The organism is Burkholderia sp. AU16482 (assembly GCF_002223285.1).
GTDB classification, from domain to species: Bacteria; Pseudomonadota; Gammaproteobacteria; order Burkholderiales; family Burkholderiaceae; genus Burkholderia; species Burkholderia semiarida.
The window spans coordinates 1,131,230-1,188,900 of the sequence record NZ_NKEY01000003.1 but is presented as its reverse complement, the minus strand read 5'-3'; the positions used below and the strand labels follow the sequence as shown (position 1 = coordinate 1,188,900).

General features: G+C 65.6%; 47 protein-coding genes and 1 pseudogene (2 of these 48 running past the window's edge). 12 read left to right on the top strand and 36 right to left on the bottom strand.

Going from position 1 to position 57,671, the window contains the following annotated elements; genetic code table 11:
* The 7 genes from CFB35_RS08075 to CFB35_RS08040 all read right to left on the bottom strand — a co-directional run.
* A protein-coding gene (locus tag CFB35_RS08075; RefSeq protein ID WP_089464736.1) for a fimbrial protein crosses the window boundary here: on the bottom strand, positions 1-997 show its 5' portion. 26 nt of this gene lie to the left of the window's left edge; 997 of the gene's 1,023 nt are visible here — the first part of the coding sequence; it begins with the start codon at positions 995-997; the stop codon falls past the left edge of the window.
* Complete coding sequence (locus CFB35_RS08070; RefSeq protein ID WP_089464977.1) at positions 994-1,740, bottom strand: molecular chaperone; 747 nt, start codon at positions 1,738-1,740, stop codon at positions 994-996. The genes CFB35_RS08075 and CFB35_RS08070 overlap by 4 nt, the downstream gene beginning before the upstream one ends.
* 16 nt (positions 1,741-1,756) lie before the next feature.
* Positions 1,757-4,210: a fimbria/pilus outer membrane usher protein gene (locus tag CFB35_RS08065; RefSeq protein WP_089464735.1), complete on the bottom strand. Its 2,454-nt coding sequence runs from the start codon at positions 4,208-4,210 to the stop codon at positions 1,757-1,759.
* A 121-nt stretch (positions 4,211-4,331) separates the two neighbouring features.
* Positions 4,332-4,844, bottom strand: coding sequence for a fimbrial protein (locus tag CFB35_RS08060; RefSeq protein ID WP_059584116.1), 513 nt, complete (start codon positions 4,842-4,844; stop codon positions 4,332-4,334).
* A gap of 756 nt (positions 4,845-5,600) precedes the next feature.
* Positions 5,601-7,061: an efflux transporter outer membrane subunit gene (locus tag CFB35_RS08050; protein ID WP_089464976.1), complete on the bottom strand. Its 1,461-nt coding sequence runs from the start codon at positions 7,059-7,061 to the stop codon at positions 5,601-5,603.
* A complete protein-coding gene (locus CFB35_RS08045; RefSeq protein WP_089464734.1) occupies positions 7,061-10,201 on the bottom strand; it encodes a multidrug efflux RND transporter permease subunit in 3,141 nt (1,046 codons plus the stop codon). Before CFB35_RS08045 ends, CFB35_RS08050 begins: the two co-directional genes overlap by 1 nt.
* Before the next feature lie 15 nt (positions 10,202-10,216).
* On the bottom strand, positions 10,217-11,422 hold the full coding sequence (locus CFB35_RS08040; protein ID WP_089464733.1) for a MexX/AxyX family multidrug efflux RND transporter periplasmic adaptor subunit: 1,206 nt from the start codon (positions 11,420-11,422) through the stop codon (positions 10,217-10,219).
* Positions 11,423-11,573: 151 nt separating this feature from the next.
* On the opposite strand from CFB35_RS08040, the pseudogene CFB35_RS08035 reads away from it, so the two are divergent.
* Both CFB35_RS08035 and CFB35_RS08030 read left to right on the top strand, forming a co-directional pair.
* Positions 11,574-12,223, top strand: a pseudogene (locus tag CFB35_RS08035) (TetR family transcriptional regulator).
* 329 nt (positions 12,224-12,552) lie between these two features.
* A complete protein-coding gene (locus tag CFB35_RS08030; protein ID WP_179231721.1) occupies positions 12,553-13,836 on the top strand; it encodes a M23 family metallopeptidase in 1,284 nt (427 codons plus the stop codon).
* A 1,194-nt stretch (positions 13,837-15,030) separates the two neighbouring features.
* Here CFB35_RS08030 and CFB35_RS08020 read toward each other — a convergent pair.
* The 17 genes from CFB35_RS08020 to CFB35_RS07940 all read right to left on the bottom strand — a co-directional run bounded on the left by CFB35_RS08020 (position 15,031) and on the right by CFB35_RS07940 (position 37,671).
* Entirely contained in the window at positions 15,031-16,791 is a 1,761-nt protein-coding gene (locus CFB35_RS08020) for a ShlB/FhaC/HecB family hemolysin secretion/activation protein (protein WP_089464731.1), read from the bottom strand.
* Between the two features lie 547 nt (positions 16,792-17,338).
* Positions 17,339-17,584 (bottom strand): hypothetical protein, encoded by a 246-nt coding sequence (locus CFB35_RS08015; RefSeq protein ID WP_089464730.1) that lies wholly within the window; start codon positions 17,582-17,584, stop codon positions 17,339-17,341.
* A gap of 421 nt (positions 17,585-18,005) precedes the next feature.
* Complete coding sequence (locus CFB35_RS34200; protein ID WP_143328702.1) at positions 18,006-18,755, bottom strand: hypothetical protein; 750 nt, start codon at positions 18,753-18,755, stop codon at positions 18,006-18,008.
* A gap of 12 nt (positions 18,756-18,767) precedes the next feature.
* On the bottom strand, positions 18,768-19,097 hold the full coding sequence (locus tag CFB35_RS34940) for a hypothetical protein (protein WP_306427095.1): 330 nt from the start codon (positions 19,095-19,097) through the stop codon (positions 18,768-18,770).
* A gap of 893 nt (positions 19,098-19,990) precedes the next feature.
* Entirely contained in the window at positions 19,991-20,716 is a 726-nt protein-coding gene (locus tag CFB35_RS08005; protein ID WP_089464975.1) for an amino acid ABC transporter permease, read from the bottom strand.
* Positions 20,717-20,718: 2 nt separating this feature from the next.
* Positions 20,719-21,441, bottom strand: a complete 723-nt coding sequence (locus CFB35_RS08000) for an amino acid ABC transporter permease (protein WP_059643266.1) — start codon at positions 21,439-21,441, stop codon at positions 20,719-20,721.
* A 94-nt stretch (positions 21,442-21,535) separates the two neighbouring features.
* Positions 21,536-22,351, bottom strand: a complete 816-nt coding sequence (locus CFB35_RS07995) for an ABC transporter substrate-binding protein (RefSeq protein ID WP_059584343.1) — start codon at positions 22,349-22,351, stop codon at positions 21,536-21,538.
* Between the two features lie 466 nt (positions 22,352-22,817).
* Positions 22,818-24,122, bottom strand: coding sequence for an MFS family transporter (locus CFB35_RS07990; RefSeq protein ID WP_059584128.1), 1,305 nt, complete (start codon positions 24,120-24,122; stop codon positions 22,818-22,820).
* A 233-nt stretch (positions 24,123-24,355) separates the two neighbouring features.
* On the bottom strand, positions 24,356-26,032 hold the full coding sequence (locus CFB35_RS07985; protein WP_059584130.1) for a SpoVR family protein: 1,677 nt from the start codon (positions 26,030-26,032) through the stop codon (positions 24,356-24,358).
* A complete protein-coding gene (locus tag CFB35_RS07980; RefSeq protein WP_006476064.1) occupies positions 26,029-27,297 on the bottom strand; it encodes a YeaH/YhbH family protein in 1,269 nt (422 codons plus the stop codon). The genes CFB35_RS07985 and CFB35_RS07980 overlap by 4 nt, the downstream gene beginning before the upstream one ends.
* Positions 27,298-27,422: 125 nt before the next feature.
* Positions 27,423-29,345: a PrkA family serine protein kinase gene (locus CFB35_RS07975; protein ID WP_027784391.1), complete on the bottom strand. Its 1,923-nt coding sequence runs from the start codon at positions 29,343-29,345 to the stop codon at positions 27,423-27,425.
* Positions 29,346-29,893: 548 nt separating this feature from the next.
* Entirely contained in the window at positions 29,894-31,666 is a 1,773-nt protein-coding gene (locus CFB35_RS07965; protein WP_060010123.1) for a methyl-accepting chemotaxis protein, read from the bottom strand.
* A gap of 286 nt (positions 31,667-31,952) precedes the next feature.
* Positions 31,953-32,882, bottom strand: coding sequence for a ribokinase (gene rbsK, locus CFB35_RS07960; RefSeq protein ID WP_059584132.1), 930 nt, complete (start codon positions 32,880-32,882; stop codon positions 31,953-31,955).
* The gene (locus CFB35_RS07955) at positions 32,879-33,910 is read right to left on the bottom strand and encodes a LacI family DNA-binding transcriptional regulator (RefSeq protein ID WP_050012587.1); all 1,032 of its coding nucleotides are present in this window, start codon (positions 33,908-33,910) and stop codon (positions 32,879-32,881) included. The genes rbsK and CFB35_RS07955 overlap by 4 nt, the downstream gene beginning before the upstream one ends.
* 35 nt (positions 33,911-33,945) lie before the next feature.
* Complete coding sequence (locus tag CFB35_RS07950) at positions 33,946-34,965, bottom strand: ABC transporter permease (protein WP_059584134.1); 1,020 nt, start codon at positions 34,963-34,965, stop codon at positions 33,946-33,948.
* Entirely contained in the window at positions 34,962-36,575 is a 1,614-nt protein-coding gene (locus CFB35_RS07945; RefSeq protein ID WP_089464728.1) for a sugar ABC transporter ATP-binding protein, read from the bottom strand. Before CFB35_RS07945 ends, CFB35_RS07950 begins: the two co-directional genes overlap by 4 nt.
* A 145-nt stretch (positions 36,576-36,720) precedes the next feature.
* Complete coding sequence (locus CFB35_RS07940; RefSeq protein ID WP_059584137.1) at positions 36,721-37,671, bottom strand: sugar ABC transporter substrate-binding protein; 951 nt, start codon at positions 37,669-37,671, stop codon at positions 36,721-36,723.
* Between the two features lie 343 nt (positions 37,672-38,014).
* On the opposite strand from CFB35_RS07940, the gene CFB35_RS34935 reads away from it, so the two are divergent.
* Entirely contained in the window at positions 38,015-38,242 is a 228-nt protein-coding gene (locus CFB35_RS34935; protein WP_155634540.1) for a hypothetical protein, read from the top strand.
* Positions 38,243-38,382: 140 nt separating this feature from the next.
* On the opposite strand, the gene CFB35_RS07930 is transcribed toward CFB35_RS34935, so the two are convergent.
* The 5 genes from CFB35_RS07930 to CFB35_RS07910 form a co-directional block, all read right to left on the bottom strand.
* Positions 38,383-39,309: a CysB family HTH-type transcriptional regulator gene (locus CFB35_RS07930; protein ID WP_034186954.1), complete on the bottom strand. Its 927-nt coding sequence runs from the start codon at positions 39,307-39,309 to the stop codon at positions 38,383-38,385.
* A gap of 75 nt (positions 39,310-39,384) precedes the next feature.
* A complete protein-coding gene (locus CFB35_RS07925) occupies positions 39,385-40,443 on the bottom strand; it encodes a sulfate/molybdate ABC transporter ATP-binding protein (protein ID WP_059584139.1) in 1,059 nt (352 codons plus the stop codon).
* Positions 40,444-40,456: 13 nt separating this feature from the next.
* Positions 40,457-41,392, bottom strand: a complete 936-nt coding sequence (cysW, locus tag CFB35_RS07920) for a sulfate ABC transporter permease subunit CysW (protein WP_059584141.1) — start codon at positions 41,390-41,392, stop codon at positions 40,457-40,459.
* Positions 41,389-42,282 carry a sulfate ABC transporter permease subunit CysT gene (gene cysT, locus CFB35_RS07915; protein WP_046545642.1) on the bottom strand — a complete coding sequence of 298 codons (894 nt, stop codon included), beginning with the start codon at positions 42,280-42,282 and terminating at the stop codon, positions 41,389-41,391. Before cysT ends, cysW begins: the two co-directional genes overlap by 4 nt.
* A 136-nt stretch (positions 42,283-42,418) precedes the next feature.
* Positions 42,419-43,456, bottom strand: a complete 1,038-nt coding sequence (locus tag CFB35_RS07910) for a sulfate ABC transporter substrate-binding protein (RefSeq protein ID WP_059584143.1) — start codon at positions 43,454-43,456, stop codon at positions 42,419-42,421.
* A 264-nt stretch (positions 43,457-43,720) separates the two neighbouring features.
* Here CFB35_RS07910 and lexA point away from each other — a divergent pair, with 264 nt between their 5' ends.
* The 3 genes from lexA to CFB35_RS07890 are packed head-to-tail and all read left to right on the top strand — an operon-like array spanning position 43,721 to position 45,478.
* On the top strand, positions 43,721-44,368 hold the full coding sequence (lexA, locus tag CFB35_RS07900) for a transcriptional repressor LexA (protein ID WP_006476077.1): 648 nt from the start codon (positions 43,721-43,723) through the stop codon (positions 44,366-44,368).
* A gap of 25 nt (positions 44,369-44,393) precedes the next feature.
* Positions 44,394-44,729, top strand: a complete 336-nt coding sequence (locus tag CFB35_RS07895; protein ID WP_006476078.1) for a hypothetical protein — start codon at positions 44,394-44,396, stop codon at positions 44,727-44,729.
* A 29-nt stretch (positions 44,730-44,758) separates the two neighbouring features.
* Positions 44,759-45,478 (top strand): DUF2939 domain-containing protein, encoded by a 720-nt coding sequence (locus tag CFB35_RS07890; RefSeq protein ID WP_059584144.1) that lies wholly within the window; start codon positions 44,759-44,761, stop codon positions 45,476-45,478.
* Between the two features lie 87 nt (positions 45,479-45,565).
* Here the strand turns inward: CFB35_RS07890 and CFB35_RS07885 are convergent, their stop codons facing one another.
* On the bottom strand, positions 45,566-46,063 hold the full coding sequence (locus CFB35_RS07885; RefSeq protein WP_059584146.1) for a universal stress protein: 498 nt from the start codon (positions 46,061-46,063) through the stop codon (positions 45,566-45,568).
* Between the two features lie 330 nt (positions 46,064-46,393).
* On the opposite strand from CFB35_RS07885, the gene nodI reads away from it, so the two are divergent.
* Together nodI and CFB35_RS07875 are read left to right on the top strand one after the other, a co-directional pair.
* Positions 46,394-47,308: a nodulation factor ABC transporter ATP-binding protein NodI gene (gene nodI / locus CFB35_RS07880; RefSeq protein ID WP_059584147.1), complete on the top strand. Its 915-nt coding sequence runs from the start codon at positions 46,394-46,396 to the stop codon at positions 47,306-47,308.
* A 6-nt stretch (positions 47,309-47,314) separates the two neighbouring features.
* A complete protein-coding gene (locus CFB35_RS07875; protein WP_059584149.1) occupies positions 47,315-48,148 on the top strand; it encodes an ABC transporter permease in 834 nt (277 codons plus the stop codon).
* 51 nt (positions 48,149-48,199) lie between these two features.
* Here the strand turns inward: CFB35_RS07875 and CFB35_RS07870 are convergent, their stop codons facing one another.
* From CFB35_RS07870 to CFB35_RS07855, 4 genes are all read right to left on the bottom strand, one after another.
* A complete protein-coding gene (locus CFB35_RS07870; protein WP_059584150.1) occupies positions 48,200-48,622 on the bottom strand; it encodes a hypothetical protein in 423 nt (140 codons plus the stop codon).
* A 100-nt stretch (positions 48,623-48,722) separates the two neighbouring features.
* Positions 48,723-49,781 (bottom strand): permease, encoded by a 1,059-nt coding sequence (locus CFB35_RS07865; RefSeq protein ID WP_059584152.1) that lies wholly within the window; start codon positions 49,779-49,781, stop codon positions 48,723-48,725.
* Complete coding sequence (gene mnmH / locus CFB35_RS07860; protein WP_059584154.1) at positions 49,778-50,908, bottom strand: tRNA 2-selenouridine(34) synthase MnmH; 1,131 nt, start codon at positions 50,906-50,908, stop codon at positions 49,778-49,780. Before mnmH ends, CFB35_RS07865 begins: the two co-directional genes overlap by 4 nt.
* A 64-nt stretch (positions 50,909-50,972) precedes the next feature.
* A complete protein-coding gene (locus tag CFB35_RS07855; RefSeq protein ID WP_059584155.1) occupies positions 50,973-51,926 on the bottom strand; it encodes a LysR substrate-binding domain-containing protein in 954 nt (317 codons plus the stop codon).
* A 162-nt stretch (positions 51,927-52,088) separates the two neighbouring features.
* On the opposite strand from CFB35_RS07855, the gene CFB35_RS07850 reads away from it, so the two are divergent.
* Both CFB35_RS07850 and CFB35_RS07845 read left to right on the top strand, forming a co-directional pair.
* A complete protein-coding gene (locus tag CFB35_RS07850; protein WP_089464726.1) occupies positions 52,089-53,510 on the top strand; it encodes a M20 family metallopeptidase in 1,422 nt (473 codons plus the stop codon).
* A 35-nt stretch (positions 53,511-53,545) separates the two neighbouring features.
* The gene (locus CFB35_RS07845) at positions 53,546-54,832 is read left to right on the top strand and encodes an MFS transporter (RefSeq protein ID WP_059584158.1); all 1,287 of its coding nucleotides are present in this window, start codon (positions 53,546-53,548) and stop codon (positions 54,830-54,832) included.
* Between the two features lie 87 nt (positions 54,833-54,919).
* Here the strand turns inward: CFB35_RS07845 and CFB35_RS07840 are convergent, their stop codons facing one another.
* Together CFB35_RS07840 and CFB35_RS07835 are read right to left on the bottom strand one after the other, a co-directional pair.
* The gene (locus tag CFB35_RS07840) at positions 54,920-55,972 is read right to left on the bottom strand and encodes an NADP(H)-dependent aldo-keto reductase (RefSeq protein WP_089464725.1); all 1,053 of its coding nucleotides are present in this window, start codon (positions 55,970-55,972) and stop codon (positions 54,920-54,922) included.
* Between the two features lie 155 nt (positions 55,973-56,127).
* Complete coding sequence (locus CFB35_RS07835; protein WP_006484216.1) at positions 56,128-56,565, bottom strand: PaaI family thioesterase; 438 nt, start codon at positions 56,563-56,565, stop codon at positions 56,128-56,130.
* Positions 56,566-56,752: 187 nt separating this feature from the next.
* Between CFB35_RS07835 and CFB35_RS07830 the strand changes: the two genes are divergently transcribed.
* Positions 56,753-57,241, top strand: a complete 489-nt coding sequence (locus CFB35_RS07830) for a helix-turn-helix domain-containing protein (protein ID WP_089464724.1) — start codon at positions 56,753-56,755, stop codon at positions 57,239-57,241.
* Positions 57,242-57,573: 332 nt separating this feature from the next.
* A protein-coding gene (locus CFB35_RS07825) for a phospholipase D family protein (RefSeq protein WP_059638683.1) crosses the window boundary here: on the top strand, positions 57,574-57,671 show its 5' portion. The gene runs 526 nt beyond the window's last position; only the first 98 of its 624 coding nucleotides appear in the window; the start codon lies at positions 57,574-57,576; the stop codon falls past the right edge of the window.

Below are 57,671 nucleotides of genomic sequence, written 5' to 3'. Positions count from 1 at the left end.
CCGTCGCGTCGAATCGTCCGATCTTCGGCGGACCGAACGACTTCAGCACCGCGTCCATCAACACGCTCTGATTCATCACGTTGGACGCGAACTGAGCCAGCGTGAACTGCTGGTTGAACGGAATGGCCTTGCCCTGGCTGTCCTCGATGCCGATCCCGAAATTGCTGTCCTTCGCCGGCACCAGCAAACCGTTCTGGACCGGAAAACTCGTTTCGAAATATCCGTCCACCCGCACCGCGACGTTGCACTTCTTGGTCAACGACAACGAGAACCGCTTGCGCGGCACCGCCGGCAGGAAGCCGCTACCGGCCGCCTGCACCTGTCCGAAATTGACGATGCCCGGTTCTGGCGTCACCAACACGTCGACGAAGCACGGCGTCGGCTTGAGGTTGCGCAGGCCGCTCAGGCGGTACTGGAAGCTCGTGCCGAATGCATTCAGGCCGAACTCGCCGTCGAACTGGAACACCGTATAGATATCGCTCGGCGGCTGGATCCAGTTGCCCTTCTTGCGCACGACGACCTGATAGTCGATGCTGATGTTCGTGCGCTGGCAACGGCCGCGGTCGAAGTCGTACCGGCTGCACGGCGGCACCGCATACCCGGTAAACACCCCGCCGCCGCGATTGCTGGTCTTGTCGAAATAATCGACGCCCTTGTAGCGGATGCCGATCTCGAGCCCCCATGCGGCAGGGTCCGTGCGATTCGGATTCGCGTAGAAGTAAATGTTGTCGACGACCTTCAGGCTGCCGGCGTCACCCAGATCCTTGTAGCAATACCCCGACGTCGTGCGCACCGGCGACACCCAGATCACATAGCCGTCCGGCGCATCGGTCGGGTACGACGCCACGCCGCCGATCGGCTCGGTCAACGAAGTCGCGCCGCTGTTGGTCAGGCAGCGCAGCGCCCACGCCGGCTGCACCGCCGCGACCAGCAGCACGAGTACGACCCAGCGCAACCATGCCGCCGACGACACCCGGTGACGCATGCGCCCGCTCATCGCTTCACGCTCTTGCACACACCCGCGTCGCACGCATATTCGACCGCCACCTGGCCGCCGTAATCGTCGATATGCGTGACGAACAGCGTCGACGGCGTCGCCGCCTTGAAAGGCACGTCGGCCGTGCTCATCGGGCTCACCATCACCGGCTCGATCGGCACCGGCGTCTTCTGCGCGCCCGCGCTCACGTCGACGACCGTCACGTGGTACGGCGTCGGGTTGTCGAACACCAGCCTGTGCGCGGCCGCGTCGACGCGCAGCGTCATCGGCAGCGTCCAGTCCTCGTCGCGGGCGGGTTGCACGGCCTTCGGCCGGTAGAACAGCTTCATCTGCGTATGCAGCGCGATCTGCAGCGTGTTCGGCGTGTCGGTCTTCGGCGGCACTTCGCGGATGTTCAGATAGAACACCGTTTCGCGATCGGCCGGCAGCTCGGCGCCCGGCAGCTTCGCGATTCGCAGCACGTTGCGCTCGTTCGCCTCGATGCGCTGCAGCGGCGGCACGACCATCAGCGGCGACGTGACCCTGTTGCCCTTCGCGTCCTCCAGCCACGACTGCACGAGATACGGATACGTCGTGCTCTTGTTGGTGATCGTCACGATCGCGGCCTGTTCGCCTTCGTTGAAGATCACGCGCGTGCGATCGGGCACGATCGCCGCATGGGCGGCGCCCGCGAGCAGCGCGCCGGCGGCCGCGAGCACGCACAGCGCGCGCCGCGGGAAAGAAAGGGCAAAGGAATTGTTCATCGCTGGATCCGTGAAATCATCGTTCGACGCGCGCGGCCGCCGCATGCGACTCGCCGGACGTCCGGCACGTCACCGGAATCGGCGTGCCTTCGAGTTGGAGCTGGCTCGGCAGTGCGTCGATCGTGCAGAGCGTCCGTTCGCCCGCCCGCACCGCCAGCGTGGATTTCGGCTGAACCTGGGTCAGGAACGCCGCACCGCCCTCGCCGACGATGCCGAGTTCCTTGCCGTTCGCCGCGTCCTGCACCGACGCGCCGAACGGCAGCGGCTTGCCGGCCGCGTCGGTCAGCGTCAGGTACAGATTGCTGCCGCGCGCGGCGGAGAATTTGACGAAGCCGATCGCGCCGTCGGTCAGCACCATGCGCTGGATCGGGTTCGTCACCTGCACTTCGAGCGGCAGCTTCTCGACGTTGACGGTCGCGTCGTACACGTTGTACGGCGAGATGCCGTCGAGCACCGCGTAGCCGCGCGAATCGGTATGCGCAAGCGTGCCCGACAGCGGCACGTCGGGCACGCCGTCGGTCGACACCAGCAGCCGCGTGTCGCCCGCATTGCCGTTCGCGTGCGCGGACACGCCGTACTGCGTCGCGACGAACGAGCCGTCGACCTCGAGCGACGCGGCCGCATACGCATTGGCGAGCGTCGATGCCTGCGCGGTGAGCTGGTACGCCGACGTGCGCTGGCGGAAGCTCGCGTTCGCCGATGCACCCCCGTCGGTCTCGCCCGCATTGACCTGATACGTGCGGCCTGCCGGATCGTCGTAGATGTAGCCGGCGTTCACGCTGGTGCTGCCGCTGCCCGTCGTCAGGTTCGACGTGACGGTGTGGCGGCCGCCGATCGGCAGCGTCGCGGTGACCGAGAACTGATTGCCGCTCGCGCCCGCGCTCTGCGTGCGAAATGCCGACACGCTGACGTTCAGGTTGCGCAGCGTGCCGATCGAGAACGCACGCGTGAGCGTCAGGCCGACCCGCTGCTCGGACGCACGCGCCCAGTAGGTCGTCTGGTCGTACGAGAAATAGGTCGACGTGTCGCCGAAGCGCTTCGACAGCGTCGCCGAATAGCGCTGCTTGCTGTTGGCGAGGCCGTACGCGGTCGGATCGCCCGAGAATTGCGCGAAGTTCGTGTACTCGCGCTCGGAGAAGCGGTAGCCGAAAAAGCGCACGTCGGCATCGAGCCCGTCGAAGTGCTTCGAATAGTTGATGCGATACGAGTTGCCGTTGCGTGTCGCGCCGTTCCACCACAGGCGCGCCCGCGCGTGCGTGACGTCGGCCGACACCGCGCCGAACGCGCCGAAATCGCGGCCGACGCCGAGCGCGACCGACGTGTAGCCCGACGCAGCGATGAAGCCGCCATAGGCCGTGATGTCGAACGGCAGCCCGTACGCGATCTCGCCGAAGCCGAAGAACGGCGCGATGCCAGCGCCGCCGAACAGGCGCGGCTTGCCGACCGCCGCCTTGTAGCGCAACTGCCCGGTGCGCGCGAGGAACGGCACGGCGGCCGTCGTCACCTGGAAGCGCTGCACGCTGCCGTCCTCTTCCTCGACCGCCACGTCGAGCGTGCCCTGCACGCTCGTATTGATGTTCTGCAGCGCGAACGCGCCCGGCGACACGCGCGTCACGTACAGCACGCGGCCGGCCTGCGACACCGTCACGGTCGCGTTGGTGCGCGCGACACCCGAGATCAGCGGCGCATAGCCGCGCAGCGACGGCGGCAGCATGCGGTCGTCGCTGCGGATCGACGCACCCGTCAGCGCGAACGTGTCGAAAATGTCGGAGCTCAGGTAGTCGTCGCCGAACGTCACCGTCGATTCGATCGACGGCAGCGCGCGAAAGGCATACAGCCGGCTGAAGCGGAACGTGCGGTCCGCGTACGCGGTGTTCCCCACGTTCGATTGCGCCTGGTAGTCGCCGCGAAAGCGCCACGCATCCCAGTTCGCGCCGACCGTCCCGTAGGCCTGGATCGAATTCGTCTGCCCGCCGCCCGAGCCGAAGTTGCGGTTCGTGTTCGCGATCACGCGATAGTCGAGCATCGCACCCGGAATGCCTTCGGACCAACGCGCCGGCGGCAGGTAGGTCGAATCGTTGAACTCGAGCGCCGCCTGCGGAATCGTGATCTTGAGCCGCCCGTCGCTTTTCAGGTAACGCACGGTCGCGCCCTCGATCGCGCCGAGGTCGACGCAACGCCCACCCTGGAAGCGCGGCAGATCCTTCACGAGCGACGGCTTCAGCCCGAACTGCGCGACGAGCTCCGGCCGCAGGCACGGCTTGCCCGCGCCTGATGCGTCGAGCGCGATGAACTCGATCGATTGCAGCCCGTAGAACAGGTCGTTGACCTGCACGTCGAGCATGTATTCGCCCGGCAACGTGAAGTCGGGCTGCGAGAACTGCGACAGGTCGACGTTGTTCGTACCGCCGATGTCGAGGAACGACGAATTGAATTCCGTCGCCTGGCTCTGGCTGCCGACGACCAGCACGGAGACGCAAAGGAAGGAATGTCTGATTCGCACGCGGCGCTACCGGGAGTCCAGGGGGAAGGAAAACGGGGGAAAGATGACGGAGGAAGGGGCGCATGCCTCCCTCCTCCGATACCGACGCTTACTGGTAGCGGACCGTGAAGTTCGCGACGCCGTCCGCGGTACCCGGCGTCACGCCGGCTGCCGTCGCTTCGTACATCGCCGCGAAGCGCGCGATGTTCGTGCCGTTCTGCAGCACCGTCGGCGCCTTCTGCTCGGCGCCGTTGTCGAGGTACTCGCCCGACGCGGCCTGCAGGCGGATGCCGACGTTGGTCGCCGAACCGATCGTGGCGAGCAGCTTCGGCTGGCCGGCGCTCGACGTACCCGTGAACGTGAAGTACGCGTTCTTCGCGACGCTGGTGTCGCAATCGGTCAGCTTGATGTCGAAGTTGGTCGGCGTGGACTTGTCGCCGGCCTGCTTGAACACGTTGGTCGGCACCTTGCCGAGGTTCACGGTCTGGTTGACCGAGCCCGAGTCGATGCCGCATGCGCCCGCGACGATCTCGCCGGTGAAGTTGATCGTGCCGGTGCCCGCCGCGAAGGCCGAGGTGGACAGGGCCGCGAGTGCGACAGCGGTCAGGATGGTTTTTTTCATGAAGTTTCCCGTAAGGAGTGCAAATGGAATGAATGACGTGGCGGACGCAAACGGCAGCGTGTGGTGGCTCCCGTCCGTCACGAGGCGGCATTATCGAGATAACCGCGAAAGATTTCTGTAAATCATTGTCAAATACATCTGACAATGTTCGATTTACCCCTCTAAAACTTCATTCCTTCCTTTCCATTTTCAATTCCCGCCTTTTCATCCGCAGTCCTTTTTTATTTTTCGGAAATTATTGAAGATTAAGGAAATTTCTTGCCGACAATCTCTGGTGCGCCGCCAGCCCTTGCCTGCATTGGCTTGCATGGGAGCGCCATTCAAAAGACAAAACATTGTCCAAAGCCGCCACCGTTGTCATATCGCAACGCGAATATCGCGCCATTTTCAACTGACAGGAAATTAACGACGGCATTCCATCGACATGGATTTATCGCGCAAACGATTGCGAAAAGCATACAAACGTTTTACCGCGACACTTTGTCGCCGCCATTAATTCCAATGCATTGATTAATTCGATCGTCAATTGCCGATCGTGAAACCGCATGCACGCGCGGCCGCTGGAACGCGGCTGGCATGCCGGATTGGGCGAAATGAAAAGCGCGGAGACGGTCCGCCGAACGGTGAAAGGAAGCGCCGACGACGATCGGCGGCACGGCGGGCGGTACGCCCTGTCGAAGCGGCGGCCGAACGTCGAAGCGCGTGGCCGCCGTGAAGTCGCCCGACACGCCGCGGCGTCGGGCGACGAATCGCACGTCACGCGGAAGCCGCGGCCTCCGCCGTTGCCGGCGCCCAGCCGCCGCCGAGCGCACGGTACAGCGCGATCGCGTTCGCGAGCCTGAGCTGCCTGAGCCGGATCAGTTCCTGCCCCGACTCGTACGTGCTGCGCTGGGCGTCGAGCAGTTCGAGATAAGTCGCGACGCCGCCCGCGTAGCGACGCTCCGCCAGCTTCAGCCGCGCGCCGTCCGCCTCATATACATCCTGCTGCGCGGCGAGCTGCCGGTCGATCCAGTCGCGCGCGGCGAACGCATCGGCCACTTCGCGAAACGCGGTCTGCACCGCCTTCTCGTATTCGGCAACGGCGATGTCCTTGCGTGCGTTGGCGACGTCGAGGTTCGCGCGATTGCGGCCGCCCGCGAAAATCGGCAGCGTGATGCGCGGCGCGAACGTCCACACGCTCGTGCCAGCCGCGAACAGGCTCGAGAACGCGTCGCTCACCGAGCCGTAGTCCGTCGTCAGCGCGATGCGCGGGAAGAACGCCGCGCGCGCCGCGCCGATGTTCGCGTTCGCGGCCTTCAGCCGTGCCTCGGCCTGCCGGATGTCCGGCCGCCGTTCGAGCAATGCGCTCGGCGCACCGGGCGCCACGGGCGCGATCGACAGCGCGTCGAGTGCGGTCGCGTCGCCGGGCACGCTGCGCGCGAAGTCGCCCGCCAGCAATTGCAGCGCCCGTACGGCCTGCGCATGCTCGCGCCGCAGCGCGGCCTGCGACGCGCGCGCGGACGCCACCAGCATCTCGGCCGAGCGCAGCTCGATCGCGTCGCTCGTGCCGGCCGCATAGCGGCGTTGCGTGAGCGCGGCCATCCGCTCGCGCGCATCGAGCGTGCGCTGAGCGAGCGCCAGTTGCTCGTGCAACGATCGTTCGGAAACGTACGCGCCCGCCACTTCGGCGATCACGCCGATGCGGACCGTACGCTGCGCGTCGGCCGTCGCGAAATATTCGGCGAGCGCCGCGTCGGACAGGTTGCGCACGCGGCCGAACAGGTCGAGCTCGTATGCGCTGACGCCGACGCCCGCGCGGTACAGCCCGCTGATCGCGCTTTCGCGCACGACCGGATCGTACTGGCGCGCGCGTTCATAGCCGAGATTCGCATCAACCGACGGCATCAGGTCAGCACGCTGCACGCCGTACAGCGCGCGCGCTTCCTCGAGCCGGCCGGCCGCGATCCGCAGGTCGCGATTGTTCGCGAGCGCCGCGTCGATCCACGCCTGCAGCGCCGGATCGGTGAAATACGCATGCCAGTCGTCGAGCAGCGCCGTATCCTGCGCCGCGGCCGACGCGCCGGCCGGTGTCGTATTGCCGTCGACCGGCGCATAGGTCGCCGGCACCGGCGCCGCCGGGCGCTCGTAACGCGGCGCGAGCGAGCACCCGGCGAGCGCGAGCGCGGCGGCGAGCGCCGCCGGAAACCGCCGCGCGGCGCGTACATTCAGCGCGAACATCATGGTTGCGAACCCTCCATCGTCGTCGGCTGCGCGCCGCCGCGCCGGCGCGGGCCGACGTCGAACAGGCTGCCGACGATCACGAAAAACAGCGGGACGAGAAACACCGCGAGCACGGTCGCCGTGATCACGCCGCCGAGCACGCCGGTGCCGATCGCCGTCTGCGCGCCGGACGCGGCGCCCGATGCGAACGCGAGCGGCAGCACGCCGACGCCGAACGCGAGCGACGTCATCACGATCGGCCGCAGCCGCAGGCGCGCGGCCTCGAGCGCCGCGTCGACGAGCGACATGCGCTGCGCGACGAGATCCTTCGCGACTTCGACGATCAGGATCGCGTTCTTCGCGGACAGCCCGATCGTCGCGATCAGCCCCACCTTGAAATAGATGTCGTTCGGCATCGCGCGCAGCGTGACGCCGAGCACCGCGCCGATCACGCCGAGCGGCACGACCAGCATCACCGCGAACGGAATCGACCAGCTCTCGTAGAGCGCCGCGAGCGCGAGGAACACGACCAGCACCGACAGCGCGAACAGCATCGGCGCCTGCGCGCCCGACAGCCGCTCCTCGAACGACTGCCCCGACCACGCATAGCCGATGCCGGCCGGCAGTTTCGCGGCGATCCGCTCGATCGCGCTCATCGCCTCGCCGCTGCTGTGGCCGGCCGCGGCCGAGCCGTTGATCGTGAACGACGGATAGCCGTTGTAGCGCGTGAGCTGCGGCGGCCCGAGCGTCCAGTGCAGCGTCGTGAACGCCGCGAGCGGCACCATCTCGCCGCGCGCGTTGCGCACGCGCAGCTTCTTCACGTCGTCCGGATCGAGCCGGTGCCGCCCGTCGGCCTGCACCATCACGCGCCGCACCTGCGTGCCGTGCATGAAGTCGCCGATATAGTCGGAGCCGAACATCACCGCGAGCGTCGTGTTGATCTCGTCCATCGACACGCCGAGCGCGGACGCCTTCGCGCGATCGATGTCGAGCTTCAGTTGCGGCGCGTCCTGCGTGCCCGCGAACATCAGATCGGTGAGCGCACGATCCTTGCCGCCCGCCGCGAGCAGTTGCTCGCGCGCGGCGCTGAACGTCGCGTAGTCGAGCCCGCCGCGGTTCTGCAGCCGGAAGTCGAAGCCGCTCGACGAGCCGAGATCGGGCAGCGCCGGCGAGTTCATCGCGAACACCGTCGTGTTCGGCGTGCCCGCGAAGCGTTCGTTGATGCGCGCGACGATCGCTTGCACGTGATCGCGCGCGGCCTTGCGCGCCTTCCAGTTCTTCAGCGTGACGAAGATCATCCCGCCGTTCGGCCCTTCGCCGTAGAGGTTGAAGCCGCCGAGCGCATAGGTATAGGCGGCCGGCTCGTCGCGGCGGATGGCCGACTCGACTTCGCGCACGCTCTGCATCGTTTCCGCGAGCGGCGTGCCTTGCGGGCGGATCACCATCACCATGAAGTTGCCCTGATCCTCGTCCGGCAGGAACGCGGTCGGCAGTTGCGTGAGCATCAGCGCGGCGGCCGCGGTCAGCGCGCCGTACACGACGAGCCAGCGTACCGGCTTCTTCAGCATCGCGCCGACCCGCGCCGCGTAGCGCTGCGTCGCCCGCGCGACGAAGCGGTTGAACCCGCCGAAGAAGCCGCGCTTCTCGTGATGGTCGCCGGACACCGGCTTGAGCAGCGTCGCGCACAGCGCGGGCGTCAGCGACAGCGCGAGGAAGGCCGAGAAGCCGATCGACACCGCGAGCGACAGCGCGAACTGCCGATAGATGTTGCCCACCGCGCCGCCGAAGAACGCCATCGGCACGAACACCGACGTGAGCACCACGGTGATCCCGACAATCGCGCCGCTGATCTGCCGCATCGCCTTGACGGTCGCGTCGTACGGCCCGAGCCCTTCCTCGACCATCAGCCGCTCGACGTTCTCGACGACGACGATCGCGTCGTCGACGAGAATGCCGATCGCGAGCACCATCCCGAACATCGTCAGCACGTTGATCGAGAAGCCGGCCGCGTACATCACGCCGAACGTGCCCGCGAGCGCGACCGGCACGACGAGCGTCGGAATCAGCGTCGCGCGCAGGTTCTGCATGAACAGGAACATCACCAGGAACACCAGCACGCCGGCCTCGATGAGCGTCGTGACGACCTTGTTCATCGACACGCGCACGAACGACGACGTCTCGTACGGGATCTGGTATTTCACGCCCGGCGGAAAGTACTTCGACAGCTCGTCCATCGTCGCGCGCACGCGCTTCTCGGTGGACACCGCGTTCGAGCCCGGCGCGAGCTTGATGCCCATCCCGGTCGCGACCTTGCCGTTCACGTACGACGGATAGTTGTAGTCGTTGCCGCCGAATTCGATGCGCGCGACGTCGCGCAGGAACAGCGCGGAGCCGTCCGGCCGCGCGCGCAGCGCGATCGCGCCGAAATCGGCCGGCGTCTTCAGCGGCGCGTCCGCGAACACGGTCGCCGCGATCGGCGCGCTGTCCGGCACCGCGCTGCGGCCGATGTCGCCGATCGTCACGCGCGCGTTGTGCGCGCGCACGGCCGACGCGATGTCCGACGCGGTGAGGCCGTGCCCGGCCAGCTTCACCGGGTCGGGCCAGATCCGCATCGCATATTCGGCGCCCCAGAACTGCACCTTGCCGACACCCTCGACGCGGCGCAGCGCCTGCACGACGTTCGCCGACGCATACTCGCCGAGCTGCACGTCGGTCATCCGGCCGTCGTCGGACGTCAGCGACACGACGAGCTGGATGTTGTCGGCGGCCTTCTCGACCTGGATGCCGTCGCGGCGCACGGGCTCGGGCAGGCGCGCATCGACCGTCTTCAGCCGGTTCTGCACTTCGACGGCCGCGAGATCGGCGTTCACGCCCTGCTTGAACGTCAGGTACAGCGACGCCGCCCCGGCGCTGCTCGTCGCGGACGTATACAGCAATCCCGGCGCGCCGTTCATTTCGCGCTCGATCAGCGCGGTCACCGATTCCTCGACGACCTGCGCGGACGCGCCCGGGTACGCCGCATAGATGCTGACGACGGGCGGCGCGATGTCCGGGTACTGCGCCACGGGCAGCGCGCGGATCGCGAACAGGCCGCCCAGCATGATGAAGATGGCGATCACCCACGCGAAGACGGGGCGATCGATGAAGAAACGTGCCATGTTGGTTTGAACCGGTCAGGTTTGACGGGCGGCCGCCCGCGAAGCGGCCGCTGCCGGCGCCGCCTTCGACCGCGGCGCCTTTTCGACGGGCTTGACGGTGGTATCCGGCGCGAACTGCGCGGCGTCGTCGACGATCACGCGCTCGCCGCCCGCGAGGCCGCGCGTGATGCGCCAGTCGTGGCCGCTCATCTGGTCGGCCGTGACCTCGACGTCCTTGACCTTGCCGTTCGCGCCCACCACACGCACCGACGTACGGTCGGCGGTACGCAGCAGCGCGTCGCGCGGCACGAGGATCGCCCGCTGGTCGACCGCCGTGTCGAGCGCGATCCGCACATATGCGCCGGGCAGCAGCTCGCGCTCCGGATTCGGGAACAGCGCGCGCATCGCGACGGTGTCGGTGGTCGGATCGACCGCGAGATCGCTGAACAGCAGCTTGCCCTTCAGCGGATACGCGGTGCCGTCCGCGCGCAGCAGCGTCACCGCGATGTCGTGCTGCGCGATGCCCGTCGCGCGCCCGCTCTTCACCGCGCGACGCAATGCGTCCACGTCGGCGGCCGGCTGCGAGAAGTTCACGTAGATCGGATCGAGCTGCTCGACGGTCGTCAGCGGCGTCGCCTGGTCCTGGCCGACGAGCGCGCCCTCGGTCACGAGCGCGCGCCGTGCGCGGCCCGCGATCGGCGCGGTGACGGTCGCGTAGTCGAGCTGCAGTTGCGCGCGTGCGAGTTCCGCCTTCGCCGAGGCGACCTCGGCCTTCGCCTGCGTGTCGGCCGCGACGGCTTCGGTGTGGTCGCGCTCGCTCACCGCGCGATCGCGCACGAGATCGTCGTAACGGCGGCGCTTGTCGGTCGCCGCGAGCGCGGCGGCCTGCGCCTTCGCGAGCGCGCCCTGCGCGGCGTCGCGGGCGGCCTTCAGCGGTGCGGGATCGATGCGGAACAGCACCGCGCCCTGCTTCACCTCCTGGCCTTCCTCGTAGGTGCGCGCGGTGACGATGCCCGCGACCCGCGCGCGGACTTCCGCCTGCCGGTATGCGTCCAGCCGGCCCGGCAGTTCGACGGTCATCGGCACCGCCGTCGGGCGCACCGTCACGACGGTGGCCTGCTTCGCGGCCTCCGGCGCGGCGTCCTCGTCGCCCTTTCCGCATCCGCCCACCGCCAGCAGGGCCGCGAGCGCGAACGGCGCCAGCCGCGTGCGGCGCCACAACAGGGTGCGTTTGTTATTCATGTTCTGACCTCGGAACGTTCGCCGCCGATACAATGCGGCGGCTCAGGGTGGCCGATTATAATCAGTCATGTCTGATTAAATACAGGCTGCTTCAATCTGACTGACACACTGTCTCAATAAAACGACAGCGAACTGTAAGGAATTTCACGACATGGCCCGCAAGACCCGGGAAGAATCGCTCGCCATCAAGCACCGGATCCTCGACGCCGCCGAGCTCGTGCTGCTCGAGCGAGGCGTCGCGCAAACCGCGATGGCGGACCTGGCCGAGGCCGCCGGGATGTCGCGGGGCGCCGTCTACGGCCATTACCGCAACAAGATGGAAGTCTCTGTCTGGCGATGTGCGACCGCGCGTTCGCGCGCACGTCGGAAGGTTTCGACGCCGGCGACGGCCTGCCGCCGTTCGCGACGCTGCGGCGCGCCGCGTCGCACTACCTGCAGGAGTGCGGCGAGCCGGGCCCGATGCAGCGCGTGCTGGTGATCCTCTATACGAAGTGCGAGCAGAGCGAGGAAAACGGCGCGCTGCAGCGGCGCCGCATGCTGCTGGAGCTGCAGATGCTGCGGATCACGAAGGCGCTACTGCGTCGCGCGATCGCGGCCGGCGAAATCGCCGCGGATCTCGACGTGCATCTGGCTGCCGTCTATCTGGTGTCGCTGCTCGAAGGCGTGTTCGCGTCGATGATCTGGACCAACCGGCTGCGCGGCAACCTGTGGAACGACGCCGAGGCGATGCTCGACGCCGGTTTCGACGCCGTCCGCACGTCGGCCGCGCTGCGCAGGCGCGCGCAAAAATTGCCGGACTAACGAAAATCGTCGTAACAAATGCTGATTTAACCCGATTTACCGCACTGCGAAACGAATGAGCTGACCCTCTTTAAAATTTTTAACGTTTCGCGGAACATCGGTAGACTGACGCTGTCATCTTTCTTTAGCGTCTTCGTGATAACCGGGTTCGACCCGGCATGCACGCCGCCGTTCGAAGCGGGGCCCGCCCCGCGAGTTGGGTCGAACGGGAACGATACAGGCCCCTGGCGGGGCCTGTTTTGTTGCACGCCCGTCGCCCGCCATGTCGCCCCCCTGACGCATGGACCGCCGACGGCTCCTGCCCACACCTCTTTGAACCGCTTTCCTGGATGTGGACACCTTTGGTCAAGCCTGCCGCAACCCCTGATGCTTTCGCGCCCGGCCGCGCGCAGCGCCTCGTGCGCGCGCTCGTGCCGGCCGCCGTGCTCGGCGCCCTCGCCGCCTTCGGTCTCGCCGCCGCGCTGCCTGCCGTGTCGCAACTGCCCGGCGCCGTCGACTCGGGCACGGCCGCGCTGCCGCAGCGCGTGCTGTCCGATACGCCGTTTCCCACCGCGCAGCATTTCGTGACGAGCGAGCTTGCACGCACGCTCGGCGAGCGCAACGAATACCTCGAGCGCAACGATCGCAGCCCGCAGCCGGGCCTGTTCGCGCCGCTCAGCGCGCATCGCAACGACATGCTCGGCTACGCGAGCCTGTTCCAGTTCGCGTCGCCCGATCATCGGCAAGGGATGCGCGCGGGCGACATCGAGCTCACGCTGTCCGATACGCTGAATCGTCTCGACGTGCCGCCCGAAGTGCGCATCCAGCTCGGCGATCTCGTCACCGGCAAGGTCGCGATGCGCGCGAGTGCGCAGCGCGGCGACTATTACCGCCTCGCGTTCGACACGCACGACGGCACGCCGCGCCTGACCGCACTCGAGCTGCGCGTCGCCGGCCGCACGTTCGGCGCGATCTGGTTCCACGCGCCGGGCGCCGAACACGGTGCGTACTACACGCTCGACGGTTCGCCGCTCGAAGCCGCGGCGTTCACGATGCCGGTCAAGTGGACGCGCATCAGTTCGTTCTTCGGCGAGCGCATCCATCCGCTGTCGCAGGCGATGGCGTTCCATACGGGCGTCGATCTCGCCGCGCCGAGCGGCACGCCGGTCGATGCGGCGGCCGACGGCGTCGTGTCGTTCGTCGGCACCGATCCGGGCGGCTACGGCCGCTACGTGATCGTCGATCATGCGGATGGCTATTCGACCTACTACGCACATCTGTCCGCGTACGCGCGCGGGCTGAAGGTCGGCGAAACGGTGAAGCAGGGCCAGCGAATCGGCTCGGTCGGGATGACGGGCGCGGCCACCGGCCCGCACCTGCATTTCGAGGTGCGCGTCGCGAACGATCCGGTCGATCCGCTCGTCACGCTCGCGAACGCGCAGACGGGGCTGTCCGACATGCAGCTCACCGCGTTCCGCCAGGAAGCCGCGCAATGGCGCTTCCGGCTTGCGTCGATCAAGACGACGCCGTTCGCGTTCGCGCAGAACGACGGGCCGCTGTGGGGCGATTTCGCGACCGGTCCGTCGACGCTGCGTGCGGTTTTCGATACGCACTACTCGGCGGAGCGAAGCTGATTCGGGGGCACACGATCCTGGTGGTTGCGAAAGAGCGTACGGTCAAGTGCTCCGCCACTCTTCTCTACACCGTCGGCTGGTCACGGGCTTGAGCCGATGTTTTGGCGCGGGGTAAAAGCAGACTTGCGCCTGATACCGAAGGCGGCTTGCACTACATCCCCTCGTGGTCATAGCGCCGGCGCAATACCGGATCCCGAGTGATTCGCAACCGAAAACAGTTCGGGCACCACGCACCGCGATTGACCACCGTGTTCGGCATCGAGTCCCAAACATGTCCGTGTGCGCATTGCCACGTCAATTTGACTCGATTGCCGTGATATTCGGTACTCAAGCATCGACCACCGCGCTCCGCGGCAATTGCCTGCATGTCCTCTATCGTTCGGCGTTTCGCGAGATTGGCGCAATGCCGACACCATGCCCCGCCGAGCACCAAATGCCCCCACGTCGTCCATTCATGTCCACGTGCGCATCGGAATCGGTACTTCGAATTTGTCACGTGATACTCCGTCGAGAGAAGCTGTCCACCGCGTAGTGCCGCTGCGGCCTGCAATCGCTGGAGCCCGTTCGGATCGCGTTGCTGTTCTCCATGCCTGATTCGAGCACAGTGCGGGCACCATCCGCCGTCGACGATTCTGTGAGCTACGGCTGTCCATCGATGGCCCTCGGCACACTCCCATTCGTAATGCGGGGCGATACCGATATACGTGTCAGTCAGACAACGACCGCCGCGCTCCGCCGCCGCCTCATGAAGACGTTCCAAGCCATCGGAATGTAGGAGACACGCGGCCAACTCGATTTTTGCGCATCGCGGACACCCGTGGCCGTCTAGAATCTTGCGAGCCTCGGTCGTCCATTCGTGTCCAGAACGACAGGTGAAATGTTGCCGCGCCGTTTGACCGAGATAGGTTCCTTCATGGCAAACAAGACCGCGTTCACTCAATAGTTCCTGAAAGCGGTGCTGCACGCGCACTTGTTCGCACTGGAGGCAGGTTATCGTGCCGCGCATCGCGACAGTGCCTATGCGCGTGAAGTCATGGCCCGATTCGCAGCGGAATTCATAGTAGGACTTCAGCCCTCGCCATTCGAGCGTTAGAAGCGTATGCCCCCGTTCGGCGGCAATCTCGACCAGACGGGCATATGCAACGTCGGGCTTGCGACGTGTACGTGTCGGAGAAGTACCTTGGCTCATTGTCTTCAGAACTGAGCAGTCACCTGAAAACCGAGCGTCACTCGCGCGGTCGGAAAACCCGACGGCTTGTAGACAGGCGTACCCGCGAAGAGATCGTAGCCGTATCCGCCGAACCGAGTCGCGACACTGCCCTTGAAGCCAATCACTGCACCGGCGAGCTGCGTGCCGACCAAGGCAACCGGCTCCGGTCCCCAGACCCGACCGTAGTCGAGACCTGCATAGGCCGATGCCCCGGTCTGCGCGATGGGTACCTGCAATTCGTTGCGCCAGTAGAACCCGCGTGATGCCGCCAGCAGCGTTTCACCGTCGAATCCCCGCACGGTATAACGACTGCCGATCGTGACGCTATCGAGGTATGAAACCGTGTTGCCGGTGTACTGACCATGAAAGGTCGTCACGTATTTGAACGGCTGCGCCCCAATCGCAAACGGTGTCGACAGATTCGCATCGAGCACGATCATCTTGAATCGGTACGTCTGCCCTCCCTCTGCCGCGAACATGCTATCGGTCGAGCCGAGCCAGCCCAAGCCCTGACGATAGGCAAGCGAGCCGTCGAACTGCGACGAGCCGAAATAGTGCCGGTCAGTCAACCCGAGTTCGAGAAAGGTCGCGTTCTGGTGCGACGACGGTATCGTCGTGCCTTCGATATAGCTGTCGCCGAAACGGCGCGTCAGGCGAACCTGTGCGCCGAACACATCGTTCCGGCTGCGCGTCAGCACACGATTGAGCCTGAAATCGATCGTCTTCATGTTGCCGCTCGCAACGAACGTCTGATTCACGGCCGCAAGTGGTTGAAAGTACGTGTTGGTGTAGGCGGAGAGCGTGCCGGTCCAGTAGCCCCAGGGGATCGAATAGAACGCGTTCCATCCGTGCGAGCCGAAGCGCTTGTCGCCGAATTCCAGATCCTGGTTGAAGCCGACGTTGAAGATGTCGTTCAGGCCCAGCGGGTTGTCGATGCCAAGCGAGACGTTGCCTTGCAGCCTACCGGTCGCGCGCGTGCCGGAATTGTCGATGGAGGCGACGACGGTCCACGGCTTACCGCGCTTCACGTCGAGTACGACATCGCTTTCGCCGGGCGTATCGCCCGGTGCGATACGCATCGACACATCCTGGCTTGAGACGCGCTTCATCTGCTCAAGCCCTTGTTCGATGTCGCGCAGGTTCAACACGTCGCCGTCGCGCGTCGGGAATGCGGTCTTCCACGTTCCGCGTAGCTTCTCGTCCTCGAAACGCACGTGGCGGATCACGCCCGGAATCAGCGCAAGCTTCAATGTGCCGGTGGACAAATCCTGCTCGGGCACGAGTACTCGGGTCGTGATGTAACCGCGTGCGAGGATGGCCTGCGACAACGCCTTGACGATCAGGTCGACGCCTTGCTTGCCGACGCATTGGCCGGCGTAGTGCGCAAGCCAGTCGCGCGCAAAGGCGAAGCGATCCATCGGCAATGCGGATGCGCCTTGCGCCTTTGACGTGGCCGGTAACGAGTCGGGCACGTCGAGCGTGAAGCGGTCGATTCGGAAGCACGGCGTCTCGGCGAGCAATACCGGATAGTCTTCCGGACGCGGCACGTCCGAGCGCACGCCCGGCGCTTGCACGGTGGCCTCACGCTGCTGGGTGTCACGACGTTGCTGCACTTGCTGATTCTGCTCGGCGTTCGCGCGGGCGGCGGCGGCTTGGTCGTTCGGAGTGGGCACCTGTTGTGCTTGCGCAGCAAGCGTGATCAGAGTAGTGATTGGCAAAACAGCCAGCCGTCTGGTCGTTTTCATTTAATTATTTTTTGATTGACAGGAATAGACAGCAACCATCCCCCGTTATCGATATGGCACTGGCCATCAATTCACATCAGGGCCCCAACTATAGTCGCGGTTTAAATCAATTCCCCGCATTTCCGAGCCGGGTGTCTTGCCGCAACTTCTCAATCAGTTGATCCCACACATTCTCGTATAGCGAAAATGAATTCTCAGCCTGAGAAGCGGTTCTAGCCCGCGTCACAGCCGTCAGAAAAATTGACAGCCCGTTAGAATTCAACGATTCCGTTGAGATAAAGCTCATTCCCCCTTCTTCCATAGGAAGATAAACCTCATCCTTAACCCAAATGTCAGACGAGCCAAACTGATCACCGATTCTGCCAACCAAATAATCGAACTGACTCGTACTCACCGGAACGCGAACGTCTTTAGAAATAACTATTGATCCTGCCATTTTCACCTCATTTGATCAGGATGATCTTAGTCCGCCTCAATTTAAAATTTACCTACATGCCGACTGTGACATACGGACCATTCAGTGATGGTGGTGGGTATACCGATCTCGTTATTCCGAAATTCCCAAATTTGATGGGAGATCAGTTACGAAGCTCGACCGCGAACCGTATTGCGGCGCCAGTTCGCGAATATTTTTCGACAAAGATGCTCTTTCACAATCCGACATCTCTTGCAATCCGCCACTTATTTTTTCCAGTAACTCCATGGATGCATCCGGATCAATGACGCTCTCACCAGAATATTCCAAAAATATCGAAACATCAATAATTACTCTTGCAAAGTACTTATTTTCCATTTGACGAGACAACCTTCCCTGTGATGCCGGCCATTCCAAGGATATGAAACATTTCTTTTATCCCGCGCAGATTATTGTTTATTTCGCATGCCGCATCGCTCATGTAAATCCATTTTGAGCGAGCACCTGTGACTAACGACTGGCTTAATCGTAAGCCCTATCCGCCATAACGGCAGGATTTTTCGCTCAATTATCACCTTGCCATCGACGCAATCGGATTTTACGAGGCAGCCAATCCATCAAGTCGGGCTCCTTCCAACGCAGGTGCAAACCCGGCCTAGATTCCTGGATCGGATCTCGCATCAGCGGCTGAATCATTGTAATCGCGCGCCGTTAATCTCATCGTATCGTTCTCGTTTACCCAGCTACCTTTCCGTTCCCGATGTCACTTTTGGACTTACAATCATCCCACCAAAAAATTTCAATGATACGTTCCACCAGACGTCCAGCCATCCAAAATTCTTTGCAAGAATTTATTCTCCGAGGAAGAAATTACCCGATCGTGAAATCTTACCTCGATCTTGCCCGCAACATATTTAACAATTGTGCCAGATGGCAAGGCCAAGAATGGGACAACCCTCGGAGAATTCACCGCCACCTCAAACAAGGAGGAGAATTTTCCATCGCCGCCATTATTGTCTCGCTCAACAAAAAACCAACCTGAATCGCCTTTCTGCGGTAAATCCCGGTTTATAAAAAATTCTCGACATGATCCAAATCCTGGAGAAACAATCCCCCTCTCCAGTAAGGATGGAAAATTCGGATCAACATTCACCTGAGCGCACACCTCTCTTTGCAAATGCAAATCCTTGAAAGTTTTGTCTATCGAAAACATCCAATTTATTGGCATACGACGAAAATCTGGCTCCCACATCTCCAAATCGCCATGTCCGTCTTCTTTCAACATCAAGATCATCCAGCCAAACTGGATACTCTGACCAGCATTGAACCTCACCCCTCGTCGAATCTCGCCCTCAAAATACTCAAACAGGTCACTTATCATGAACTCAAGATCGCCATCCAGCGATACCACAAAATTGGGATGACCATACCTTTTGTCAAAATTCGATCTAAAAATCATGGCAATCACCTTGGACGATTTAGCAATGGACGCGATCGCCAACCCTTCTTTTAATCGCGTTGCGGACGATTCCTTTATTTCATAATTCAACCAAGAGAGTCATTATTTCAACCAAAATGGCTCCCCTTCCAGTGCGTCGTATTCAGAAAGAGGTCTATTCTGATATCGAGTAAATCCAGACAAATCTGAAATTACAACACGAACAGGCTGGTAGATGTTAAATGCCTCGAAGAATGACTCTGCGGACTCGCAGGCATCGACGAATTTTTCAAAAAACCTTCCAAATACGTCAGCCAGTGTCGATTGGTCTGGATTCAGCCAGCTCTTCTCCGGATTCGCGAGCATTGCAGCATCCCACTCAACAGATGTTGCAGCTGGCTTTTCTGCAAAAATTTCGCGGGCTTTCGCCATCAACGCGCGAGCGCTATCCAACTCCTCCCTCCGAAGGTACCGGCGATATAGGCGATCCGTTAACAAGCTCCAATCTTGTTCCGAATGATCTTGTGCCGCATACAGTTCGAGACACTTGAAGAACAATCTAACATCAGGGGCCGGCCCAAGCTCACAAATTGTATGCCCACCGTGAAAGCCTATCGTTCTCATTTTATCTTAAATTGAATATTAATCAGGCTAATTATGCCATTCGACTTTTGAGCAATACCTTGAACAATCTCCGTCCGTTGTGCGGGGGATACTGTTTGCCCGCGTATATCAATCACAATTTGTTGTTGCATTCCCTCTGGCAAATTGGCTGCTCGCTGAATTGTCTGATTTGCAACTACTCGCGATTCGTCCGATCCGCTCTCACGGCCTTCGAACATCGCACGGAATCTGATCGAACAGCGTCAACAAGTGTCAAGCGTTGCCGAGAAGCGACGAGCCGGTGATCTCTATTCGCGCGAATATTACCTCACCCGTCATCTCAAAAATCCCTGACAGAATTGCGAGGGCGAACCGGCGCATGACCTGAAATTAGCCTTCTTTCAGCCACATATCAGCTTCCTCGGCGCGGCCAGATACGGCACCTCCGGCGATGCATTTCCGCATCGGCGCACTTACCACAGGAGTTTCCGCGATCGCTGCCCCCCACCATTGTGTCGATCGGGCTGGGCCTCGCGTTCATCGCAATGTTCACGGTGAGCTTCTATTTGCTCGCCACCGAGGACCGGCCGACACACCGACGCGCGCCTGTCGTTCGCTCACCGGTTTCTGGCACTGCCGTCCGGTGTTTCCTCGACTATCGCATTCGTGGAACGGGAGCAGGATCACTCGAATCGGCATGCGACCAGTAATCGGCTCCCTTGCAACCGCGTATCGGGATTACATCATCGCAAGGATTTGATCCGTTCAACCGCCGTGCTCTCGACACGCCGCCCCCGCGGCCGCCACGACAGCAACCACCGCGCCGCGCCGTCGAGCGACGTGCACAGCACCAGATAGATCGCCGCGACGAACAGGAAGATCGGCGCCGGATACACCATCAGCCGGTTGTTCACCTGCGTTGCAACGAACGACAGTTCCGGCACGCCGACGATATACGCGAGCGACGTGTCCTTCACGAGCGCGACCCACTGGTTGACGAACGACGGCGTCATGATCCGGATCGCCTGTGGCAACAGCACGTAGCGCACCGTCTGCCAACGCGTGAGCCCGAGCGACAGCCCGGCCTGCCATTGCCCGTCGCCGGCCGCGACGATCCCCGCATGCACCGCATGCGCGAGATACGCGCCACCGATCAGCGCCAGCGCGCACACGACCGTCGCGAGCCCCGGCACATCCATGTGCAGCAGCACCGGCATCAGGAAATACGTCCAGAAGATCAGCATCAGCACCGGAATCGCGCGAAAGAAGCCGATGAACGCGAGCAGCAGCACGCGCGCCGGGCCGCGTGCAAGCGCCATCGCGACGCCGAGCACCACGCCGAGCGCGGCCGACGCGATCGCGGACGCGAGCGCCAGCACCAGCGACAGCGCGGCGCCGCCGAGCGGGCCGTCCGGAAACGCGCCGACGAGCAGGTACGGCAGATTCGAGAAAAGCAGCGAAAGATCCATCGTCAGCGCCCCGCTCCGAGCCGGTCGCGCCATTGCGTGGCCGCATACGCGCCGGCCTCGATCGCGGCCACCGCCGCGACGTACAGCAGCGTCGCGACGCCGAATGCGGCGAACGTCTTGAACGTCTCGGTCTCGACCTGCCGCGACGCATACGACAACTCGGCGACGCCGATCGCCATCGCGAGCGACGAGTTCTTCACGAGATTCATGTATTGGCCGAACAACGGCGGCAACGCGATGCGCACGGCCTGCGGCAGCACCACGTAGCGCAGCGACTGCATCGGCGTGAGGCCGAGCGCGGCCGCCGCATCGTGTTGCGCACGCCGCACGCCGCGCAGGCCGGCTTCGCATTCCTCGGCGACGAAGGCAGCCGTATAGGCGCTCAACCCGACCCACCCGGCCACGAATTCGAACGACGGCCACGCGAGCGTGAACGGGCCCACGCTCGCGGCATGGCGCGCATTGAGCCACGCCGTCCACGTATCGGGCAGCAACGACGCGACACCGAAATACCAGAACAGCAACTGCACGAGCAACGGCGTGTTGCGAAATGCAATCACGTACGCGGCGGCGGCCGCACGCGGCGCCCTGCCGCGTGCATGCCGCATCACGGCGAGCAGCAGCCCGCCGACGGTCGCGGCGACGGCCGACGCGGCCGCGAGGCCGAGTGTCAGCAGGAAGCCCTGCCAGAGCCAGGACAGATATTTGGGAGCCAACCCGAGCATGCTGGGAAGCGCGCACGAAGCGCGCGATCGGAGGTATGCGAACAACGCCGCGCGGCCGATCTTCCGGCCGGTCGCGGCGTGCGTGCGGAAGCGGTCAGGTCTTGTCGCCGATCCGGAAAATGCGCGTGAGCGGCGTCTTCGTCGTCGGCCCGAACCATGCGTCGTAGATCTGCGTGGCGCGGCCGCTCGCCTCGAGCCCCTTCAGCGTGTCGTTGACGAAGCCGAGCAGGCGCGTCTCGCCCTTCGGCACGCCGACGCCCATGTAGTCGTTCGAGATCGTGAACGCCGGGATCTCGTAGTTCTGCTTGTCAGGCACGTTCGCGAGCAGGCCGATCAGCTTCGGGCCGTCCTGCGTGATCGCCTGCACGTTGCCGGCGCGCAGCGCGGCGAATGCGAACGGCGTGTCGTCGTATGCGACGATCGTCGCCTTCGGGAATTTCTCGCGCAGCGTGATTTCGTTGGTCGTGCCCTTGTCCGCGCCGACGCGCAGGCCGTTCAGCTGGTCGGCCGATTTCAGCACGCCCTTCTTCGCGAGAAACTGCTGGCCCGACGAGAAATACGGGATGCTGAAGTCGACTTGCTTCGCGCGCTCGTCGGTGATCGTGAAATTCGCGAGCACGAGGTCGACCTTGCCGGAGGTCAGGAACGGAATGCGGTTCGCGGGGTTGGTCGGCTGCAGTTGCAGCTTCACGCCGAGCTTGTCGGCAAGCGCCTTCGCGTAATCGACGTCGAGACCGACGATGTGGTTGCTTTTCGCGTCGACATAACCGAACGGCGGGTTGCTGTCGAACGTCGCGACGCGCAGCACACCGGCCTTCCTGATGTCGTCGAGACGGTCCGCATGCGCGACGGTGCCTGCGGTAATGAGCGCGACCCCGACGAGCCACGTAGCGAGCGTGTTGATTTTCATGAGCACGACCTGATTTGTTATGAGGCCGCCGCGGATCGCGCGGCGGCACGGTTCGAAAAACATCGCGGCGAAGTGTGTCGTCGCGAAGCCGCTAACGTATCAGCGCGTGCGGCGAATCCGAACCAACAAATGGTGCTTTGCTCTGCGGGTTTCGTGATGAGACGCGCGAGCTACGAGAACACATTGCCGCCGCACAAAAAAACGCCCGCTGCAAGCAGCGGGCGCGAATCCCAGTCAAGGAGGTGTCACACGAACTACGGGTTCAGAGTAAGGAAATCGCCCGCAACAGGCAACGAATCGATTTCCATATCGATATGACGGCGTACGCTCATGCCCGCGCCTGTCCAGGCCCCGGCACCGGATCCCGACCGTGCGTCGCCCCGGCAGAATCGCGCGCACCAACGAAAACGTCCCGCCGGCTGGCGGGACGTTCGTCACGATGCACATGCGCGCACGGCGCAATCGATCACGGCTCGTGACGCAGGTACCCTTCCTTGCTCGGATCGCGCATCCGCCACGACACGATCAGCGAGATCGCGCACAGCACGGTCACGTACCAGTAGAAGGTTTCCTCGCTGCCGATCGACTTGAACCACAGCGCGACGTACTCGGCCGAGCCGCCGAAGATCGCGTTCGCCACCGCATACGACAGGCCGACGCCCATCGCGCGCACTTCCGGCGGGAACATCTCGGCCTTGATGAGGCCGCTGATCGACGTGTAGAAACTGACGATCGCCAGCGCGACCGTCACCAGCACGAAGGCGGCCACCGGGCTCGTCACGTCCTTCAGCGCATGCATCAGCGGCACCGTGCCGATCACCGCGAACGAGCCGAACAGGATCATCGACGTGCGGCGGCCGATCTTGTCCGACAGCGCGCCGAACACCGGCTGCATCAGCATGTAGACGAGCAGCGCGACGGTCATCACGTTGCTGGCCGTCTTCGCGTGCATGCCGGCCGTGTTCACGAGGTACTTCTGCATGTACGTCGTGAACGTGTAGAAGATCAGCGAGCCGCCGGCCGTGAAGCCGACCACCGTGAAGAACGCTCCCTTGTGCTGCCACACGCCGCGGATCGTGCCCGCGTCCTTCTTGTCGCGCGACGCGCTCGTCGACGTCTCGTCGAGCGACTTGCGCAGGTACAGCGAAATCAGCGCGGCCGCCGCGCCGACCACGAACGGAATGCGCCAGCCCCATGCCTTCAGCTCGCCGGCCGACAGCGTCTGCTGCAGGATCACGAGCACCAGCAGCGCGCACAGCTGGCCGCCGATCAGCGTCACGTACTGGAACGACGCGAAGAAGCCGCGACGGCCCTTGAGCGCCACTTCACTCATGTAGGTCGCACTCGTCCCGTACTCGCCGCCCACCGACAGGCCCTGGAACAGCCGTGCGACCAGCAGCAGCGCCGGCGCGAGCGCGCCGATCTGCGCATAGGTCGGCAGCACCGCGATCACGAGCGAGCCGCCGCACATCATCAGCACCGAGATCATCATCGCCGCGCGCCGGCCATGACGGTCGGCGATGCGGCCGAACAGCCAGCCGCCGATCGGACGCATCAGGAAGCCGGCCGCGAACACGCCGGCCGTGTTCAGCAGCTGCGTCGTCGTGTTGCCGCTCGGGAAGAATGCCGGCGCGAAGTACAGCGCACAGAATGAGTAGATGTAGAAGTCGAACCACTCGACGAGGTTGCCCGATGAGGCGCCGACGATGGCGAACACGCGCCGCCGGGTGTCATGCGCGGACAGCGCAGCTTGGTCGGTCTGGACGTCCATGGGTTGGTCTGTTCCTTTTAGTACTTTCTGGGCGAGACGGCCGGGGCCGCCGCGTGCGGTCGCGCGTGGCACCGGTTCCGGCGCACGGCGCTACGGGATTTTAGCGAAATGTAAAGTAACAGGCTTTGCGGGTTCGTCCGGATGTAGAAAATTTTTCTCCCGCCACCCGTTCGTCATATGAAAACGCCAGCCGGCAGGCTGGCGTCGGATGCAAACATGCTCGACCGCGACGATCACACGCGAACCTCCGGCGGCACGTAGCGGCACTCGTAGCGCTTGCGCACGGTGCCGGCCTCGTCGACGCTTTCCAGGTACACGTCGAACTGCCAGAGCCGCGCCATGTGCTTGAGCACTTCGTCGCTGTCGTTCGACAGGTGGCGGTTGTCGGTCATGAAGTGGCGCAGCGTGAGGCTGCGGTCGCCGCGCGTGTTGACGGCCCATACCTGGATGTTCGGCTCGCGGTGATGGATGTCGTACTGCCGCGACAACGCCTGCCGCACGTACTGATAGCCGGAATCGTCGTGGATCGCCGATACCTCGAGCGAATCGCGCATGTCGTCGTCGAGCACCGAGAAGAGCCGCATCTCGCGGATCAGGTTCGGCGACAGGTACTGCGCGATGAAGCTCTCGTCCTTGAAGTTGCGCATCGCGTAGTGCATCGCCGGCAGCCACGGCGTGCCCGCGATCTCCGGAAACCACTTGTAGTCCTCTTCCGTCGGCGCTTCGCAGATCCTGCGAATGTCGCTCATCATCGAGAAGCCGAGCGCATACGGGTTGATCCCGCTGTAGTACGGCTTCGTGACGGGCGGCTGATAGACCACGTTGCTGTGCGAGTGCAGGAACTCCATCATGAAGCCGTCTTCCAGCTTCCCCTGGTTGTACAGCGTATTGAGCAGCGTGTAGTGCCAGAACGTCGCCCAGCCTTCGTTCATCACCTGCGTCTGCCGCTGCGGATAGAAATACTGGCCGATCTTGCGCACGATGCGGATCACCTCCCGCTCCCACGGTTCGAGCAGCGGCGCATTCTTCTCGGCGAAATACAGCAGGTTCTCCTGCGGCTCGGGCGGATAGCGGTCTTCCTGCTCCTCCGTCAGTTCGGGCTTCTTGCCCGGCAGCGTGCGCCACAGTTCGTTGACCTGCGATTGCAGGTACGCCTCGCGCTCGCGCCGCAGCGCCGCTTCCTTCGACAGCGACGGCTTCTGCGGCCGCTTGTAGCGGTCGACGCCGTAGTTCATCAGCGCATGGCACGAGTCGAGCAGTTCCTCGACGCGATCGAGACCGTAGCGCTCCTCGCATTCCGCGACGTAGTTCTTCGCGTACACGAGATAGTCGATGATCGCGTGCGCGTCCGTCCACAGCCTGAACAGGTAGTTGCCCTTGAAGAACGAATTGTGCCCGTACGCCGCGTGCGCGATGACGAGCGCCTGCATCGTCATCGTGTTCTCTTCCATCAGATACGCGATGCACGGGTTCGAATTGATGACGATTTCGTACGCCAGGCCCATCTGCCCGCGGCGGTAGCTCTTCTCGGTCGCGAGGAAGTGCTTGCCGAACGACCAGTGACGGTAGTTGACGGGCATCCCGACCGACGCATACGCGTCCATCATCTGCTCGGCGCTGATCAGTTCGAGCTGGATCGGGTAGATGTCGAGCTCGTATTGTTCGGCAACCTGCGAGATGTGCGTGTCGTATTCCTCGAGCAATTCGAACGTCCAGTCGGACGGGCACGGCAGCGGCTTGCGTTCGGCAACGTTCATACGCGCTTCCTTTTGCCCGGAACCGGGCAAGTCGGCGGCCGGCGGCGGCTCGGCCTGCCCGGGTTGCTGCGATGCGGCAGGGCCGGCCGTGTCGTCGCCGGAAGGGCGCGGCTCGTAGCCGCGCGACTCGTTGTGCAGATGGCGGCTCGTCATGACATTTCCACCTGCTTTTCGAACAATTCGCGAAACACCGGGTAAATGTCCGCAGCCGATTCCACTTTTTTCATCGCGAGATGCGGTTGCGACAGGGCCAGTTGCGCGTATTCCAGCCACAGGTTCTGCTCTTCCGGCGCGACCTGGATATACGCGAAGTAACGCGTCTTGGTGAGGATATCCTCTTCCAGGATTTTGCGACACTTGGGCGAATCGTCAGTCCAGTTGTCGCCGTCGGACGCCTGCGCGCCGTAGATGTTCCACTCGGTCGGCGAGTAGCGCTCGTCCATTACCTTACGCATCAGTTCGAGCGCGCTCGACACCACCGTGCCGCCGCTTTCGGTCGAATGGAAGAAGGTGTCCTCGTCGACCTCCTCGGCGCGCGTATGGTGGCGGATGAACACCACTTCGATGCGCTCGTAGTTGCGCTTGAGGAACAGGTAAAGCAGGATGAAGAAGCGCTTTGCAAGATCCTTGCGCTGCTCGTCCATCGAGCCCGACACGTCCATCAGGCAGAACATCACGGCCTGGCTCGACGGCTGCGGCTGCTTCACGCGGTTGATGTAGCGCAGGTCGAAAGGGTCGATGAACGGAATCCGCCAGATGCGCCCTTTCAGGTGATGGATCTCGGCTTCGAGCGTCGCGATTTCCGCGCGGCGGTCTTCGGGGTCGCTCTTCAGCGCTTCGAGCTGCGCCTCGAGCTCGCGCAACTCGTTGACGAGCGGCGAGCCGAGCGCGATGCGCCGGCCGAGCGCGCTGCGCAGCGAACGCACGACGTCGATGTTGTTCGGCGTGCCTTCCGCCGACCAACCCGCGCGCACGTTCTTCCAGCTCGGCACCGTCAGCAGGTGCGTCTTCACGAGGCGCGGCAGTTCGAGATCGTCGAAGAAGTACTGCATGAACTCGTCGCGCGACAGCTCGAACACGAAGTCGTCCTGCCCTTCGCCCTCGTTGCTCGCCTGACTGCCGCCGCCCCCCGAGCCGCCTTGCGGACGCGGGATCTTGTCGCCGCGCACGTAGTCCTCGTTGCCGGGGTGCACGTATTCACGACGCCCGCCCGGCGCGTGCCGGAAATTCGGCTCCGCGATGTCCTTGCGCGGGATCGTGATGCTCTGCGTGCTCTGGATATCCTTGATGCTACGGTCGCGCACCGCGTCGGACACGGCGCGACGAATGTAGTTCTTGACGCGACGCAGGAAGCGTTCGCGATTGGCGATGCTCTTGTTCTTGCCGGCCAGCCTGCGGTCGATGATTTGATGAAGCACTCCCGGTCTCCCGCTCGAAAGTCGATCTGCCGGGGCACTCGCCGCGCATGCCGTCTGCCGTCATGCGGGTGGCGCCTCTGAAAGTGCCCGTACGGACTCGCCGTACGGGCGCGATACCGCGCGTGTCATGACGACTTGCGCACGCGCAGGTACCAGTCGCAAAGCAGCCTCACCTGCTTCGGCGTATAGCCCTTCGCGACCATCCGGTTCACAAAGTCCTCATGCTTGCGCTGCTCCTCCGCCGAGCCCTTCGCGTTGAACGAAATGACCGGCAACAGTTCCTCGGTATTCGAGAACATCTTCTTCTCGATCACGACCCGCAACTTCTCGTAGCTCGTCCACACGGGGTTCTTGCCGGCGTTCGCCGCCCGTGCGCGCAGCACGAAGTTCACGATCTCGTTGCGGAAATCCTTCGGATTGCTGATCCCGGCCGGCTTCTCGATCTTCTCCAGCTCCGCATTCAGCGCGGCGCGATCGAAGCTCTCGCCCGTGTCGTGATCGCGGAATTCCTGGTCCTGGATCCAGAAGTCCGCATACGTGACGTAGCGGTCGAAGATGTTCTGGCCGTACTCCGAATACGACTCGAGATACGCCGTCTGGATCTCCTTGCCGATGAACTCCGCATAGCGCGACGCGAGCACGTCCTTCACGAACGACAGGTACTTCTGCTCGGTTTCCGGCGGGAACTGCTCGCGTTCGATCTGCTGTTCGAGCACGTACATCAAATGCACCGGGTTCGCCGCGACCTCGCTCGTGTCGAAGTTGAACACGCGCGACAGGATCTTGAACGCGAAGCGTGTCGATACGCCGGTCATCCCTTCGTCCACGCCCGCGTAATCGCGATACTCCTGGTACGACTTCGCCTTCGGATCGGTGTCCTTCAGATTCTCGCCGTCGTACACCTGCATCTTCGAGAACAGGCTCGAATTCTCCGGCTCGTGCAGGCGCGACAGCACCGAGAACTGCGACATCATCTTCAGCGTGCCCGGCGCGCATACGGCCTCGGCCAGCGACGAATTGCGGATCAGCTTCTCGTAGATCTTGATCTCTTCCGACACGCGCAGACAGTACGGCACCTTCACGACGAAGATCCGGTCGAGCAGTGCCTCGTTGTTGCGGTTGTTGCGGAAAGCCTTCCACTCCGACTCGTTCGAGTGCGCAAGAATCACACCGTCGAACGGAATCGCGCCGAAACCTTCGGTACCCTTGAAGTTGCCTTCCTGCGTCGCGGTCAGCAGCGGGTGCAGCACCTTGATCGGCGCCTTGAACATTTCGACGAATTCGAGCAGACCCTGGTTCGCGAGGCACAGGCCGCCCGAGTAGCTGTACGCGTCGGCATCGTCCTGCGCGTATTGCTCAAGCTTGCGGATGTCGACCTTGCCGACCAGCGACGAGATGTCCTGGTTGTTCTCGTCGCCCGGCTCGGTCTTCGCGATGCCGACCTGCCGCAGGATCGACGGATAGCGGCGCACCACGCGGAACTGGCGGATGTCGCCGTTGTATTCGTGCAGGCGCTTGACGGCCCACGGACTCAGGATGCTTTTCAGGTAGCGGCGCGGAATGCCGTACTGTTCCTCGAGGATCGGACCATCCTCGTCGTAGTCGAACAGCCCGAGCGGCGACTCGTTGACGGGCGAGCCCTTCAGCGCATAGAACGGCACGCGCTCCATCAGTTGCTTCAGGCGCTCGGCGATCGACGACTTGCCGCCGCCCACCGGGCCCAGCAGATAGAGGATCTGCTTCTTCTCTTCAAGACCTTGCGCAGCGTGGCGGAAGTACGCGACCACCTGCTCGATCACCTCCTCCATTCCGTAGAACTCACGGAATGCCGGATACACCTTGATGACCTTGTTCGCGAAGATCCGCGACAGGCGCGGGTCGTTGCGGGTATCGATCTGTTCAGGTTCCCCGATTGCTTCCAGCATGCGTTCACCAGCCGTCGCGTACGCGGATGGATCGTTCTTGCAGAGCGCGAGATACTCCTCCAGCGAGAGCTCTTCCTCTCGCGTTTTTTCGAAGCGGTTCGCGAAGCTGCTGTAAATATCCATGCTACCTCCCTCGCCTGAGTCTGAAGACGTGCCTGCCTTCGTATGACTGCGCAGAAGCAAGCGCGTTCGAATTCATCCTAAACCCTTTCTTATTTTTTTTCACGAACTCTTCGTATGAAGTTCGTCATTCTCGACAACACCGCTTGGACAACGCATTTCGTCGTTTTACAATCGATCTCCCGAGCCGCAGAAACTGCATCCGCCGCGTCTCGTCGAACACCGAAACGTCTCGTGCGTTGGACACCGCCGACGTCGCCACCTCCTCCCTTCATCCCTTTACGTTCGAGCGGCCGCGTGCGATGACACGCCGCGCGAACCGTTACAAATTTTTTTCGCAGTCCCTTACGGACATACCCGTACGACGAACGCGGGAACATGACGCGCACGCAGCGCATTCCGGCGAATCTCTCGGTGCGCGACGCTCGGCACACCTGCCGATGCGCGATCGACTCGTCCGCACCGTCACATTTCGTCCGCCGCAGAAACGGCAACGCCCGCGGATCGCGGGCGTCGTCACCAAATGGGGATAGATACGCGGCGCACGCGAATCAGAACGTCTCCCAGTCGTCGCCGCCGGCGGTCGCGGCGGCCGGCGCGGGTGCGGGGGCGGCCGACACGGCGGCGGGCTTGCGCGCCGGCATCGCGGCGCTCGCGCGTTTCGGCGCGGCCTCGCGCTCGACGCGCGCGGCAGCCGGTGCGGGCGCAGCGGTCGGCGCGGAAGGCGCACGCGTTGCATGACGTGCGGCAACGGCAACGACGGTGCCCGCACGTGCCGCCTCGTCGTCGAGCTGGAATACCGCCGCCGTTTCGCGCAGGCGGGCCGCCTGCTCCTCGAGCGACTGCGCGGCGGCCGCGGCTTCCTCGACGAGCGCGGCATTCTGCTGCGTGACCTCGTCCATCTGCGCGACCGCGCGCGCCACCTGGTCGATCCCGCCACTCTGTTCCTCGGACGCCGCCGCGATCTCGCCCATGATGTCCGTCACGCGCTGGACCGCGCCGATCACGTCGCTCATCGTGCGCCCCGCCTCGTCGACCAGCGTCGAGCCCGTCCGGATACGCTCCACCGACGCGTCGATCAGCGCCTTGATTTCCTTCGCCGCGCTCGACGAGCGCTGCGCGAGGCTGCGCACTTCGCCCGCGACGACCGCGAAGCCGCGGCCTTCCTCGCCCGCCCGCGCGGCTTCGACGGCCGCATTCAGCGCCAGAATGTTGGTCTGGAACGCGATTCCCTCGATGATCGCGATGATGTCCGCGATTTTCGCCGAGCTGTCGTTGATCTCACCCATCGTGCCGACCACCTGGCCGACCACCGTGTTGCCCTTGTTCGCAATTTCGGACGCATTCGCGGCCAGCGAGCTTGCCTGACGCGCATTGTCCGCATTCTGCTTCACGGTGCCCGTCAGTTGCTCCATGCTGGACGCGGTTTCCTGCAGCGCAGCAGCCTGTTCCTCGGTACGCGACGACAGGTCGATGTTGCCGGCCGCGATCTGGCGGGCCGCGGTCGCGATCGACTCGCTGCCGCCGCGCATGGTGCGCACCGTGTCGACGAGCCCGCGCTGCATCCTCGCGAGGCCTGCCAGCAACTGGCCCATCTCGTCGCGCCGGTCCACGACGATCGGCCGGCGCAGGTCGCCCGCGGCGATCGCGTCGAAATGCGACAGCGCATCGGCGATCGGGCGGCCGATCGCGCGGCTCAGCGTCAGCCACGACAGCACCGCGGCGCCGATACCGACCAGCAGCACGACGATCGACAGCACGCGCATCGTCTCGAACACCGATTCGGCCTGATCGAAGCGCGCTTGCGCATTGGTGAACTGGAAGCCGCGCAGCGCTTCACCGGCCGCGGCCAGCTCGGTATAGCGCGCCTGAAGCTGCTTGGCGCCGTCGCCGATCCGCTCGTGGTCGCCGGCCGCGACCGCGCTCGCGAACGCGTCGCAACTGCTCTGCAGCACCTTGCGCCGGGCGACGACGTCCTGTGCGAGCCGGTCCTCGTCGGCGTCGCGCGGCAGCGCAAGGTACTTCTGCCACCAGGCGTCCGATTGCGCCCGCATCGCGCGGCTGCGCTCGATGGCCGCCGCCGAGTCGGGCGTGCCGACCAGCAGCGCGGCACGGTCGAGCGCGAGGCGCTCGCGCGCGGCGAACATTTCCGCCATCGCCACGTCGACCGCGCTCGGCATCTGGTTCGTGAAAATCTCGCGCGTCGAATCGTTCGAACGCGTCATCCCGTGCAGACCGAGCACGCCGGTCACCGCCAGCAGTACCGCCAGAAACGCCATCGTGAAACCGATGCGCGCTCGAATCGTCAGGTTCCTGAACACCATCATCCATCCTGTGTTGCGTCGTCTTGAACGGGCCTGGCCCGTTGGCTCGAAGCATTGCTTCACTTGGTGCATTTACGACCGCACGACGCATAACTTGATGGTTTTAGCGTGTTTATTTCGAATTATTCGTCTGTTTATTTCATAAGTCTGAATAAATGACGGAATTCGGGTCGGGATGGGGAATCGCCAAAGGCCAGTGGAAACGCCAAGCATTGCGGGGCCGCCGCCAGCCGTCTCATGCGACGGACCGGCAGCGCGATGGAACCGGAAAACCGGGGATCCGGCCCTAGTCGGCCAATTCGGCGCGCGTCGGAATCGACGGCTGCGCGCCCGCGCGCGTGACCGACAGCGCCGCCGCGCGTTGCGCGAAGCGGATGGCCGTGTCGACGTCCGCGCCGGCCGCGAGCCGTGCGGAAAAGCCGCCGATGAAGGTGTCGCCGGCCGCCGTCGTGTCGATGGCCTGCACGACGGGCGCCGGATAGTGGCGCGCGGCGCCGTCGGCCGTCAGCGCAAGCACGCCGCGCGCGCCGAGCGTGATCAGCACGTTGCGCGCGCCACCGGCCTGGAGCGCCCGCGCGGCGGTTTCGGCCTGTGCCGGATCGCGCACCGGCAGCCCGGTCAGCGCGGCCGCCTCGACCTCGTTCGGGATCAGGTAATCGACGAGCGGCAGCCAGCCGTCCGGCAGCGGCGCGACGGCCGGCGCCGGATTGAGCACCACCGTGCGGCCGAGGCGGCGCCCGGCCGACAGCGCCGCGAACACCGCGTCCGGCGGCGTCTCCAGCTGGCAGATCAGCACGTCGGCCGCCGCCAGCGCGGCCTCGTGCCGCGCGATCGTATCGGTCGTGACCTCGCCGTTGCCGCCCGCGACGATCACGATCGCGTTCTGGCTTCCGTCGTCGACGACGATCAGCGCGACGCCGGTCGACGCCGACGCGCTCGTCGCGAGCCCCGCGCAGTCGATTCCCTCGGCCTCGAGGCCCGCGCGCAGCGCTGCGCCGTGCGCATCCGCGCCGACGCAGCCGATCATCGCGACCTGCGCGCCGAGCCGGGCGGCGGCGACGGCCTGGTTGCCGCCCTTGCCGCCCGCCGCCTGCGCGAACGCATGTCCGGCGAGCGTTTCCCCCGGCAGCGGCAGCCGAGGCGCCCGCACGACGAGATCCATGTTGAGGCTGCCGACCACCGTCACGCGGCCGGCGCCCGTTACGCTCGCCGTCATGCGCGAGCGCCCGGCGCGGCCGGCTCGCGATAGACCGCCGTCGATTCGCGCAGCACGAGGCGCGGCGACACGACGCGGCGACGGCTTGGCACGGCCGTGGAACCGCCGCCGATCCGTTCGATCAGCGTCTGCGCGGCCATTTCGCCCAGCGCGCGCACCGACTGGCCGACCGTCGACAGCGCCGGATACGTGTAGCGGGAAAATTCGATGTCGTCGAAGCCGATGATCGAGCAGTCGTCGGGCACGCGCAGCCCGCGCTCGGCCGCCGCGCGCAGCGCGCCGACGCCCATCAGGTCGTTGCCCGCGAAGATCGCGCTCGGCCGCACCGATTCGAATAGCCGCGACGCCGCGTGATAGCCGCCCAGGCACGAAAAATCGCTTTCCGCGATCGCGCCCGGCACGATGTCGACCCCGCGCTCGGCCATCGCGCGGATGAAGCCGTGCACGCGCATCGCGCTGACGGCGGTGTCGGTCGGCCCGGTGATGCAGCCGATCTTCGCGTGCCCGAGTTCGAGCAGGTGGCGCGTCGCCAGGTACGCGCCGCGCTCGTGGTCGATCTGCACGAGATCGGCCGCGAGCCCCTCGATGTTGCGATCGACGACGACGAGCGGCGCATGGATATCGGCGAGCGTCTGCGCGAGCACCGCGTCCTCGCCCGCCGACGCGACGATCAGCCCGTCGATGCGCTTTTCCTGCAGCACGCGCAGGTAGTTGCGCTGCTTCACGGGATCGTCGTCCGAATTGCAGAAGAACACGCAATAGCCGTTGGCCGCGCACTGATCCTCGATGCCGCGCGCCAGCTCGGCGAAGTACGGATTCGTGCTGTTCGGCACGACGAGGCCGATCGTCGCCGTCGCCCGCGCCTTCAGCGAGCGCGCCACGGCCGACGGCACGTAATTCAGCTCGCGGATCGCGCCCTCGACCTTCGCACGCACATCCGCGGACACCGGCCGCGAATTGTTCACCACGTGCGAGACGGTCGTAAATGACACGCCCGCCATGGCCGCCACATCCTTGATCGTCGCCATTTCCCGTTTCTCTCTGGTCTGTTCTGTCTGTCTTTTTACCGCACGCGCGTACGCCGGCTGCGATACGTATCGAGCACGACCGCCACGACGATCACCGCGCCCGTGATGATCCGTTTGGTCGGCTCGTTCGCACCGATCTGCGCCAGCCCCGCGGCCAGCACGGAAATGATCAACACGCCGAAGAACGTGCTGATCACCGAGCCGCGCCCGCCCATCAGGCTCGTGCCGCCGATCACGACGGCGGCGATGACCTGCAGTTCGAGGCCCGCGCCCGCGTTCGGATCGGCCGCCTCGAGCCGCGAAATCTGGAACAGCGACGCGAGCCCCGCGAGCGCGCCCATCAGTGCGAATACGAGGATTTTATACGGCCGCGGGTTAACCCCTGCAAGTCGGACCGCTTCCTCGTTCGTGCCGATCCCGACCAGATAGCGCCCGAACACGGTGCGCGTGAGCACGAACTGGGCGGCGATCATCACCGCGACCGCGATCAGGAACGCCGGCGAGATGCCCAGCGCGATCGGGTTCGACAGGAAATCGAACGCGTCGCCGATATACGCGGTGCGCGAATTCGTCAGTTGGTACGCGAGGCCGCGCGCGGCCTCCAGCACGCCGAGCGACACGATGAACGACGGAATTCGCCAGCCCACCGTGACCGCGCCGGTCAGCGCGCCCGTCGCGGTCGCGACCGCGATCCCGATCAGCGCGGCCGGCAGCGGCCCCCACTGCCACTTCAGCGCGGCGACGCTGACCATCGACGCGGCGAGCGCCAGCACCGAGCCGACCGACAGGTCGATCCCGGCGATGATCAGCACGAAGGTCATCCCGACCGACATCACGACGAGATCGGGAATCTGGTTCGCGATCGTGCTGAACGTGTCGTAGGTCAGGAAATGCGAGCTCAGCGCCGAGAACAGCGCGATCATCGCGGCCAGCGCGCCGGCGAGCCCGAGATAGTTCGACAGGCCGAGCCGCGTGCCGGACAGCGTGCGCGCGCGGCGCCCGGTCACGTCCTGCTGCGCGCCTGCGTCGGTCGGGGATACGGGAGGCTGGGTCATTGCTGTCGTCCTGTCGTCGAAGTGCCCGGAGCGGCGCCGCGCGCCTGCCCCGCGTCCGGATGCTGCATGGCGGCGGCCGGCGTCTCGCGGCCGAAGCCGGCGAATGCCGCGGCCAGCAGCGCATCCTGGGTCCAGTTGCCGCGCTCGAACACGGCGGTCATGCGCCCGGCCGACATCACGCCGATCCGGTCGCAGATCAGCATCAGCTCGCGCAGGTCGCTCGATACGACCACGAGCGCGCGGCCTTCGCGCGCGAGCGCGCCCATCAAAGTGTAGATCTCGAATTTGGCGCCGACGTCGATCCCGCGCGTCGGCTCGTCGAACAGCAGCACACCCATGTCGCGCGCGAGCCAGCGGCCGATCACGACCTTCTGCTGGTTGCCGCCCGACAGCTCGCCGACCGCCTGCGCCGCGCCGTGCGTGCGGATCCGCAGCGCCTCGATCTGCTGCTCGGCGAGCGCCGTTTCGCGTGCGGAATCGACGATGCCGCCGCGCGCGAGCCGGTCGAGCTGGCCGAGCGAAACGTTCGCGGTGATCGACTGCGACAGCAGCAGCCCTTCCCCCTTGCGATCCTCGGTGATCAGCGCGATGCCCAGCTTCACCGCCTCGACGGGCGACGCGATCCGCGCCGGCTTCAGCGGCTGGCCGACCGCGATCGTCCCGGCGTCCGGCGTATCGGCGCCGTAGATCAGCCGCAGCAGCTCGGTGCGCCCTGCGCCGATCAGCCCGGAGATGCCGAAGATCTCGCCCGCGCGCACCTCCAGCGACACGTCGCGCACGGCCGTCCCGCGCGTGAGGCCCGATACCGCGAGCCGCGGCGCGCCGAACCGGCGCTCGCCGAGATCGATGTGTTCGCCGATCTCGCGCCCGACCATCAGCGTGACGAGCCCGTCGGACGTCGTCGCCGCCATGTCGCCCGCATGCACGAGCCGGCCGTCGCGCAGCACCGCGACGCGCTCGGCGACGCGCGCGAGCTCTTCGAGCCGGTGCGAGATGTAGACGATCGCGACGCCGCGCGCCTTCAGCCGGTCGATCTGCTCGAACAGCAGCTCGACTTCGCGCGCGGTCAGCATCGCGGTCGGCTCGTCGAGAATCAGCACGCGGCAGTCGCCGATCAGGTTGCGGGCGATCTCCACCATCTGCTGGTGGCCGATGCCGAGCGCGCCGACCGGCGTATCGGGGTCGACCGCGTCGAGCCCGACCTGCGCCATCGCCGCGCGCGCGTCGTCGCGCAGCCGCGCGCGATCGATGATGCCGAAGCGGCGCGGCAGTCGGTTCAGAAACAGGTTTTCGGCGACGGTCAGCGTCGGCAGCAGATTCAGCTCCTGCATCACCATGCGCACGCCGAGCGCCTCGGCCTGCGTGCGGCTCGCCGGCGCATAGGCCTCGCCGCCGAGCTGCATCGTACCGGTGGTCGGGTCGACGAGCCCGCCGATGATCTTCGACAGCGTGCTCTTGCCCGCGCCGTTCTCGCCGGTCAGCGCGAGCGCCTGGCCTGCATCGAGCGTCAGCGTGACGTCGGCGAGCACGGGTTCGGCATAGGTCTTGCCGATGCCGGAGACGGACAGCACGGGGTGGGCTGAACGGGAGGGTTGGAAGGTCGGTTCCATCGCGATCCTGATTGCGGCCGCGCGCACGCGGCGCGCGGGTATGACGCTCACAAGTGCATGTGCATGCAGTGGCCGTGATCGCGCTCACACCGGATAACGGCCGCCGCGCCGGATTCTTGAGGCCGGCGGCCGGACCGGTGCGGCGTTACTTCGTCACGAGATCCACCGGCGTCTCGACCACGCCGGACATCTCGGCCTGCTTGCGATGCTCGGCAATGGCCTTGAGCGCCGTGTCGATGCCGAACACGGCCTGCTTCGCCGCGTACTGGTCGGCGGTCGCGAGCACGCGGCCGTCCTTCAGCATCGGCTTGATCGCGTTGATGTTGTCGTAGCCGACCACGAGCACCTTGCCCTGCTTGCCGGCCGCGCGCACGGCCGACACGGCGCCGATCGCCATGTTGTCGTTGCCGCACAGCAGCGCCTTCAGGTTCGGGTATTCGTTGAGCATCGCGGCGGCCACCGCATTGCCCTTGTCGATCTCCCATTCGCCCGACTGCACCGACACGACCTTCATCCCGCCCGCCTTCATCGCGTCCTGGAAGCCGGCCGTGCGCTGCTGCGCGTTGGTGGTCGTCGACACGCCTTCGACGATGCCGACCTGGTCGCCCGCCTTCAGCCGCTTCGCGAGGTAATCGCCGATCTTGCGCGCGCCCTTGCGGTTGTCCGGGCCGACGAACGGCACGTTCAGGTTCTTCGACTTCAGCACGTCGGGATCGAGCCGGTTGTCGATGTTCACGACGACGATGCCGGCGTCGACGGCCTTCTTCACGACCGGTACGAGCGCCTTCGAATCGGCCGGCGCGAGCACGATCGCGTCGACCTTCGACACGATCATCTGCTCGACGATGCGGATCTGGTTCGCGGTGTCGGTCTCGTCCTTGATGCCGTTCGTGATCAGGTCGAACTGGTTCGCGTTGTGTTTCTGGTATTCCTTCGCGCCCGTTTCCATGGTCAGGAAGAACTCGTTGGCGAGCGACTTCATCACGAGCGCGACCTTCGGCTTGGCCGCGGACTGCGCGTGGACAACCGGTGCCGCGGCCACCGCGACGGCGGCGAGCGCGGCGGTCAGGAAGCGACGGCGAAAGCGGACATTCATACACATCTCCTGGCGACGGCCCGAAGGCCGGATTGTTGTTTTAATGTGAGCAAACGTTTGCGCCACACTACCCGGGCAATGGCCATCGATGCTGCTGTCGGTACCACGGAATGGAAGCGAGGCAGACGGCCGACTGCCTGGCGCGTGCTGTCGTCGACGCGCCACCGCCGGCGGAACGCCGGCGGAGTGAAGGCTATGCTGTACCGATTCGCTTCGGCGCGCAACCTGTCTGATCAATATTTAAGGGTTTATTCGGAGCGCGCGAGCGGGCTTCGCGACGCGCAAATGCGACACTCGCGACGGCTGCTCGCCGAAGCGCTCGCTTCGCGGGCGGCGGCCGACGATGGCGCGGTTCGTCGTGGACAACGCGCTTTGCGCCGACGATATCGACGCGCGGCGCGCGGGCATTCGTCGTCGCGACCTGTCGCCGACCATGACGGAAGCGGCGAGTCGGACGGCGCTGTTGCGTGAATGGGGAAACTGCCGGTTTCGTGTGCCGCGCCGAGGTTCGGCAGGTCGTTCCTGTTTTTCCGTTGGCGTGGGAACGTGTATCGATCGCCGTCTGGCGTGAAGCATCGGATCGAAAACCTCGGCCGAGGCTTCGATCGTGACGGCGCCTCCCCCTGCCGCCGCCCGGTGCGTCGGACGGCAAGGTAAGCGTGTCGCGCGGCATCCGCGGCATCCGCCCGGACGGCGCGCGACGCGCAATGGTCAAACGGCTTCGCGCAACAGCCCGGCGATTTCCGCTTCGTTCAGGTGCGGCGCGAACATTTCGATCAGCCGGTACGCATACGCGCGCAGGAATGCGCCCTTGCGCAGCCCGACCCGTGTCGTGCTCGCCTCGAACAGGTGCTGCGTATCGAGCGCGACGAGCCCCGTGTCGCGCTGCGGATCGTAGGCCATCGCCGCGACCACGCCGATCCCCATCCCGAGCTCGACGTAGGTCTTGATCACGTCCGCGTCGATCGCGGTCAGCACGACGTCGGGTACGGCGCCCGCCTGCGTGAATGCCTGGTCGATGTGCGAGCGGCCCGTGAAATCCTGGTCGTACGTGATGATCGGGTACTCGGCGATTTCCTCGAGCGTCAGGTTCTCGCGGCCGACGAGCGGGTGGCCTTTCGGCACGACGACCGTGTGGTGCCACGAATAGCACGGGAACGTGACGATGTCCGGATAGCGGTCGAGCGCCTCGGTCGAGATGCCGAGATCGGCCTCGCCGTTCAGGATCATCTGCGCGATCTGCTGCGGGCTGCCCTGGCGCAGCGCGAGATGCACCTTCGGAAACACCTCGGTGAACTGCCGGATCACCTTCGGCAGCGCGTAGCGCGCCTGCGTGTGCGTCGTCGCGACGACGAGGTGGCCGCTGTCCTGATCGGCGAACTGGCGCGCGACGCGCCGCAGGTTCTCGGCGTCGAGCAGCATTCGCTCGATCAGCTGGTGCACGGCCTTGCCGGGCTCCGTGAGCCCCGTCAGCCGCTTGCCGCGCCGAATGAAGATGTCGACGCCCAGTTCATCCTCCAGATCCTTGATCTGTTTCGACACGCCCGACTGCGACGTGTACAGCACGTTCGCGACTTCGGTCAGGTTCATGTTCTGGCGCACCGCTTCGCGCACGAACCGCAATTGCTGAAAATTCATGGGTATGCCTCTTAGGCTGTCGTTGTTTGATTGTCGAATCGGAGCGAATCCCGCCCTTTGCCCCACATTGCCTCGTCAACGCGCGGGAAATACCCGCACGGCACGCGGCACGGCCGTCGCGCCGTCGCCGACCTGCAGCGAGAGCGCCCGCCAGGCGTCGCGGTCGAGTTCCGCCTCGAGCGCGCCGCCCGCGCGTGCCTCCAGCTCCACGCGCACCGAACCGCCGAGCGGAATCACGCGCCGCACGTCCACCGCGATGCCGTCGCGGTGCCCTTCGCCCGCCGGCCACAGCTGCAGATCGTGCGGCCGCACGTACGCATTCGCGGGGCCCGCGAAATCGGCGTCGACCTCGATCGGCGCAGCCGCGCCGTCGGCGACGAAGCCGCGCCCGGCGACCGTGCCCGGCAGCCGGTTCGCCGCGCCGAGAAACTCGTACACGAACGCGCTTTGCGGATGATCGTAGACGTCCTGCGGGCTGCCGACCTGCTCGACGTGGCCGCGGTTCAGCACGACGATGCGATCGGCCACCTCGAGCGCCTCCTCCTGATCGTGTGTGACGAAGATCGTCGAGATGTGCAAGTCGTCGTGCAGGCGACGCAGCCAGCCGCGCAGTTCCTTGCGGACCTTCGCGTCGAGCGCGCCGAACGGTTCGTCGAGCAGCAGCACCTTCGGCTCGACCGCGAGCGCGCGGGCGAGCGCGATGCGCTGGCGCTGGCCGCCCGACAGCTCGGACGGGTAACGCTGCGCGAGCCAGTCGAGCTGCACGAGCTTGAGCAACTCGTGCACCTTCTCGCGAATCGCGGCTTCCGACGGCCGCTCGCGGCGCGGCTTCACGCGCAGCCCGAACGCGACGTTCTCGAACACGGTCATGTGGCGGAACAGCGCGTAGTGCTGGAACACGAAGCCGACCTGGCGGTCGCGCGCGCCGACCGACGCGACGTCGAGCCCCTGCAGCACGACCTGGCCGGCGTCCGCGTGCTCGAGGCCCGCGATCACGCGCAGCAGCGTGGTCTTGCCGCAGCCGGACGGCCCGAGCAGCGCGACCAGTTCGCCGGGCGGGAAGTCGAGCGATACGTTGTCGAGCGCCGTGAAATCGCCGAAGCGCTTCTGAAGGTTACGGACGGTGATACCCATTCTGGTTGCCTCTTTACGATTTCGACGAAACGGCGCCGACAGGGCCGGCATGTGCGGGAACGGCGTCGGCCAGTTCGGCGGCGAGATGACGCTCGGCGATCAGCTTCAGCGCGAGCGTGACGAGCGCGAGCAGCGCCAGCACCGACGCCACCGCGAACGCCGCCGCGAAGTTGTATTCGTTGTACAGGATCTCCACGTGCAGCGGCATCGTGTCGGTCACGCCGCGGATGTGGCCGGACACGACCGACACCGCGCCGAACTCGCCCATCGCGCGCGCATTGCACAGGATCACGCCGTACAGCAGGCCCCATTTCACGTTCGGCAGCGTCACGCGGCGGAAGATCTGCCAGCCCGATGCACCGAGCACGCGCGCCGCTTCTTCCTCGTCGGTGCCTTGCGCCTGCATCAGCGGAATCAGCTCGCGCGCGACGAACGGGAACGTGACGAAGATCGTCGCGAGCACGATGCCCGGCACCGCGAAGATGATCTGCACGTCGTGATCCTGCAGCCACGGCCCGAACCAGCCCTGCGCGCCGAACAGCAGCACGTACACGAGGCCGGAGATCACCGGCGACACCGAGAACGGCAGGTCGATCAGCGTCGTCAGCAGCGCCTTGCCGCGGAATTCGAACTTCGCGATCGCCCACGATGCGCACACGCCGAACACGAGGTTCAGCGGTACCGCGATCACGGCGACGGTCAGTGTCAGCTTGATCGCCGACCACGCATCGGGATCGGCCAGCGATTCGAGATAGAAGCCGACGCCCTTGCGCAGCGCCTCGACGAACACCGCGGCGAGCGGCACGACGAGGAAGAACGCGAGGAACGCGAGCGCGATGCCCGTGAGCAGCCAGCGCACGACGCGCGACTCGCTGACGGGGTCGAGCCGCTTCGTGGCGCGCACGGCGGACGACGGGGTTTTCAGCACGACGGTGGCCTCCTGGCTCATTGCTGGCCTCCTGCCGCGACGGCGTTGACGGTGGCGGGCGCCGGACCGCTCGCGCCCTTGCTCGTCCTGCGCTGCAGATACCACTGCAGCGTGTTGATCAGCAGCAGCATCAGGAACGACACCACCAGCATCACGACCGCCAGCGCGGTCGCGCCCGCGTAGTCGTACTGTTCGAGCTTCGTGATGATCAGGAGCGACGTGATCTCGGATTTCATCGGCACGTTGCCGGCGATGAAGATCACCGATCCGTATTCGCCGAGCGCGCGCGCGAACGCGAGCGCGAAACCGGTGAGCAGCGCCGGCAGCACGGCCGGCAGCACGACGCGGCGGAAGGTCAGCCAGCGCGACGCGCCGAGGCACGCGGCGGCTTCTTCCTGCTCCCGCTCGAAATCCTCGAGCACCGGCTGCACGGTGCGCACGACGAACGGCAGCCCGATGAAGGTCAGCGCGACCAGCACGCCGGCCGGCGTGAACGCGATCTTGATGCCGAGCGGCGCGAGATACTGGCCGACCCAGCCGTTGGTCGCGTAGACGGCCGCGAGCGAGATGCCGGCCACCGAGGTCGGCAGCGCGAACGGCAGGTCGACGACCGCATCGACGAGGCGCTTGAACGGGAACGTGTAGCGCACCAGCACCCACGCGACGAGAAAGCCGAACACGGCGTTGATCAGCGCGCCGCCGAGCGCGGCCGAGAACGTCAGCCGGTACGACGCGAGCACGCGCGGCGACGTGACGGCGGTGACGAACTGGTCCCACGACAGCGTCGCGGTCTTCAGGAACGTGGCGGCGAGCGGAATCAGCACCACGAGGCTCAAATAGGCCACCGTGATGCCGAGTGTCACGCCGAAGCCGGGCAGCGCGCTCGGCTTGCGAAAGGTATACGTCGTCATCGGATGCGCTTGCTGGGTCGATGCTGCTCACGGGTCCGACGCAAACGCCGGCGCAGTGCATCGCGCCGGCGGCCCGTCGGGGATGCGGCGCGCTGTCGTGGCGCGCCGCTTGGTCGTTATGGTGTGACTGCGTGCGTTACTGCGGCTTGTAGATCGAATCGAACACGCCGCCGTCCGCGAAATGCGTCTTCTGTGCATTCGTCCAGCCGCCGAACGTGTCGTCGACCGTGTACAGCTTCAGCTTCGGGAACTGCCTGGTCAGTTCAGCCGGCACGTTCTTCGAGCGCGGCCGGTAGTAGTTGCGCGCCGCGATTTCCTGGCCCTGCGGGCTGTACAGGTAATTCAGGTACGCCTCCGCCAGCTTGCGCGTGCCCTTCTTGTCGACCACCTTGTCGACCACCGCGACAGGCGGCTCGGCCAGGATGCTCACCGACGGCACGACGATCTCGAACTTGTCGGTGCCGAATTCCTTGACCGACAGGAACGCCTCGTTCTCCCATGCGATCAGCACGTCGCCGATCCCGCGCTGCACGAAGCTCGTCGTCGCGCCCCGCGCGCCGGAATCGAGCACGCCCGCGTTCTTGTAGAGCTTCGTGACGAATTCCTTCGCCGTCTGCTCGTTGCCGCCCGGCTTGTGCAGCGCGTACGCCCATGCGGCCAGGTAGTTCCAGCGCGCGCCGCCCGACGTCTTCGGGTTCGGCGTGACGATCGAGATGCCCGGCTTGGTCAGGTCGTCCCAGTCCTTGATCCCCTTCGGATTGCCCTTGCGCACGAGGAACACGATCGTCGACGTGTACGGCGACGCGTTGTCGGGCAGGCGCTTCTGCCAATCCTTGTTCACGAGCCCCTTGTTCGCGAGCGCGTCGATGTCGTACGCCAGCGCCAGCGTGACGACGTCGGCCTGCAGGCCGTCGAGCACCGAGCGCGCCTGCGCACCCGAACCGCCGTGCGACTGCTTGAAGTTGACGGTTTCGCCCGTCTTCGCCTTCCACTCCTTGCCGAACGCCTGGTTGAAATCCTGATACAGCTCGCGCGTCGGGTCGTACGACACATTCAGGAAAGTCGTATCGGCCTGCGCATGCGTCGCGACGCCCAGCGCCGCCGCCGCGCCCAGCGCGAATGTTGCGATCAGGCGGCCCACTCCGCCCACCAGCCCCGTGTTGCGCTTGCCCATCCTTGGTTCTCCAGTGTTGTCGGTATTGCGATGTCGGGCCAGTCTATCGAACGGGTTACATGATTAAAAATAATCCTTCCTCATTTTTTAATACTCAAAAGTGCTAACGCATACGGGACGGACGGTTGCGGCGGACAAACCGGCGTCCGGGCGTCGCGAAATCACGCCGGAATCGACGCAATCGCGTCGAACCTCAAGTAACACTTGAAATTCACGAAGTACTGTATAAAAATACAGCTCACTGTCTATCCATACAGTTGAGCCATGACCAAACTCACCGCCCGTCAGCAGCAAGTGTTCGACTTGATCCGCCGCGCGATCGAGCGCTCCGGATTCCCGCCCACCCGTGCCGAGATCGCGGCCGAACTGGGCTTCAGCTCGCCGAATGCGGCCGAGGAGCACCTGCGTGCGCTGGCGCGCAAGGGCGTGATCGAGCTGGCCGCGGGCGCATCGCGCGGCATCCGGCTGCTCGGCATCGACGACGCCCCGCATCAGTTCACGCTGCCGCACGCCGGCCTGATGCAACTGTCGCTGCCGCTCGTCGGCCGCGTCGCGGCCGGTAGCCCGATCCTTGCGCAGGAGCACATCTCGCAGCACTACGCGTGCGATCCCGCGCTGTTCACCAGCAAGCCCGACTACCTGCTGAAGGTACGCGGGCTGTCGATGCGCGACGCCGGCATTCTCGACGGCGACCTCCTCGCCGTGCAGAAGCGCACGGAAGCGAAGGACGGCCAGATCATCGTCGCGCGCCTGGGCGACGACGTCACGGTCAAGCGCCTGATGCGCCGGCCCGGCGGCCTCGAGCTGATCGCGGAGAACCCGGATTACGAAAACATCTTCGTCAAGGCCGGCAGCGCGGATTTCGCGCTGGAAGGCATCGCCGTCGGGCTGATCCGCTCGGGCGAACTCTGACATTCCGTCTCGCTAGGAGAACATCATGGAACGCCTTGCCCGCCTGCTGCCTTTCCGTCAATTCGGTCGCCTGCGTCATCTGCGCGGCCGCACGCCCTGCGCTCCGCTGTCCGCGGCGGCGCCCGTGCAAGAAGAAGTCGCAGTCGAACGGCAGGCGTCCCTGCTGCCGTCAGCGCTCCCCGCGTTCGCGCGCGTATCGCTGAACGCTGGCCTGAATCACGCGGAACCCGCGCGTCGCGCGCCGGTGCGCGTCTATCACGGTCGTTCGCGCCTGATCATGGTGGGCACGATCGACGCCGTTTGCCGGATGATCGATCGCTGCATCGCGGAGGAACGATCGGCCACGCCGGGCGGTCTCTGATTGCGGAACCTTCCCGCACCGGAGGCAACGTGACTGGTTCGTCGCGCCGTGCATGGCGACTCAAGCCCCTGTTGATCGTCGCGCTCGTCGTCGCTGTTATTGCGGCGCTCGGCTATGGGTACGCGTCGCCGTATGTCGCGCTCGGCCGCCTGAAATCGGCGATCGATGCGCGCGACGCGCAGGCGATCAGCGAATATGTGGACTTTCCGTCGCTGCGCATCAGCCTGAAGCAGCAGGTCACGGAAGAATTGATGCGCCGCGTCGACGCCGTAAAAAAGGACAATCCGTTCGCGGTGATCGGCGCGTTGATCGGGTCCGCGCTGATCGGCCCGCTCGTCGATGCGTACGCGACCCCGGAAGGCGTCGCCGCGCTGATGAGTGGATTGCCGCCGCGCGGCAATCCGGGCGAGCGTCCGCCTGACTGGTCGAATCAGCCGCCGGCGGGCAATGCGCCCGGCAACACGCCTGCCGCGCCACCCGCCCATCCGGCGCCGGCAAGTAACGGCGTACCGGGCGGCACCGCGGCCGCTTCGGCGGCATCGTCGCCGGCCCCCGCGCCGGCCGCACCGGCCAGCCCGAGCGAAGCAACGCAAGCGCCGCGCCAGCAACAAACCAGCGCGGGCTACCGAAATATCGATGAATTCGTCGTCACGTATCAGCGCGGCGCCGACGGCACGCGCTATGCGGCGATCTTTCACCGCTTCGGGCTGTTCTCGTGGAAATTGTCCGGGATCGACCTGCATGCATAGCAGGCCGCGCTGGACGCCCGCTCCGCCGATCCAGCGCGATGCCTGACCGGCATGCATCGCCAGTCAGGTCGTCATCCAGTCTTTAGATCATTGGCCGGTCGCCATGGCCGCCTCGCGCTCGCGCGCGATTTCGGCCTTCTGCTCTTCCGCCGACGAACACGCCACCAGAATGCTGCAGTTCACGCGATCGAGCAGTTGCGTATTGCCCGAGCCCATCCACCATCTCGACAATCCGCTGCGGCACCGGTGGCCGACGACGACGAGGTCGACCTTCAGCTCCGACGCGAGATTCGCGATTTCGTCGATCGGATAACCGAAGGCGAAATGGCCCTCGGCTTGCACACCGCGCTCGCGCAGCCAGTTCACGCCTTCCTGCAGGATTTCGCGCGCGGTTTCCTCGAAGCGGCCGCATGCGACATCGGTCAGCAAGCCGGCGCTTTGCGCAATGCTCGAACGCATGTCGACGACCGACAGCAAATGCGTTTCCGCCTTCAGGTCCATTGCGAGATTGGCTCCGCAGCGTAGTGCCTTGCGCCCTTCGAGCGTGCCGTCGTAACACAGCAAAATCTTGTTGTAGCTAGCCATGAAGCCTCCCTATCGCGACAACGAGCCGACGCATTCATCATGGTGCGCCGCAATTCAGGACGCAAGGGATGGAAAACGCTGATTCGCCCCGCGTCGCGCGTGCGCGATGATGCGGTGCATGATCGGTGCGCACATGCATCGCACCGGGCGGGCGTGCCCTGAAGCGACGCAGCCGATGCACTAGAATGGCCCATTCGTACACCAGCGAGCCGCGTCGCGCCGGCATCGTGCGCTTCGGTCACGCCCGTGTGACACGGATTCGTGCGATCCGTTCGGAAACCGGCCACGCACGGGGCAGCAGCACACGCCCGCTTACAACGACAAGCGCCCATGTCCGTCGCACCGATCGATTTCCGCAACGTCGAAAAACGCTATGGCGACAAGCTCGTCGTCAACGGCCTGTCCTTCCACGTGAAGGCCGGCGAATGCTATGGCCTGCTCGGCCCGAACGGCGCCGGCAAGACCACGACGCTGAAGATGCTGCTCGGCCTCGCGCATCCCGATGCCGGCACCATTTCGCTGTGCGGCGAACCGGTTCCATCGCGTGCCCGACATGCACGCCAGCGCGTCGGCGTCGTCCCGCAGTTCGACAATCTCGATCCGGACTTCACGGTCCGGGAAAACCTGCTCGTGTTCAGCCGCTATTTCGGGATGTCGGCGCAGGCGGCACGCGCGCTCGTGCCGCCGCTGCTCGAATTCGCGAAGCTCGAGAACAAGGCCGATGCGAAGGTGGGCGAGTTGTCGGGCGGCATGAAGCGTCGCCTCACGCTCGCCCGCGCGCTCGTCAACGATCCCGACGTGCTCGTGCTCGACGAGCCGACGACGGGCCTCGATCCGCAGGCGCGGCATCTGATGTGGGAGCGGCTGCGTTCGCTGCTCGCGCGCGACAAGACGATCCTGATCACCACGCATTTCATGGAAGAAGCCGAGCGTCTGTGCGATCGGCTGTGCGTGATCGAGCAAGGCCGCAAGATCGCCGAAGGCGCGCCGCATGCCCTGATCGCATCGGAGATCGGTTGCGACGTGATCGAGATCTACGGGCCCGATCCGGCCGCGCTGCGCGACGAGTTGTCGGCCTTCGCGAAGCGCACCGAGATCAGCGGCGAGACGCTGTTCTGCTATGTGACCGATCCCGAACCGCTCGGCGCGCGCCTCAAGGGCCGCACAGGATTGCGCTATCTGCATCGCCCCGCCAATCTGGAAGATGTGTTCCTGCGGCTCACCGGCCGCGAGATGCAGGACTGAACGACCATGGACGTCCGCAACTATTCCGCCACCACGCCGTCGGCCCCGCCGCGCGAATCACGCTTCGCGATCGCGATGCCGGCCAATGCAGGCAACTGGGTCGCCGTCTGGCGACGCAACTACCTCGTGTGGCGCAAGCTCGCGCTCGCGTCGATGTTCGGCAATCTTGCCGATCCGATGATCTATCTGTTCGGGCTGGGTTTCGGGCTCGGCCTGATGCTCGGCCATGTCGACGGCGTGTCGTATATCGCATTCCTCGCGGCCGGCACGGTCGGCTCGAGCGTGATGATGTCCGCGAGCTTCGAGTCGATGTATTCGGGTTTCTCGCGGATGCACGTGCAGCGCACGTGGGAAGCGATCATGCATACGCCGCTCGCGCTCGGCGACATCGTGCTCGGCGAAATCGTGTGGGCGGCCAGCAAGGCGATGCTGTCGGGGGGCGCGATCATGCTCGTCGCGGGCGTGCTCGGCTATGCACGCTTTCCGTCGATGCTCGCGGTGCTGCCGGTGATCGCGCTGGCCGGTCTCGCGTTCGCCAGCATCGCGATGATCGTCACGGCGCTCGCGCCATCCTACGATTTCTTCATGTTCTATCAGACGCTCGTGCTGACGCCGATGCTGCTGCTGTCGGGCGTGTTCTTCCCGATCACGCAGTTGCCGCCGATCGCGCGGCATGCGGCGCAGGCGCTGCCGCTTGCGAATGCGGTCGAGCTGATCCGGCCTGCGATGCTCGGCCGGCCGGCGACCGACATCGCGCTGCACGTCGCGGTGCTCGCCGGCTACGCGGTCGGCGGATTCCTGCTGTCCGCGTGGCTGTTCCGGCGGCGGATGATGCGCTGACGGCCGGCGCGTCGGGCACCACGCACCGGCCGCCGGCCAAATGCGACGACGTTACTCGTCGTCGTCGCTCCACGGAATTTCGACGTCGGTCAGGAACGCGACGGTCGCGAGCGGGCCGCCTTCGTGGCGGCCGAGCTTGCCGTCCGCGCGATGCCATTCCACGCGGAACTGCGTGCCCGGATCGTCGGCCACCAGATACACCGTGCGCAGCTCTTCCTTGTCGGCTTCGTCCACCGGGCCGTCGAACGACACCAGCATCTTCTGCGGCCACAGGCCGTTGACGGGATCGTAAATGCGATCGCCCTGCGGAATGTCGATACTGGCCTCGACACCGATCGTGGCGGAGGCCTCGATGATCATCGTGCCGAGTGCGTGCAGCACGGCCGTCGCCCGCGCGGAATTGGCCTGACGAATCGCGAGATCGCCGCGCGTCAGCGCCTTTTCGAGTCGAGGATGAATCTTCGGTTGGGTCATGCGTTTTCCTGTTTGCTTCTTGTAAAGGGCGCCGCACGCATGAAGCGGCGGCGCCGGGTGAATACGACGATGGCGCGCGACGGGCGCGCCGTTGCGCGCGTCAGAACCCGAACGCGATCGCGAGCAAGCCGCTCACGATCCCGAATACGACGACGAGCGTCGCGACGATCGCCAGCATGTACGGCTTGAACGAACGCGCGAGCATCGCGAGCGACGGCACGCTGATCGGCGGCAGCGTCATCAGCAGCGCGGCGGCCGGACCGACGCCCATGCCGAGCGACAGCATGGCCTGGATGATCGGCACCTCGCCGGCCGTCGGAATCACGAACAACATGCCCGCGACCGCGAATGCGACGATCCAGCCGAGCTGATTGCCGATGTCCGGGCCGATATGCGGAAACAGCCACGCGCGCGCGGCGCCGAGCAGCAGCACGAGCACGATGTATTCGGGCACGAGCCGCACGGCCATGCGTGCGAGCAGCTTCATCCAGCGGACGAACGGATTGCCGGCCGCGGCCTGTTCGGCCGCCAGCGCGGCAAGCTGCGCATCGTCGATGCTGCGGTCTTCGGGACGTGCGACGCGATTCAGCAGATAGCCGATCCCGAACACCATCGCGATGCCGAGCACGAGGCGCAGCGCGCTCCAGTGCCAGCCGAGCACGAAGCCCATGAACACCAGCGCCGCCGGGTTCAGCACCGTGTTGCCGAGCCAGAACGCGACCGCGCCGCCCGGCGACGCATGACGCGCACGCAGGCCCGCGACGACCGGCGCCGCGCAGCACGTGCACATCATCCCGGGCAGCGACAGCAGCCCGCCCGCGGCGACGCTGCCGAAACCCGTGCGACCGAGCACGCGCGCCACCCAGTGCGCGGGCAGCAGCGCCTGCACGGCCGAGCCGAGCAGCAGGCCCAGCACCATCGCCTGCCAGATCGCCTTGCCGTATGCCCACGCGTAGTCGAGCGCCGCCTTCAGCGACGGCTCGGGCGCGGCCGCCGACGTGCCCATCAGGATCGACTGGCCGATCGAATGGTGCTCGGCGGCAACGAACGCCTTGTTGTAGTACGGAAACCATTTTACGTAGAACAGTCCCGCGACCGCGATCAGCAGGAAGGTCATCCAGCCGAGGGCCGGGTTGGGTTGGGTGCGTGTGGTCGTCATCGTGTGATGGTCGTCGAGTGGTTTTTATCGATTTCGGATGTCGTGCCGGCCGCAAATGCGGCCGATGCGGGCAGCCCGGCTTGCGCGAGTTCGGCCAGCAGCGTGCGCGCCTGATCGTGCACGTCGGCCGCGTTGGGCCGGAACGTGAACGTCAGCACCCGGTTCGGCTTGTTGTACGTCGCGCGGTAAGTGCGCGCATAGGCGGGATCGTAATGCCTGTCGATCAGTTCCGTGAACAATTCGGCTCGCGCGCCGGCATCGATCAGCCCCTTCCAGCGCGTCACCGCTTCGCGGCTGTGCAGGCCGATCAGCCGATGAAGCTGCGCCTTGAACGCGTCCGGCGCGTCGAACAGATGGGCGTAATCGTCGAGAAGGAACGCGATCCGCTCGTCGTGGGCGGCTTCGACCTGAACCCACGGCCCCGCGTGAAATGCCTCGATCAGCGCGATCGGCAACTGCACGAGCCCGATCCTGCGGCTTTCCGACTCGACGAACACCGGCCATTGGGGGTCGAAGCGTCCGAGCGCCTCGACGAGCCCCGAATCGAAGCCCTTCTGCGCCGGCTGCGGCTTGCCCGGCAGCGCGCCGAGCAGCGAGCCGCGATGACACGCGAGCGCTTCCAGATCGAGCGTCTGCGCGCCCACGTCGCCCAGCGCGTTCAGCAGGCGCGTCTTGCCGCAGCCCGTATGGCCGACGAGCGCGATGTAGCGAAAGCGTGTAGGCAGCGAATCGAGCGTCGCGCACACCGACCGGCGGTACGCCTTGTAGCCGCCGTCGAGCTGGCGCGCCTTCCAGCCGATCAGGTTGAACCAGGTCGTCATCGAGCCCGAACGCTTGCCGCCGCGCCAGCAGTAGATCAGCGGCCGCCAGTTGCGCGGACGGTCCGCGAACGTCGTGTCGAGATGGCGCGCGATGTTGCGCGCCACCATTGCCGCGCCGACGCGCGTCGCCTCGTACGGCGACACCTGCCGGTACATCGTGCCGACGAGCACGCGCTCCTCGTTGCCGAGCACGGGCGCGTTCAGCGCGCCGGGGATATGGTCCTCGGCGAACTCGAGCGGCGTGCGCACGTCGATGATCTCGTCGAACTCGCCGGCGCGATCGAGGGTGACAATCAGGTTCTTCAATTTGGCGTCGAACAGGGGCGATGCGGCTCGAGAAGCCGCATGGGCGCGGAAGGCGGATTGACGATTATCTCACGGGCCGGCGTCCCGGGCCTCGCGCGGCGGTCGGCGGCGACGAAGCGGCCTGCATCGCGTCGATCAGATGGTCGCGGAACGCGCGCACCGACGCGGGCAGATCGCGCCCCGCCATCGTCTGCACCTGGATGCTGCGTTCGCGCAGTTGCGGATTGGTCACGGGCACGACGACGAAGCCGTCCGCCTCGGAGCGGCCGCGCACCGACAACAGCCCCGTGAACATCACCGCGCCCGTGCGCCGCGCGTAGCCGTACATCGCCGCGGTATTGTTGCTCGTCAGCTCGGGCTCGAGCAGCAGCCCGTCGAGCGCGCACGCGATGTCGATCAGCTGCCGCACCGTCGTGCCGGCCTCGGGCAGCACGTGCGCGTACCGGGCGACATCGGCAAGCGACACCGCGTCGCGCGCCGCGAGCGGATGATCGTGCCGGACCAGCGCAAAGACCGGCGCGCGCTCGGTGTGGTCGACGCGCACGCCCTTCTCCGGCGCGAGGCTGAAGGTCAATGCGATGTCCGCATCGCCGTCGCGCACGCGCCGGGTCGCGTCCGCCGGCGACACGACCCACACGATGAAATCGACGCCCGGGTGGCGCGCCTTGAAGCTCGCGAGCACGCCGGGCAGGAAATCGATCGCGAACCCTTCCGAGCACGCGATCTTCAGCAGGCTGCCGTGCAGCGCGTCGAGCCCGCCGATGTCCTTCATCACGTGCTCGGCCTCCAGCAGGCTGCGCTGCGCGAACGCCAGCAACCGCTCTCCCGCCTCCGACAACGCCATCCCGCGCGGCCGCCGCTCGAACAGCGGCGCGCCGAGCCCGCTCTCCAGCTTCGCGATCTGGCGGCTGATTGCCGATACGGCCACGTGCAGCCGCGCGGACGCGTCGCTGATCGACCCGGTACGCGCCACCTCGACGAAATATCGCAATGCCAGGCCATGCAGGAAAGCCGCCATCGTTCTGTCTCCGCGCCGCATCCGGCCGCGCTGCTTTGCCTTTTCGGCAAAGAAAGGTTCGAAATTCGATCATTGTGACAAAAAAACCGGCTTTCTAGAATCGATCGCACTTCACGCTGCCTGCGCGCCCGCGCACGGCGAACCCGACCGAGGAGACCCGACTTGAGCCGTACCGCCGCCATCCAGCACGCGCTGAACCAGTTCGAATCCGGTGCGTTCTTCACGACCCTGAGCCGCCGCGTCGGCCTGCGCACCGAAAGCCAGGAAAGCGGCAGCGAAGCCGCGCTGCGCGCCTATCTGACCGACGAAATCGCGCCCGAGGCTGCACGCCTCGGCTTCACGTCGCGGATCGTCGACAACCCCGTCGCTGGCGGCGGGCCGTTCCTGCTCGCGTCGCGCCACGAAGACGACGCGCTGCCGACCGTGCTGATCTACGGCCACGGCGACGTCGTGCGCGGCTACGACGCGCAGTGGCGCACGCCGCTGTCGCCGTGGACGCTGACGGCCGACGGCGACCGCTGGTACGGCCGCGGCAGCGCCGACAACAAGGGCCAGCACACGATCAACCTGGCCGCGCTGGCGAGCGTGCTCGAAGCACGCGGCGGCCGGCTCGGCTTCAACGCGAAGCTGCTGATCGAGATGGGCGAGGAAACCGGGTCGCCGGGCCTCGACGCGCTGTGCCGCCAGGAGCGCGACGCGCTCGCGGCCGACGTGCTGATCGCGTCCGACGGCCCGCGCATTGCCGCCGCGCGCCCGACGGTATTTCTCGGCTCGCGCGGCTCGGTCAACTTCAAGCTGAGCCTGCGCGCCCGCGACGGCGCGCATCACTCGGGCAACTGGGGCGGACTGCTGCGCAACCCGGCGATCGTGCTCGCGCATGCGCTCGCGAGCCTCGTCGACGCGCGCGGCGCGATTCGCGTCGACGGGTTGCGCCCGCCGCCGATCCCGGCCGCGGTGCGCGACGCGCTTGCCGATCTTTCCGTCGGCGGCGGCCCCGGCGACCCGGCGCTCGACGCCGACTGGGGCGAGCCCGGCCTGTCCGCGGCCGAGCGCGTGTTCGGCTGGAACACGTTCGAGATCCTCGCGTTCAAGGCCGGCAATCCGGAGCATCCCGTCAACGCGATCCCGCCCGCCGCGTACGCGCACTGCCAGTTGCGCTTCGTCGTCGGCACCGACTGGGAAGCGGTGCAAGCACACCTGCGCGCGCATCTCGATGCGCACGGCTTCGCCGACATCGAGATCGACGTCGAACGCGGCGCACCGGCGACGCGCGTGCCGCCGGACGATCCGTGGGTCCGCTGGGCCGTCGCGTCGCTCGCGCGCACCACCGGCAAGAAGCCCGCGATCCTGCCGAATCTCGGCGGCACGCTGCCGAACGAGGTGTTTGCCGACACGCTCGGGCTGCCGACGCTGTGGGTGCCGCACTCGTACCCGGCGTGCTCGCAGCACGCGCCCGACGAGCACCTGCTCGCGAGCGTCGTCAGCGAGGGGCTGCAGATGATGGCCGGCCTCTTCTGGGATCTCGGCGAGAACGCGCCGCCCGTTCGCCGCGCGGCATCCGCCGCGGCCGGCGCCGCCCTGTAACGCGCTTCGCCCCTTTCACGGGACCTGCACACACGATGAATACGACCACCCTGACCTCACAGGACGCCGCGCGCCCCAGCGCCGCGCAAATCCGGCGCATCATCTTCGCGGCGTCGATCGGCAACGCGCTCGAATGGTTCGACCTGATCGTCTACGGCTTCTTCGCGGTGACGATCGCCAAGCTGTTCTTCCCGGCCACGAGCGAAGCGACGTCGCTGATGCTGACGCTCGGCACGTTCGGGCTGTCCTACCTGATCCGGCCGATCGGCGGCTTCGTGCTCGGCGCGTACGCGGATCGCGCGGGCCGCAAGGCGTCGCTGCTGCTGTCGATCGCGATGATGATGGCCGGCACGCTGCTGATCGCGCTGATGCCGACCTACGCATCGATCGGCATTCTCGCGCCGCTCGGGATCATGCTGTCGCGGCTGATGCAGGGCTTTTCCGCCGGCGGCGAATTCGCGAGTTCGACCGCATTTCTCGTCGAGCACGCGCCGCAGCGGCGCGGCTTCATGTCGAGCTGGCAGTTCGCGAGCCAGGGCCTCGCGACGTTGCTCGCGTCGGGCTTCGGCGCGCTGCTGACGGCCACGCTGACCTCCGCGCAACTCGAAAGCTGGGGCTGGCGCGTGCCGTTCCTGTTCGGGCTGGCGATCGGCCCGGTCGGGCTGTACATCCGCCGCTACGTCGACGAAGGCGTCGAATTCAAGACGCAGGCACGCTCCGAGGCGCCGGTGCGCGAGCTGTTCGCGGGCCAGAAGGTGCGGCTGCTGCTGTCGATCGGCGTGCTCGTGATCTCGACCGCGATCAACTACATGATCCTGTACATGCCGACCTATGCGATCAAGCAGCTCGGGCTGCCGGCATCGACCGGCTTCGCGGCGACGCTCGCGACCGGCTTCGTGCTCACGCTCGTCACGCCGGTCGTCGGCCATCTGTCCGACCGCACCGGGCGGATCCGCATGATGGCGGTCGCGGCCGTGCTGATGCTCGTGACCGTGTGGCCGACGTTCGCATGGCTCACGCGCCACGCGTCGTTCGCGACGATGCTCGCCGCACTGGTCTGGATCGGCGCGCTGAAGGCGATGTACTGCGGCGCGCTGCCGGCACTGATGGCCGAACTGTTCCCGTCGCAGACGCGCGCCACCGGGCTCGCCGTCAGCTACAACACCGGCGTCACGCTGTTCGGCGGCTTCGCGCCGTTCGTCATCACCTGGCTGATCAGCGCGACCGGCAACCGGCTGTCGCCGGCGCTCTATCTGATCGGATGTGCGCTGCTGAGCCTCGCCGCGCTGTTCGTCGCACGCACGCGGCTGAAGATGCGCTGACGCGAGCAACGACGGCGCGGCGCGGCGCCGTCGAAACCGCCCGATGCGGCCCGTCGCGGCATCGCTGCCGCGCGGGCCGCGCGCCGCTTACGGCGCCGGATTCGGCTGCCGTTCGTGCAACGCGTCGATCTCGGCGAGGATCTCGTCGGACAGCGTCACGTCGATGCTGCCGATGTTCTCCTTCAACTGCTCGAGCGACGTCGCGCCGACCAGGTTGCTGCGCACGAACGGGCGGCTGTTGACGAACGCGAGCGCCAGTTGCGCGGGCGACAGCCCGTGACGTCGCGCGAGCGCGACGTAGCGCGACGTCGCCTCGACGGCCTGCGGCTTGCTGTAGCGCTGGAAACGCTCGAACAGCGTGATGCGTGCGCCGGCCGGACGCGCGCCGTTCTCGTACTTGCCGGACAGCCAGCCGAACGCGAGCGGCGAATACGCGAGCAGACCGACGCCGTCGCGATGCGTAAACTCCGACAGCCCGTTCTCGAACGTGCGGTTCAGCAGGCTGTACGGATTCTGGATGCTGGCGATGCGCGGCAGCCCGAGCCTTTCGGCCGCGCGCAGGAACTGCGCGACACCCCACGGCGTTTCGTTCGACACGCCGATCGCGCGCACCTTGCCGGCCTTCACGAATTCCGCGAGCACGCCGAGCGTTTCCTCGATCGGCACGGTGTGCGCGTCGTCGACCCACGGATACGCGGGCCGGCCGAACGTGGTCGTGCTGCGATCGGGCCAATGCAACTGGTAGAGATCGACGTAGTCGGTCTGCAAGCGCTTGAGGCTGCCGTCGAGCGCTTCGGTCAGGTTCTTGCGGTCGAACTGGTTGCCCTCGCCGCGAATATGGCGTGGATTGTGCGGCTGCCGCGCCGGCCCCGCGATCTTCGTCGCGAGCACGATGCGATCGCGCTGCGCGCGATGCCGCGCGATCCAGGTGCCGATGTATTGTTCGGTGCGGCCTTGCGTGTCGGGCTTCGGCGGCACCGGATACATCTCCGCGGCGTCGATCAGCGTCACGCCCTGCCCGAGCGCGTAGTCGATCTGCTCGTGCGCGTCGCGCTCCGAATTCTGCTCGCCCCACGTCATCGTGCCGAGACCGATCAGGCTGACCTCGATACCCGAATCGCCGAGTGTGCGGTATTCCATGCTGTTCCTGTCGCGTCGGTGGAAAGCAGGAACGCTATCACATTGGAGCGACTGCTTCAGACCGGCGCGGCACATGCTTACAAGCGGCCTGCGGTGCCGCCCGGCACGCTCCTGCGCTCCTTCGCCCGCTCCGTCAAGCGTGAGGCCGCCCCACGTTACTGCGGCCGCTGGATGAAGCAGGTCGCCGACGCATGCGCGACGATCTTGTCGTCCGGCGTCTTCAGCGTGCCCTCCGCGACGCCCAGCGAACGCGACAGGTGAATCACCCGCCCTTCCGCGATCAGATCGACGTCGCGCGGCACGGGCCGCAGCATCTTCACGTGCAGATCGACGGTGCCGTAACCGACACCCGCGTCGAGCATCGAATGCACCGCGCACCCGGTGACCGAATCGAGCACCGTCGCGGCGAACCCGCCGTGCACGCCGCCCAGCGGATTCAGGTGCCGGCCGTCCGCCCGCGCCGAGAACTTCACGTAACCGAGCTCGACGTCGAGCGGACGCATCGGGATCGTCTCGGAAATCGACGCGAGGGGCGCGTCGCCCGACACGGCGGCACGCAGCAGATCGAGGCCAGACAGGGAAAGCGGATTCATCGGGTTGTCTCCGGGTTGAAAGCGCGTCGCCGCGCGAGTAAGTTCTAAATTGGAACTCATTATTGTCAACGACGCCGGCCGTTGTCAACGCGGCTGCGCCCGTTGCGACCGAAGGCGGGTTCTATAATCGAACCCGCTATTTCGCTGAACCGCCGCAAGACCGCCGCAAGAGGCAAGAGACTCGACGATGAAATGGGATGACATCGGCACGCTGAACTGTTCGGTCGCCCGCACGCTCGCCGTGCTGGGCGACCGCTGGACCATGCTGATCCTGCGCAACGCCTTCCTCGGCTGCCGCCGCTTCGATGCGTTCCAGGCCCAGCTCGGCCTGACGCGCCACGTGCTGGCCGAACGGCTCGCGCGGCTCGTCGACGAAGGCGTGCTCGTCAAGCGCGCGTATCAGGAACGCCCGCCGCGCTTCGAATACCGGCTGACGGAAAAGGGCCTCGACCTCTACCCGGCCCTGCTCGCGCTGATGGCGTGGGGCGATCGCTGGAAGGACGATGGCCACGGTCCGCCGGTGCAATTGCGCCACCGGGCCTGCGGGCAGCTGATGCACGCGGTCACCGTGTGCTCGGCCTGCGGCGAACCGCTCGACGCTCGCGACGTGCAGCCCGAGCCCGGGCCCGGCTGGATCGCGCCCGACGAAGCCGGGGCGCGTGCAGCGGCGGATTGACGATGCGTTGCGTGCGGATGCCCGAGCGGCATGCCCGCCAGACGTACGCCTGAGCCGCGGGCCGCATTGATTGGGCGCCCGTCCGACCGGGCGCGCGCATTGCTCGCACGCGCGTGCTCTGCAACGGTACACGCAAAACGCACACAATCGTCGGGCCTACTCCTGTCCGTTGATTGCCGATCGCACACGGACCGCACAACGCAACTTTGCGTCACCCTTCTCCACCCCTACCGATCATCGTGTGGCCCGTCGCTTCGCATCCGTACGTGACCGGGCCGCCACGCGTGCGTTACACTCACGGCCCGCTGTCTCGAAATCATTCGCTGTCCAACATGTTGTCGCGCAATCGCCTCGCTGCCGCCTGTCTCGCCGCTTCCCTGCTCGCCACACCCTTCGCCGCCTTCGGCAAGACGCAAAGCGAATCGCTGCT

What these genes read in the sequence shown, in the direction of transcription:
- CFB35_RS08070 (WP_089464977.1), bottom strand. Translation starts at nt 1,740, where the DNA reads ATGAACAATTCCTTTGCCCTTTCTTTCCCGCGGCGCGCGCTGTGCGTG.
- CFB35_RS08060 (WP_059584116.1), bottom strand. Translation starts at nt 4,844, where the DNA reads ATGAAAAAAACCATCCTGACCGCTGTCGCACTCGCGGCCCTGTCCACC.
- CFB35_RS08050 (WP_089464976.1), bottom strand. Translation starts at nt 7,061, where the DNA reads ATGTTCGCGCTGAATGTACGCGCCGCGCGGCGGTTTCCGGCGGCGCTC.
- CFB35_RS08045 (WP_089464734.1), bottom strand. Translation starts at nt 10,201, where the DNA reads ATGGCACGTTTCTTCATCGATCGCCCCGTCTTCGCGTGGGTGATCGCC.
- CFB35_RS08040 (WP_089464733.1), bottom strand. Translation starts at nt 11,422, where the DNA reads ATGAATAACAAACGCACCCTGTTGTGGCGCCGCACGCGGCTGGCGCCG.
- CFB35_RS08030 (WP_179231721.1), top strand. Translation starts at nt 12,553, where the DNA reads ATGTGGACACCTTTGGTCAAGCCTGCCGCAACCCCTGATGCTTTCGCG.
- CFB35_RS08020 (WP_089464731.1), bottom strand. Translation starts at nt 16,791, where the DNA reads ATGAAAACGACCAGACGGCTGGCTGTTTTGCCAATCACTACTCTGATC.
- CFB35_RS08015 (WP_089464730.1), bottom strand. Translation starts at nt 17,584, where the DNA reads ATGGAAAATAAGTACTTTGCAAGAGTAATTATTGATGTTTCGATATTT.
- CFB35_RS08005 (WP_089464975.1), bottom strand. Translation starts at nt 20,716, where the DNA reads ATGGATCTTTCGCTGCTTTTCTCGAATCTGCCGTACCTGCTCGTCGGC.
- CFB35_RS08000 (WP_059643266.1), bottom strand. Translation starts at nt 21,441, where the DNA reads ATGCTCGGGTTGGCTCCCAAATATCTGTCCTGGCTCTGGCAGGGCTTC.
- CFB35_RS07995 (WP_059584343.1), bottom strand. Translation starts at nt 22,351, where the DNA reads ATGAAAATCAACACGCTCGCTACGTGGCTCGTCGGGGTCGCGCTCATT.
- CFB35_RS07990 (WP_059584128.1), bottom strand. Translation starts at nt 24,122, where the DNA reads ATGGACGTCCAGACCGACCAAGCTGCGCTGTCCGCGCATGACACCCGG.
- CFB35_RS07985 (WP_059584130.1), bottom strand. Translation starts at nt 26,032, where the DNA reads ATGACGAGCCGCCATCTGCACAACGAGTCGCGCGGCTACGAGCCGCGC.
- CFB35_RS07975 (WP_027784391.1), bottom strand. Translation starts at nt 29,345, where the DNA reads ATGGATATTTACAGCAGCTTCGCGAACCGCTTCGAAAAAACGCGAGAG.
- CFB35_RS07965 (WP_060010123.1), bottom strand. Translation starts at nt 31,666, where the DNA reads ATGGTGTTCAGGAACCTGACGATTCGAGCGCGCATCGGTTTCACGATG.
- rbsK (WP_059584132.1), bottom strand. Translation starts at nt 32,882, where the DNA reads ATGACGGCGAGCGTAACGGGCGCCGGCCGCGTGACGGTGGTCGGCAGC.
- CFB35_RS07955 (WP_050012587.1), bottom strand. Translation starts at nt 33,910, where the DNA reads ATGGCGACGATCAAGGATGTGGCGGCCATGGCGGGCGTGTCATTTACG.
- CFB35_RS07950 (WP_059584134.1), bottom strand. Translation starts at nt 34,965, where the DNA reads ATGACCCAGCCTCCCGTATCCCCGACCGACGCAGGCGCGCAGCAGGAC.
- CFB35_RS07945 (WP_089464728.1), bottom strand. Translation starts at nt 36,575, where the DNA reads ATGGAACCGACCTTCCAACCCTCCCGTTCAGCCCACCCCGTGCTGTCC.
- CFB35_RS07940 (WP_059584137.1), bottom strand. Translation starts at nt 37,671, where the DNA reads ATGAATGTCCGCTTTCGCCGTCGCTTCCTGACCGCCGCGCTCGCCGCC.
- CFB35_RS34935 (WP_155634540.1), top strand. Translation starts at nt 38,015, where the DNA reads ATGGCGCGGTTCGTCGTGGACAACGCGCTTTGCGCCGACGATATCGAC.
- CFB35_RS07930 (WP_034186954.1), bottom strand. Translation starts at nt 39,309, where the DNA reads ATGAATTTTCAGCAATTGCGGTTCGTGCGCGAAGCGGTGCGCCAGAAC.
- CFB35_RS07925 (WP_059584139.1), bottom strand. Translation starts at nt 40,443, where the DNA reads ATGGGTATCACCGTCCGTAACCTTCAGAAGCGCTTCGGCGATTTCACG.
- cysW (WP_059584141.1), bottom strand. Translation starts at nt 41,392, where the DNA reads ATGAGCCAGGAGGCCACCGTCGTGCTGAAAACCCCGTCGTCCGCCGTG.
- cysT (WP_046545642.1), bottom strand. Translation starts at nt 42,282, where the DNA reads ATGACGACGTATACCTTTCGCAAGCCGAGCGCGCTGCCCGGCTTCGGC.
- CFB35_RS07910 (WP_059584143.1), bottom strand. Translation starts at nt 43,456, where the DNA reads ATGGGCAAGCGCAACACGGGGCTGGTGGGCGGAGTGGGCCGCCTGATC.
- lexA (WP_006476077.1), top strand. Translation starts at nt 43,721, where the DNA reads ATGACCAAACTCACCGCCCGTCAGCAGCAAGTGTTCGACTTGATCCGC.
- CFB35_RS07895 (WP_006476078.1), top strand. Translation starts at nt 44,394, where the DNA reads ATGGAACGCCTTGCCCGCCTGCTGCCTTTCCGTCAATTCGGTCGCCTG.
- CFB35_RS07885 (WP_059584146.1), bottom strand. Translation starts at nt 46,063, where the DNA reads ATGGCTAGCTACAACAAGATTTTGCTGTGTTACGACGGCACGCTCGAA.
- nodI (WP_059584147.1), top strand. Translation starts at nt 46,394, where the DNA reads ATGTCCGTCGCACCGATCGATTTCCGCAACGTCGAAAAACGCTATGGC.
- CFB35_RS07875 (WP_059584149.1), top strand. Translation starts at nt 47,315, where the DNA reads ATGGACGTCCGCAACTATTCCGCCACCACGCCGTCGGCCCCGCCGCGC.
- CFB35_RS07870 (WP_059584150.1), bottom strand. Translation starts at nt 48,622, where the DNA reads ATGACCCAACCGAAGATTCATCCTCGACTCGAAAAGGCGCTGACGCGC.
- CFB35_RS07865 (WP_059584152.1), bottom strand. Translation starts at nt 49,781, where the DNA reads ATGACGACCACACGCACCCAACCCAACCCGGCCCTCGGCTGGATGACC.
- CFB35_RS07855 (WP_059584155.1), bottom strand. Translation starts at nt 51,926, where the DNA reads ATGGCGGCTTTCCTGCATGGCCTGGCATTGCGATATTTCGTCGAGGTG.
- CFB35_RS07845 (WP_059584158.1), top strand. Translation starts at nt 53,546, where the DNA reads ATGAATACGACCACCCTGACCTCACAGGACGCCGCGCGCCCCAGCGCC.
- CFB35_RS07840 (WP_089464725.1), bottom strand. Translation starts at nt 55,972, where the DNA reads ATGGAATACCGCACACTCGGCGATTCGGGTATCGAGGTCAGCCTGATC.
- CFB35_RS07835 (WP_006484216.1), bottom strand. Translation starts at nt 56,565, where the DNA reads ATGAATCCGCTTTCCCTGTCTGGCCTCGATCTGCTGCGTGCCGCCGTG.
- CFB35_RS07830 (WP_089464724.1), top strand. Translation starts at nt 56,753, where the DNA reads ATGAAATGGGATGACATCGGCACGCTGAACTGTTCGGTCGCCCGCACG.